We start from the raw sequence: 56491 nt of genomic DNA, 5'->3' as shown, positions 1-56491 counted from the left end.
CCGACATCCGGGACGCGGTCAGCCCCGACGAGATCCTCTTCGTCGTCGACGCCATGATCGGCCAGGACGCCGTCACCACCGCCGAGGCCTTCCGCGACGGCGTCGGCTTCGACGGTGTCGTCCTCTCCAAGCTCGACGGTGACGCCCGCGGTGGTGCCGCGCTCTCCATCCGCCAGGTCACCGGCAAGCCGATCATGTTCGCCTCGAACGGCGAGAAGCTCGACGACTTCGACGCCTTCCACCCGGACCGGATGGCTTCCCGCATCCTCGACATGGGTGACCTGCTCACCCTGATCGAGCAGGCGGAGAAGACGTTCAGCCAGGAAGAGGCCGAGAAGATGGCCTCCAAGCTGGCGTCCAAGAAGGGCCAGGACTTCACCCTGGACGACTTCCTGGCCCAGATGGAGCAGGTCAGGAAGATGGGCAGCATCTCCAAGCTGCTCGGCATGCTGCCCGGCATGGGCCAGATCAAGGACCAGATCAACAACCTGGACGAGCGGGATGTCGACCGCACTGCCGCGATCATCAAGTCGATGACCCCGGGCGAGCGCCAGGACCCGAACATCATCAACGGCTCGCGCCGCGCCCGTATCGCCAAGGGCTCCGGTGTCGAGGTCAGCGCGGTCAAGGGGCTCGTCGAGCGGTTCTTCGAGGCCCGCAAGATGATGTCCCGCATGGCCCAGGGCGGCGGTATGCCGGGCATGCCGGGGATCCCGGGCATGGGCGGCGGCCCCGGCCGTACCAAGAAGCAGCCGAAGCAGGCCAAGGGCAAGCAGCGCTCCGGCAACCCGATGAAGCGCAAGCAGCAGGAGCTGGAGGAGGCCCAGCGCCGCGAGGCGGCCGCCCAGGGCGGGAACGCCTTCGGGGTGCCGCAGCAGGGCAGCCAGGACTTCGAGCTGCCGGACGAGTTCAAGAAGTTCATGGGCTGAGTTCGCCGGTGCGCGTGCCAGGGGTTGGTCGGTGTCGTACCTTCCGCATATGACCAACCCCGCGCCCCCGCGCAAGTCGCCCGACCAGCCCTGGCGTACCGAGGGCGCCCCCGAGGAGCCGCAGCAGCGGCCCGGCGGTCGGAAGATGCGCGGCGGCTGGTGGCGGCTGATCATGACCGCTCTGGTGGTCTACCTGCTCGCCAACCTGGTGCTGTCCTACTTCGACCAGGCCAACGAGCCGACGATCTCGTACACCGAGTTCAGCAAACAGGTCGACGCCGGCAACGTCGACAAGATCTACGCCAAGGGCGACTCGATCCAGGGGCAGCTCAAGAAGGAGCAGAAGAACCCCGAGGGCGGCGGGAACTACACCAAGTTCAACACCGAGCGGCCCTCCTTCGCCGACGACGGCCTGTGGGCGAACCTGACCAAGCACAACGTCACGGTCACCGCCGCGCCGGTGGTCCAGCACCGCAGCTTCCTCGCCAACCTGCTGATCTCGCTGGCGCCGATCATCATCCTGGTCGCGGTGTGGGTCTTCATCGCCCGCCGGATGAGCGCGGGCCTCGGCGGCCCGGGCGGCATGCTGGGCCGCAAGGCACCGCCCAAGCCGGTCGAACTGGAGCCCGGACAGCAGCGGACCACCTTCGATGACGTGGCCGGCATCGACGAGGTCGAGGGCGAACTCAACGACGTCGTCGACTTCCTGAAGAACCCCGACGCCTATCGCCGGATGGGCGCCAAGATGCCGCGCGGTGTGCTGCTGGCCGGCCCGCCCGGCACCGGCAAGACCCTGCTCGCGCGGGCCGTCGCAGGCGAGGCGGGGGTGCCGTTCTTCTCGGCCTCCGCCTCCGAGTTCATCGAGATGATCGTCGGTGTCGGCGCCTCACGCGTGCGCGAGCTGTTCGCGGAGGCCCGCAAGGTCGCGCCGTCGATCATCTTCATCGACGAGATCGACACCATCGGCCGGGCCCGCGGCGGCGGCGCCTCCATGGGCGGGCACGACGAGCGCGAGCAGACGCTCAACCAGATCCTCACCGAGATGGACGGCTTCTCCGGGTCCGAGGGCGTCATCGTCATCGCGGCCACCAACCGCGCCGACATCCTCGACCCCGCGCTCACCCGCCCCGGCCGCTTCGACCGGGTGGTCCAGGTCTCGCCCCCGGACCGCACCGGCCGCGAGGCCATCCTGGAGATCCACACCCGCGAGATTCCGCTCGCCCCGGGCGTCGACCTCGCCCAGGTCGCCCGTACGACCCCGGGCATGACCGGTGCGGAACTGGCCAACCTCGCCAACGAGGCCGCCCTGCTCGCCGTCAAGCGCAAGCAGGAGAAGGTCACCCAGTCCGACCTCTCGGAGGCCCTGGAGAAGGTCCAGCTCGGCGCCGAACGGCCGCTGGTGATGCCCGAGGAGGAGCGGCGCAGGACCGCCTACCACGAGAGCGGGCACGCCCTGCTCGGCATGCTCCAGCCCGGCGCCGACCCGGTCCGCAAGATCACCATCGTGCCGCGCGGCCGCGCCCTCGGCGTCACGCTGTCGACGCCGGACGCCGACAAGTACGCGTACACCGAGGAGTACCTGCGCGGCCGGATCATCGGCGCGCTCGGTGGAATGGCCGCCGAGCAGGAGGTCTACGACGTGATCACCACCGGTTCGGAGAGCGACCTGGAACAGGTCACCAACATCGCGCGCGGAATGGTGTCCCGCTGGGGCATGAGCCACGAGGTCGGCCGCCTCTCCGCCCTCCCGAACGACGCACAGCAGGCCTACGGCCTGGCCGCCGCGCCGGGAACCCTCGACGCGATCGACCACGAAATGCGCCGGATCGTCGACGAGTGCTACGAGGAGGCGCGCCGCAAACTCCGCGACCACCGGGACCAGCTGGACGCGCTGGCCCAGGCCCTGCTGGAACGCGAGACGCTGGAGGAGGCGGACGCGTACCGGATCGCGGGGATCACCCGCCTGACCAAGGACCTCGACGAGACCTGACCGCGCCGAATCTGACCGCGCCGAATCTGAGCGCCCCGCGTCTGAGCGCCCCGCGTCTGAGCGCCCCAAAGGGGCGCGGGGAACTGCGCGACCAGCCCCCACGGCGCCGCGCCCGAACGACAACGGCACCTCCAGCGGAGCGTCAGCGCACGCGGGCGATCAGGTAGCGGAAGACGTTCGGCATCCACACCGTGCCGTCCGGGCGCTGGTGCGGGTGGAGCGCCTCGGTCAGCTCCTTGCCGACCTGCTCCTGGTCGGTCGCCGCGGTCGCCGCGTCGAACAGCCCGGTCGACAGCAGCCCGCGTACGGCGCTGTCCGCGTCGGCGTACCCGAACGGGCAGGAGACCCGCCCGGAACCGTCGATCCGCAGTCCTTCCCGCTGGGCGACCTCCTCCAGGTCGTCGCGGCAGGCCGGCCGCCAGCTTCCCGCGCTGCGCAAAGGATCGGCCAACTTCGCGGCCACCCGCAGGACGGACGAGGTCGCACAGCGCTCCGGCGGACCCCAGCCGACCAGCACCACGGCCGCCCCGCGCTCCGCCAGGGGCGTGGCCTCGGCGAGCAGCCCACCGAGCCGTTCGGCGTCGCCGGCCAGGCAGCCGATGGGTTCGAAGGCGGTGATCAGGTTGTACGCCGGTGCCTGCGGGTCCGCCGTGTCCGCCGGCCCGCCCTGGACGACCCGGGCGGCGCGGCCACGCGCGCGTGCCCCGAGGGCAGGCTCGGGCAGCAGGCGCTCACGGGCGAGGGCGAGGCGTTCGGGGGAGGGGTCGACACCGGTCACCGCGGCCCCTCTGGCCGCCGCCATCAGCAGGGCGAGACCGGAACCGCAGCGCAGGCCGAGCAGCCGGGTGGCGGGGCCCACTTCGAGTCGCTCGTGGACGGTCTGGTAGAGCGGCACCAGCATCCGCTCCTGGATCTCTGACCAGTCACGCGCGCGTGCGCCCAGGTTCACGCGGGGTGCGGAGTCCGCGTGAGACGGGTGATGCCGCACGAGCGTAGGTGTCATAGGTAAGCGCCCCAATCCGCCGAGAGTTACGCACTGACCGATTCCGTGGCCCCCGTGTCGTGCGCTCGCACTTCCCACGTATGCCAGGTAACTCCGGGCTCGCGGTGGCGTCCAGAGGTCGCGGGACCCGGCTTGTGCGTGGACTGTGACTGTGGCGAGATTTCACATCCCCGCAACTTGTGGCTCTACCATCGGACCCACGACACGGCGGTTCTGGCCATGGTCGGCCGGCACGGTGGACGTACGGTGTCCGGTCGCCGGAGACGGGCCGGTGCCGGGATGACGACGGGATCCGGGTAACGTCGGGACCGCCGCGGGCGCTGACCGAGATGAGGTCCTCCGCCACGAGAGCGACCGAAAGGCCTCTTGCGCATCCGCCGGCCACAGCCGTCCCGGTCTCTACGCCGGGGGTACGCGTCGGGTCGTACGTCAGACTACGCACCGGCTTGGTACGAGCTGTGAGGCTTCTCCGCAGATCAGCGCACCCGTACTCGTCTCCACGCATCAGTGCCAACTGACGGGTACGTGCAAATTATTTGGGATGCCCCGGAATAGGAACACAGTGGCACTCCCGCTCGTTCTCATTACGTGAGCACGACACAGACACCACCTGTTCTCGCCGCAGAGCTGGCAGAGGCGTGGGCCGATATTCAGCGGTACCACCCCGAACTGCCGGACCTTGCCGCGCCAGAGTCCCTGATCGGAGAGTCGTCGTCCGCGTGCGGACACGAGCTCTCCTTCGAACGACTGCTCCATGAGGCAGTCCACGGCATCGCCGCCTCCCGTGGAGTGCGCGACACCTCCCGGGCCGGCCGCTACCACAACCGCAGATTCCTCGCGATCGCCGAGGAGCTGGGCCTGGACCACCCCGACGAGCCGCATCCCAGCAGCGGCTTCTCGCTGGTCACGCTCAACCCCGAGGCCAAGCGCCGCTACCGGCCGACCATCGACAGACTGCAGCGCGCTCTCAAGGCGCACACGGTGGCGACCTCCGCCGACACCTCCCGCACCTTCCGCGGTCCGGCCGCCCGCCATGGCTCGTCCGGCGGCGGCGTCCGGGTCAAGGCGGTGTGCGACTGCGGTCGCAACGTCCGGGTGGTGCCGTCGGTCCTGGCCCAGGCGCCCATCGTGTGCGGCGGCTGCGGCAAGCCGTTCCGCATCCCGGAGATCGTGGGAGCGGCGGCGAGCTGACCACACGGCTGCTCGTGGCAGCCGTAGCCATTGCTCATCGCCGCACCCGGGTCTCCCGCGGGCAGCGCACCCGACGTACCTCACCTCCACGCCGGGTGCGCCTTCGGCGTGCCCAGGGCCCTTCACCTCGCGGTCGGCCAAAGCGACCCGCAGGGTGTGGCACAATGGCTAGCTGTACTCGACAGCCGCACAGGACCCCTCTCTCCTCCGGCTGACGCGTCCATCGGGCACTCGGGTACCGCAACCCCACGCGGCAGACTCGCCGTGCCCAAACACGTCAAATCCAGGAGAACCCACTCCCGTGGCAGTCAAGATCAAGCTGAAGCGTCTGGGCAAGATCCGTTCGCCTCACTACCGCATCGTCATCGCCGACTCCCGCACTCGCCGTGACGGCCGTGCGATCGAGGAGATCGGCAAGTACCACCCGACCTACAACCCGTCGGTCATCGAGGTGGACGCCGACCGCGTCGCGTACTGGCTCGGTGTCGGCGCCCAGCCGACCGAGCCCGTGCTCGCCATCCTGAAGAAGACCGGCGACTGGCAGAAGTTCAAGGGCGAGCCCGCCCCGGCGCCGCTGCTCGTCGCCGCTCCGAAGGCCACGCGCCCGTCGTTCGAGGCGCTCGGCGGTGACGACGAGGGCAAGGGTGAGGCGATCACCCAGAAGAAGAAGGCTGAGAAGAAGGACGAGGCCGCGGCTGAGTCCGAGTCGACCGAGGCCTGAGCAGCATGCTCGAAGAGGCGCTTGAGCACCTCGTGAAGGGCATCGTCGACAACCCCGACGATGTGCAGGTCGCCTCGCGCGACCTGCGCCGTGGGCGCGTGCTGGAGGTCCGGGTGCACCCCGACGACCTCGGCAAGGTGATCGGCCGCAACGGCCGTACCGCCCGTGCCCTGCGCACCGTCGTGGGCGCCATCGGCGGTCGTGGAGTCCGCGTCGACCTCGTCGACGTGGACCAAGTCCGCTGACGCTTCATCGCAACCGGCTCGGGCCGGGGAGGGCCACTGGGCCGTCCCCGGCCCGTAGTCGTATGGCCGGCCGTATGAGTCGCAGGACAGGAGAGCAAGCACAGTGCAGCTGGTAGTCGCACGGATCGGCCGCGCCCACGGCATCAAGGGCGAGGTCACCGTCGAGGTACGTACCGACGAGCCGGAACTCAGGCTCGCACCCGGCGCCGTACTCGACACCGATCCCGCGGGCGTGGGACCGCTCACCATCGAGACGGGCCGCGTGCACAGCGGCCGCCTGCTCCTGCGCTTCGAGGGCGTCAAGGACCGCACCGGCGCCGAGGCCCTGCGCAACACCGTCCTGATCGCCGAGATCGATCCGGAGGAGCTGCCCGAGGACCCGGACGAGTACTACGACCACCAGCTCATGGACCTGGACGTGGTCACCGCGGACGGCACCGAGGTCGGCCGGATCACCGAGATCTCGCACCTGCCCTCCCAGGACCTCTTCATCGTGGAGCGCCCCGACGGCAGCGAGGTGATGATCCCGTTCGTCGAGGAGATCGTCACCGAGATCGACCTGGCGGAGCAGAAGGCGGTCATCACGCCCCCGCCCGGCCTGATCGACGACCAAGCCGAGATCGATTCCTCGCGGGAAGAGTCGTAAGAGATGCGCCTCGACGTCGTCACGATCTTTCCCGAGTACCTGGAACCCCTGAACGTCTCGCTCGTCGGCAAGGCACGCGCGCGTGGACAGCTCGATGTGCGGGTGCACGATCTGCGGGCCTGGACGTACGACCGGCACAACACGGTCGACGACACCCCGTACGGCGGCGGGCCCGGCATGGTCATGAAGACCGAGCCCTGGGGCGACGCCCTCGACACCGTCCTCGCCGACGGCTACGAGACCGGTGCGCACACGCCCGCGCTGATCGTGCCCACCCCCAGCGGCCGCCCCTTCACCCAGGAACTCGCGGTCGAACTCTCCGAGCGACCGTGGCTGATCTTCACACCCGCCCGCTACGAGGGCATCGACCGTCGGGTCATCGACGAGTACGCCACCCGGATGCCGGTCCACGAGGTGTCCATCGGCGACTATGTGCTCGCCGGCGGCGAGGCGGCCGTACTCGTGGTCACCGAGGCCGTGGCCAGGCTGCTGCCCGGCGTCCTCGGCAACGCCGAGTCGCACCGGGACGACTCCTTCGCACCCGGCGCCATGGCCAACCTCCTGGAAGGGCCCGTCTACACCAAACCGCCGGACTGGCGGGGGCGCGACATCCCGGAGGTGCTGCTCAGCGGCCACCACGGGAAGATCGCCCGCTGGCGCCGCGACGAGGCCCTGAAGCGCACGACCGCGCACCGGCCCGACCTGATCGAGCGCTGCGAGCCCAAGGCCTTCGACAAGAAGGACCGCGAGATGCTCTCCATCCTGGGCTGGGAACCGGACCCGGAGGGGGAGCCCCACGGCCGATTTTGGCGCCGGGCCCCCGGCGTGGAAGAATAGGCGGCTGTTGTGCTGTGAACCGTCCGGTGTGCGCCCCTGCCACAGGGGGAGACGACGCCCACCCCGACGGCACGGCCCACCTCCGAAGAACCTCTAGTTCCCGTTGATGACCTGTGGCATCAGCGAAGAAAGCAGACGAAAAAATGTCTCACCTTCTCGACACCGTCGACACCAAGTCGCTGCGCAGCGACGTCCCGGCCTTCCGCCCGGGTGACACCGTCAACGTCCACGTCCGCGTCATCGAGGGCAACCGCTCCCGTGTGCAGCAGTTCAAGGGCGTTGTGATCCGCCGCCAGGGCAGCGGTGTCCGCGAGACCTTCACGGTCCGCAAGGTCTCCTTCTCCGTCGGCGTCGAGCGCACCTTCCCGGTGCACACCCCGATCGTCGAGAAGATCGAGCTCGTCACCCGCGGTGACGTGCGTCGCGCCAAGCTCTACTACCTGCGCGACCTGCGCGGCAAGGCCGCGAAGATCAAGGAGAAGCGCGACAACTGATCGCGCGCGACGACGCTCGCGAGCCGTAGGTGAGCGAGCCGACAAGAAGGTGTCTTACCGGGGCCGGATAACATCTGGCCCCGATGGACACCGAAGCACAGCCGACGGAGCGCGACCGCTCCTCCAGCCCCGAACCAGAGGCCGCGGAGGACCGGTCGCGTTTCGCGTTCCTGGCGCGGGTCACCGACTGGCTGCCGGGCGGCTGGATCACCCTGACCCTCTTCGCCTGCCTGGCGTTTTTGCTCGTCCTCAACGCTTTCGTGGCGCAACCATTCCAGATTCCCAGCGGATCCATGGAACAGGGATTGAGGATCGGGGACCGCGTTCTCGTAAATAAGTTGGCGTACCGTTTCGGTGCCGATCCGCGCCGGGGCGATGTCGTCGTGTTCGACGGCACCGGCTATTTCGGGGACGCCGACTACATCAAACGCGTTGTCGGTGTGGGAGGAGACCACGTGGTCTGCTGCGACAAGGAGGGGAGGATCGAAGTGAACGGCCGGTCGGTCGACGAGACCGCGTTCCTGTACCCCGGGGACACCCCGTCCACCGTGCCCTTCGACGTCGAGGTCCCCGACGGCAGGCTCTTCGTCCTGGGTGACCACCGCAGTGACTCCAGCGACTCCCGCGACCATCTGGGCTCACCCGGCGGCGGCATGATCCCGGTGCGGGACGTGATCGGCCGCGCCGACTGGATCGTCTGGCCGCACACCCACTGGACCCGGCTCACCCGTCCCGCCGCCTACGCGCGCGTGCCGGCGGCGGGAGCGGTCCATGGGTAACCGCGGCAAACCGCGCGGCGTGCCCACGGACGCCACCGCCAACCTGCTGCCCACCGGGATCCGGCGCGCCTCCGGCTCGTCCGGCGGACGGTCCCGCGCGGAGCGGCGCAAGCTGCAGCGCAAGGTCAAGCGCAAGCGCCGGCGCGGCGCGATGCGGGAGATACCGCTGCTGGTCGGTGTGGCCGTCCTGATAGCCCTCGTGCTGAAGACGTTCCTCGTCCAGGCCTTCGTGATCCCCTCGGGTTCGATGGAGCAGACGATCCGGATCGGCGACCGTGTCCTGGTCGACAAGTTCACCCCGTGGTTCGGCTCCAAGCCGCACCGCGGTGACGTCGTCGTCTTCCACGACCCGGGCGGCTGGCTGGCCGACGAGCAGACCGCCAAGGCGAACGACCCGATCGTCGTCAAGCAGGTCAAGGAAGGGCTCACCTTCATCGGTCTGCTGCCCTCCGCCAACGAGAAGGACCTCATCAAGCGGGTCATCGGCGTCGGCGGCGACCACGTCAAGTGCTGCGACGGAGAGGGCCGGGTCACGGTCAACGGCGTACCGCTGACCGAGGGCGACTACCTCTATCCGGGGAACGTCCCGTCCGCCACCGAGTTCGACATCACCGTCCCGCAGGGGCGGCTGTGGGTGATGGGCGACCATCGCGGCAACTCGGCCGATTCCAGGGCGCACCAGGACACCGACTACGGCGGCACGGTCCCGGTGAGCCTGGTGGTGGGCCGGGCCAAGTGGATCGGCTGGCCGTTCGGGCACTGGACCTCGCTGGACGAACCTAAAACCTTCGCAAGCGTTTCCAACTCCGTGTCGGGGTCGACCGCGGCTCCCCGGCTGTCGCATAGGGTTGCCTCCGACGATCCGAACGGATACATCCAACTCCCGAGCCCTGCGGAACTCCCGCTCGTTATGGGAGTGGTGGGCCTGCGCCGGGTAGGGCGCGGGCGGCGGCACGGAGTAAGGAGTTGGCGTGGGGGATGTGGCGGTTGGCGCACGGTCGGGACACGACGGCGAGGAGCACAGCGGGCGCCCCGTGGAGAATGTCCCCCCCGTCGACGGTGGTTCCACCTCCGGGAATGACGGTGGACCGACCGGGGACGGCGGTCCGGCGGACGGTCCGTACCCCGGCGGTGGCGGCGGGAACACGGACGGGGGTGCGGGCGACTCGGCGGCGCCCGCACCGAAGAAGCCCCGCTCCTTCTGGAAGGAGCTGCCGATCCTGATCGGTATCGCGCTGGTACTGGCGCTGCTGATCAAGACGTTTCTGGTGCAGGCGTTCTCGATTCCGTCGGACTCGATGCAGAACACCCTCCAGCAGGGTGACCGCGTCCTGGTCGACAAGCTCACCCCGTGGTTCGGCTCCAAGCCGGACCGTGGCGAGGTGGTCGTCTTCCACGACCCGGACGACTGGCTGGCGGGCGAGCCCACGGCCCAGCCGAACGCGATCCAGACCTTCCTCAGCTGGATCGGCCTGATGCCGTCCGCCGAGGAGAAGGACCTCATCAAGCGGGTCATCGGCGTCGGCGGTGACACCGTCTCCTGCAAGAACAGCGGCCCGCTCATGGTCAACGGCCATGCGCTGAACGAGCCCTATGTGTATCCGGGCAACACCCCGTGCAGCGTGGACGACCAGGGCGGCCAGTTCACGGTGAAGGTGCCCAAGGGCTACATCTGGGTGATGGGCGACCACCGCCAGAACTCCCGCGACTCGCGCTACAACCAGTCCGACAGCCACCACGGCATGGTCCCGGTCAAGGACGTCGTCGGCCGCGCCATCGTCAAGGCCTGGCCGATCAACCGCTGGGGCACCCTGCCGGTCCCGGACACCTTCGACCAGAGCGGCATCAACACGCAGTCGTCCGCCGCGGCCTCCCTGTCGGTGGCCCCGGAGGGCGTGGCGGTCGCGGCCGTGCTGCCGATCGCGGTGTGGCGCCGGCGGCGGGGCGACCGGATCGAGTCGAAGTTCGAGAAGCGCCCGACGGCCGCGGGCAAGCGCTGACCGGGCCGGACGGCCGCGGGGCGGCGCTGACCCACCCGTGTGAAACCCTTGGGGAGCTTGTGACCAGGGGCGGGGAAGAAGGGCTGCCCCTGCCCGGTACCGCCGGGTAGGGTGCGGCCTCATGGGTGGCGAGAGCACGATACGTACGGCCCCGCGCAGCGGAGGCACCAGCGCCGGCACGGCACAGACCGGCAGCACGCTCGGAAACCGCTTGTCCGGGATCGCCGTCGCGCTGGGCATCGTCCTGTTCCTCGGCGGGTTCGCCTGGGCAGCGGTGGTCTACCGGCCGTACACCGTGCCCACCAGTTCCATGACACCGACGATCGATGCCGGGGACCGGGTCCTCGGCCAGCGCATCGACGGCGGCGAGGTACGCCGGGGCGACGTCGTGGTCTTCCGCGACACGAGCTGGGTCTCCAACGCGGACGTCGTCAAGCGCGTGGTCGCGATCGGCGGCGACACCGTCGCCTGCTGCACGAACGGCAAGCTGACCGTCAACGGCAAGCAGATCGACGAACCGTATCTGCCGGCGGGCAGCCTGGCCGAGATCCAGGACTTCCCGACCGTCACCGTCCCCAAGGGCCGGCTCTTCCTCCTCGGTGACGAGCGCCAGGGCTCCCTGGACTCCACCGCCCACCTCACGGACACGGCGAAGGGCACGGTCGCCCGCAGTGCCGTGAGCGCCCGCGTGGACGCCGTCATCTGGCCCATGAAGGGCCTGCTCAAGCGCCCGACCGGCTTCGAGACGCTGGGAGCCCTCTCCCAGCCGGGTCCGCTCCATGCCGTCGAGTTCATGATCGCGGGCGGTGCCGTGCTGGTCCTCGCCGGCGGCGCGTACGGCCCGATCGCCGGCCTGCTGGGCCGCTCCCGCGCCCGTCGCCGTACGGAGCCCGCCGGTGCCCGCTGAGGCGCTGCCGGAGGGCACCTCGCGCCCCCCGCGCAAGGTGGCGCGGGTGGTCCTCCTGGACCCCGACGACCGCATCCTGCTCCTGCACGGCCATGAACCGGACGATCCGGCCGACGACTGGTGGTTCACGCCCGGCGGCGGACTGGAGGGCGACGAGACCCGTGAGCAGGCCGCGCTGCGGGAACTCGCCGAGGAGACCGGCATCACGGACGTCGAACTCGGCCCGCTGCTGTGGCGGCGGATGTGCTCCTTCCCGTTCGCGGGCCGCCGCTGGGACCAGGACGAGTGGTACTACCTGGCCCGGACGGCGCATACGTCTGAGGTGACGCCCGAGGCCACAGCCCTGACCGAGCTGGAGCGGCGCAGTGTGGTGGGAGCACGTTGGTGGACGTGCCGGGAACTGACCCGGGCACATGAGACGGTGTATCCGACCAGACTCGCCGAGCTGTTCCGTAGGCTGCTCGACGAAGGTCCCCCCGTCAGGCCCGTCACCCTTGACACGGAAATCGTCTAGAGGCGCGCGGGACTGGCGCACAATGGTGGGATCGCACGGCTGAAGGGGAACATGCCATGAGCGCCGAGGACCTCGAAAAGTACGAGACCGAGATGGAGCTGAAGCTCTACCGGGAGTACCGCGATGTCGTCGGTCTGTTCAAATACGTGATCGAGACCGAGCGACGCTTCTACCTCACCAACGACTACGAGATGCAGGTGCACTCGGTCCAGGGCGAGGTGTTCTTCGAGGTGTCCATGGCGGATGCCTGGGTCTGGGACATGTACCGGCCGGCCCGCTTCGTGAAACAGGTCCGCGTACTTACGTTCAAGGACGTGAACATCGAGGAGCTGAACAAGAGCGATCTGGAGCTTCCGGGCGGCTGAGCCGGGCTTCGGGCGGCTTGGGGTCACTCGTGTGAGTGACGGAGTTGTCCACAACCGCTGAGTAACACACCAAGATCCACTTCTGGGTCGGGGATGCGTGACGGTTGGCGCCGGAGGTGGTGCCGACATGAACACGAATAGGGCACGCAGTGCACTCGGCAAGTACGGCGAGACGCTGGCCGCGCGGCGGCTGACGGAGGCCGGTCTGACGGTCCTGGAGCGCAACTGGCGCTGCGGCAGGTCGGGCGAGATCGACATCGTGGCGCGGGACGGGGACGTCCTGGTGGTCTGCGAGGTCAAGACCCGGCGGGCGGGGCTCTTCGAACACCCCATGGCCGGGGTGACCCCCGAGAAGGCGGAGCGCCTGCGCGGCCTCGCCGAACACTGGATCCACGCACACGGAGGAGCACCGCCGGGCGGCGTCCGCATCGACGTGATCGGCGTGCTCCTGCCGCAGCGCGGGGCGCCGGTGGTCGAGCACGCGCGGGGGGTGGCGTGAGATGGGGTTCGCGCGGACGTGCTCGGTGGCGCTGGTGGGCGTCGAGGGCGTGGTGGTCGAGGTCCAGGCCGACCTGGAACCGGGAGTGGCGGCGTTCACGCTGGTGGGGCTGCCGGACAAGAGCCTGACGGAGAGCAAGGACCGGGTGCGGGCGGCGGTGGTGAACTCGGGGGCGGCCTGGCCCTCGAAGAAACTCACGGTCGGGCTGAGCCCGGCGTCGGTGCCCAAGAGCGGCAGCGGCTTCGACCTGGCGATCGCCGCGGCGGTGCTCGGCGCGGCCGAGCGGATCGATCCCCGGGTGCTCGCCGAGATCGTGATGATCGGCGAGCTGGGCCTGGACGGCCGGGTGCGGCCGGTCCGGGGCATCCTGCCGGCGGTGCTGGCCGCCGCCGACGCCGGATACGAGCAGGTGGTCGTGCCCGAGAGCGCGGTGCCGGAGGCCTCGCTGGTGCCGGGAGTGTCGGTGCTCGGCGTGCGCAGCCTGCGCCAGCTGATCGCGGTCCTCACCGACGAACCGGTGCCCGACGAGGAGCCGCTCCCCGGAGAGATCCGCTCCGACCCCTTCCTCGCCGGGCTCGCCCTCCCCGGCATGGGACTCGGCACCGGCATGACGACCGGTGACCACACGCCCGACCTCGCCGACGTCGCCGGACAGCACGTGGCCAGGGCCGCCCTGGAGGTGGCGGCCGCCGGACGCCATCACGTCTTCTTCAAGGGCCCGCCCGGAGCCGGCAAGACCATGCTGGCCGAGCGGCTGCCGGGGCTGCTGCCCGAGCTGAGCCGCCAGGAGTCCCTCGAGGTCACCGCCGTCCACTCGGTCGCCGGGATGCTGCCACCGGGCCATCCCCTCGTCGACAGGGCGCCCTACTGCGCCCCGCACCACTCGGCCACCATGGCCTCGCTGGTCGGCGGCGGAACCGGCCTGCCACGCCCCGGAGCGGTGTCCCTGGCCCACCACGGCGTGCTCTTCCTGGACGAGGCCGCCGAGTTCCACAGCAGCGTCCTGGACGCCCTGCGCCAGCCCCTGGAGTCCGGGCATGTCGTGGTCGCCCGGGCCGCCGGGATACTGCGGATGCCGGCGAAGTTCCTCATGGTTCTGGCCGCCAACCCCTGCCCCTGCGGCCGGCACGGCACCCCCGGCGACGTCTGCGAGTGCCGGCCCTCCTCGATCAAGAGGTACCGGGCCCGGCTCTCCGGGCCCCTGCTGGACCGCGTGGACCTCAGGGTGAACGTCGAACCGGTCGCCCGGGAGGAGCTGCTGCGACTCCACACCAGCGCCGAACCCTCCGCCGCCGTGGCCGACCGGGTGCGCGCGGCCCGGGAGCGGGCCGCCCGCCGCTACGAGGGTCTGCCCTGGCACACCAACAGCGAGGTGCCCGGCCACGAGCTGCGCACCCGCTGGCACGTCCAGCCCGGCGCGCTCGCCAAGGCCGAACTGGATCTCGACCGGGGCCTGCTCACCGCCCGTGGCCTGGACCGCGTGCTCCGCGTCGCCTGGACACTGGCCGACCTCGCCGGCCACGACCGGCCCTCGGTCAACGACGTCAACCTGGCCCTGGAGCTGCGCACCGGCGTCCGGCGCGGTGCGGTCCTGGAACGGACCGCGCCATGAGCGACGGCGGACTCCACGCCCGGATCCTCCTCACCAGGGTGATCGAACCCGGCGACGAGACGGGCGGGCGGTGGCTGCGGGAGTACGGGGTCCAGGAGGTGGTCCGGCGGCTGCGTGCGGGCGGAGCGGCGGCGCTGCCCGGGGTGAGCGGGACCCGCTGGGCCGGCCTCCGCGCCCGGGCCGGGCACGCCGACCCGGAGCGGGACCTCGCGATCGCGCGGGAGGCCGGAATGCGTTTCGTCGCCCCCGGTGACACCGAGTGGCCCACCCAGCTCGACGACCTCGGGGACGCCCGCCCCCTCGGGCTGTGGGTGCGCGGGCGGCCCGGCCTGCGGATGTGGGCGCTGCGGGCCGTCGCCGTCGTCGGGGCGCGGGCCTGTACCGAGTACGGGGCGCACATGGCGGCGACCCTCGCCGCGGGACTCGCCGAGCGCGGCTGGGTGGTGGTGTCCGGCGGCGCCTACGGGGTGGACGGCGCCGCCCACCGCGGCGCCCTCGGTGCCGGTGGCGCCACCGTCGCGGTGCTGGCCTGCGGGGTCGACCGGCCCTATCCGCGGGGACACACCGAGTTGATCGGCAGGATCGCGGAACAGGGCCTGGTGGTGGGGGAGTTGCCGCCCGGTGAGCATCCGACGCAGAGCAGATTCGTGCTCCGCAACCGGGTGATCGCGGCCCTGACCAGGGGAACCGTCGTCGTGGAGGCCGCCCACCGCAGCGGCTCGCTGGTCACCGCACGGGCGGCACAGCGGCTCGGCCGGTTCACCATGGGCGTGCCCGGCCCCGCCACCAGCGGCCTCTCGGTCGGGGTGCACGAGTTGCTGAGAGGGGAGGCCGTCCTCGTCACGGACGCCGCGGAGGTCGTCGAACTCGTGGGCGACATGGGTGAGCTGGCACCGGCCAGACGCGGTCCCGTCCTCCCGCGTGACCTGCTGGAACCCGCTGCCCGGCGGGTCCTGGCCGCCTTGCCCGGGAACCGGACGGCGTCACTCGAAGAGGTGGCGCGGGGCGCTCAGACGTCCGAGGACGAGGCCGTCGCGAGGCTGTACGAACTCCGAGCACTTGGTTACGTCGAACGACACGGCGATGGCTGGAAGTTGACACGCCAGGCGATGATCTCGGTCCGAGAGGGTCGGAGTCGGCGCTGACCGAGCGTGTTCGGCCGTCCGGGGGAACCCCTGACGCCCTTGGGAATTCCCGGAGTTGACACCTCCGGCCGATCACGCAGAGCGACGCGCCGAGCGCGGCCGGACGCGCCGTACAGGGGGTTCGCGCAGGGGTGGAGCCTCAGTGTTCGCGCACCGCGACTCCTCAGTCACGCTACGCTCACAAAAGCCCTGGCGCAGACCGCGCCAACCGGCACCGGACCGACACCTCACGCAAACCACACCCTTCATCCCCGCTCACCCCGCTTCACGGCACATCACAGCACTTCCTGGCACTTCACGGCAGAACGGCACAAGGCGACGAATGCCCCAGCACACCTCCGGGTCCGACCGGGCGGCGATCCCCCCAGCCGCCCGCGACGGTGGCAGCGTGCGGCCGCCCGCTCCCTCGACGCTCGACGAGCTGTGGCGGTCGTACAAGGCGACAGGGGACGAGCGGCTGCGGGAACAGCTGATCCTGCACTACTCGCCGCTGGTGAAGTACGTGGCGGGACGGGTGAGTGTCGGTCTGCCGCCCAATGTGGAGCAGGCCGACTTCGTCTCCTCCGGGGTGTTCGGGCTCATCGACGCGATCGAGAAGTTCGACGTCGACCGGGAGATCAAGTTCGAGACGTACGCGATCACCCGGATCCGGGGCGCGATGATCGACGAGCTGCGGGCGCTGGACTGGATCCCCCGGTCCGTACGGCAGAAGGCGCGCAACGTCGAGCGGGCGTACGCCACGCTGGAGGCCCGGCTGCGCAGGACGCCCTCGGAGGTCGAGGTGGCCGCCGAGCTCGGTATCGAGGTCGACGAACTCCATGCCGTCTTCAGTCAGTTGTCGCTGGCCAACGTGGTGGCGCTGGAGGAACTGCTGCACGTCGGGGGCGAGGGCGGGGACCGGCTGAGCCTGATGGACACGCTGGAGGACACCGCCGCGGACAACCCCGTGGAGGTGGCCGAGGACCGGGAGCTGCGGCGGTTCCTGGCGCGGGCCATCAATACGCTGCCGGAGCGGGAGAAGACCGTGGTGACCCTCTACTACTACGAAGGGCTCACGCTCGCCGAGATCGGCAACGTGCTCGGGGTCACCGAGAGCCGGGTGAGCCAGATCCACACGAAGTCCGTGTTGCAGCTGCGGGCGAAGCTGGCGAGTTTCGGTCGCTGAGCGGCGGCTTTCGGCCGTGGGTCCGGAGATTTCGGGGCGTGGCCGCCAGGGAGTGATCCGTGTCCCGGTGGTGCTGTCTCCCGTCCGGCGCGGCGCGTCCGTAGAGTGGTTGACGTGCCAAGGATTCGAGCGGCCTCCGTGGCCGAGCACCGGTCGATGCAGCGAGCCGCCCTGCTGGACGCGGCGCGGTCCCTCCTGTCCGAGGGCGGGACGGAGGCGCTGACGTTCCCCGCGCTCGCCGAGCGGACGGGGCTCGCGCGCTCGTCCGTGTACGAGTACTTCCGCTCCAGGGCCTCGGTGGTCCAGGAGCTGTGCGAGGTCGACTTTCCCGTGTGGGCAGCGGAGGTCGAGGCGGCGATGGAGCGTGCGGCCTCCGCCGAGGGCAAGGTCGAGGCGTATGTCCGGCAGCAGCTGGCGCTGGTCGGGGACCGGCGGCACCGGGCGGTGGTCGCGATCTCGGCGAGCGAGCTGGACGCGGGGGCGCGGGAGAAGATCCGGGCCGCGCACGGCGGGCTGGTCGCGATGATCGTGGAGGCGCTGGGGGAGCTGGGGCATGCGCAGCCCCGGCTGGCGGCGATGCTGGTGCAGGGGGTCGTGGACGCGGCGGTACGGCGCATCGAGCTGGGCGCGGCCGAAGACCCGACGGTGATCACGGACGCGGCTGTGGCCATGGCGCTGCGAGGTGTGCGGGGCTGAGGCAGGAGGGGCTTACCGGCGCCGGCAGGGTGCCGATGAATGTGCCCGCGCAGGTAGCGCCCCGTAAGGGGCGCGGGGAACTGCGCGAGCAACCCCCACCCACCGACAGCCGCACAACCGTCACCCCTCCGGCAGCGGCACCCCCAGCACCGGCAGCAGTCTCGACGGACCCCCGTTCAGCAACCACGGCGGCAACAGCAGCAACGGGTCCACATATACGTCCCCCTTGAGCAGCCCCCAGTGCACACACGTACCCGCACCACAGTGCGCACCCGGCCGCTCCACCGTGCCCACCACCTGCCCCGCCGCAACCTCCTCCCCCTTCTTCACCTGCGCCGTCACCGGTTCGTACGTCGTGCGGAGGTCCGTGCCGGCGAGTCGCACCGACACCACACCTCGCCCGGCCACCCGCCCCGCGAAAGAGACCCGGCCCGCCGCCACCGCCCGCACCTCCGTGCCGGGCGCGGCGCCCAGATCGACCCCGCGGTGCCCGGGGCCGTACACCGTCGCCGGCGGCTCCCAGCCCCGCAGGACCGGCGGCCGTACCCCCACCGGCCAGGCGCGGCCGATCGCCGGGACCGTCGCGGGAGGGGGTAGGGGATCCTCCGCCCAAGCCACCGTCCAGCTCCAGGTCCAGGCCCAGGTCCCGGTCACCGCCAGGAGCAGCGGCACCGTCGCCGCCCCCATCCACCGCATCGTTCGTCGCATCGCCCACATGACCGAACCGTCCCGCAAACCACCGATCATGGCCGGTACCTGTGGACTACTCACCGGTTGTGGACGGCGGCGTCACCCGGTGCCTCGCGGGTCCCGTACACTTCCTTTGGCGATCCGGGTCACCGGGTCGACTTCGCACGCCCCGACACCAGGCCGGCAAAACGATCTGGGTCAGCGCTTCTCGGTCCTTCGTGGCACAGCGCAAACGGGCGTCAGGCGCGGGAGCCGTCCGGTACCCGCGGCACAACCGAGAAATTCAAGGAGATACGGCCATGGCCGTCGTCACGATGCGGGAGCTGCTGGAAAGCGGCGTCCACTTCGGTCACCAGACCCGTCGTTGGAACCCGAAGATGAAGCGCTTCATCTTCACGGAGCGCAACGGCATCTACATCATCGACCTGCTCCAGTCGCTGTCGTACATCGACCGCGCCTACGAGTTCGTCAAGGAGACCGTCGCCCACGGCGGCACGGTCATGTTCGTCGGCACGAAGAAGCAGGCGCAGGAGGCCATCGCCGAGCAGGCCACCCGCGTCGGCATGCCCTTCGTCAACCAGCGCTGGCTGGGCGGCATGCTCACCAACTTCTCCACCGTCTACAAGCGTCTGCAGCGCCTCAAGGAGCTCGAGCAGATCGACTTCGAGGACGTCGCCGCGTCGGGTCTCACCAAGAAGGAGCTTCTCGTGCTCTCGCGCGAGAAGGCCAAGCTGGAGAAGACCCTCGGTGGTATCCGCGAGATGTCCAAGGTGCCCAGCGCCGTCTGGATCGTGGACACCAAGAAGGAGCACATCGCGGTCGGTGAGGCCCGGAAGCTCAACATCCCGGTCGTCGCCATCCTCGACACCAACTGCGACCCCGACGAGGTCGACTACAAGATCCCGGGCAACGACGACGCGATCCGCTCCGTCACCCTGCTCACCCGTGTGATCGCGGACGCGGTCGCCGAGGGCCTCATCTCCCGCTCCGGTGTCGCCACCGAGGGCAAGGGCGACAAGGCCGCGGGCGAGCCGCTGGCCGCGTGGGAGCGCGACCTGCTCGAGGGCGAGAAGAAGGCGGACGAGGCCGAGGTCCAGACCTCTGCCGAGACCGAGAAGGTCGCCGACGCCGAGCAGGCCGAGGCTCCGGCTGCCGCCGAGGCCGCTGTCGAGGCTCCGGCTGTCGAGGCTCCGGCCGCCGAGGCTCCCGCTGCCGAGGCCCCGGCCGCGGACGCCGAGCAGGCCTGACCGTCCGGTGAAGCGTTGACGGTGGGGGCGGTGCCATGAAGTCCGCCCCCACCGTTCACCCGTAGGTCAGCCAACGGTCCGCGATCCACCCCTACAGGTGGAATCCACACATGGGATCCATGTGGATCGCAGACGTGCAGATCTTCGATCTTCCAGACTTCGAGAAAGACTTACAGACTCATGGCGAACTACACCGCCGCTGACGTCAAGAAGCTCCGCGAGCTCACCGGCGCCGGCATGATGGACTGCAAGAAGGCCCTGGACGAGGCCGAGGGCGATGTCGACAAGGCTGTCGAGGCGCTCCGTATCAAGGGCCAGAAGGGCGTCGCCAAGCGCGAGGGCCGCTCCGCCGAGAACGGCGCCGTGGTCTCGATCATCGCTGACGACAACTCCTCCGGCGTCCTCGTCGAGCTGAAGTGCGAGACGGACTTCGTCGCCAAGGGTGACAAGTTCCAGGCCGCCGCCAACGCCATCGCCGAGCACGTCGCCAAGTCCGCCTACGCGGACCTGGACGCCCTGCTCGCCTCCGAGATCGAGCCCGGCAAGACCGTCCAGGCGTTCGTGGACGAGGCCAACGCCAACCTCGGCGAGAAGATCGTCCTGGACCGCTTCGCGCAGTACGCCGACGGTTTCGTGCTCGCGTACATGCACCGCACGATGCCCGACCTGCCCCCGCAGATCGGTGTCCTCGTCGAGCTCGACAAGCCGAACGCCGAGATCGCCAAGGGCGTCGCCCAGCACATCGCCGCCTTCGCGCCGAAGTACCTCTCCAAGGAGGACGTGCCGGCCGACGTCGTCGAGTCCGAGCGTCGTATCGCCGAGGAGACCACCCGCGCCGAGGGCAAGCCCGAGGCCGCGCTCCCGAAGATCGTCGAGGGTCGTCTGAACGGCTTCTTCAAGGACGCCACGCTGCTCGGCCAGCCGTACGCGCTCGAGAACAAGAAGTCGGTCCAGAAGGTTCTGGACGAGGCCGGTGTCACCCTGAAGCGCTTCACGCGCATCAAGGTCGGCATCTGAGTCCGTACCGCGATCGACGCGCGACCCCCGGGGAAATCCCGGTAGGGTCGGTCGACAGCAGTCGTCCGGGTACCCGGCCAGACCCAGGGTCGTGACGGACGGCAGCAGATCTGACGAGGAGGCCATTGCCGCGCATGGGCAGCGAAAAGCGACCCCATCGGCAATGGCCTTCTTCGTATGTGCACCACGTGAAAGAGGCGGGATCTCCATGACCACCAAGGCTCAGAAGAGCGACGACGGCAAAGTACGCGGCCGGTTTCTGCTGAAGCTGTCCGGAGAGGCGTTCGCCGGTGGCGGCGGCCTGGGCGTGGACCCCGACGTGGTGCACAAGATCGCCCGTGAGATCGCGGCCGTCGTCCGCGACGGCGCCGAGGTCGCCGTCGTCATCGGCGGCGGCAACTTCTTCCGTGGCGCCGAGCTCCAGCAGCGCGGCATGGACCGGGCCCGCTCGGACTACATGGGCATGCTCGGCACCGTGATGAACTGCCTCGCCCTCCAGGACTTCCTGGAGAAGGAGGGCATCGACAGCCGGGTGCAGACCGCGATCACCATGGGCCAGGTCGCCGAGCCGTACATCCCGCTGCGCGCCGTGCGCCACCTGGAGAAGGGCCGCGTGGTCATCTTCGGCGCCGGTATGGGCATGCCCTACTTCTCCACCGACACCACCGCCGCCCAGCGCGCCCTGGAGATCGACGCCGAGGCGCTGCTCATGGGCAAGAACGGCGTGGACGGGGTCTACGACTCCGACCCGAAGAAAAACCCCGACGCCGTCAAGTTCGACTCCCTCGGCTACGGCGAGGTCATCACCCGCGAGCTCAAGGTCGCCGACGCCACGGCGATCACGCTCTGCCGCGACAACAAGCTGCCGATCCTGGTGTTCGAGCTGCTCGTGGAGGGCAATATCGCGCGGGCCGTCAAGGGTGAGAAGATCGGCACGCTGGTGGGTGACCAGGGCGGCCGGGCCTGACCGGCACCGCCTGACGCACCCTGACCGGGGGATGGACAATGTCCTGCCGGTCGGGAACCGTGCAGGAAACAAGACGCGACGCAGCCGGCCGCCGCCCGCACAGGAACCGCAGCCGGGCCTTACTCAAGACACGCAGGAGCAAGTGGTGATCGAAGAGACCCTCCTCGAGGCCGAGGAGAAGATGGAGAAGGCCGTCGTGGTCGCCAAGGAGGACTTCGCCGCGATCCGCACCGGTCGTGCGCACCCGGCGATGTTCAACAAGATCGTGGCCGACTACTACGGCGCGCCGACGCCGATCAACCAGCTGGCCTCGTTCTCCGTGCCGGAACCGCGCATGGCGGTCGTGACCCCGTTCGACAAGAGCGCGCTGCGCAACATCGAGCAGGCGATCCGCGACTCGGACCTGGGCGTCAACCCCAGCAACGACGGCAACATCATCCGTGTGGTGTTCCCGGAGCTCACCGAGGAGCGCCGCCGCGACTACATCAAGGTCGCCAAGGGCAAGGCGGAGGACTCCAAGGTCTCCATCCGTTCCGTCCGCCGCAAGGCCAAGGACGCCATCGACAAGATGATCAAGGACGGCGAGGTCGGCGAGGACGAGGGCCGTCGCGCCGAGAAGGAGCTCGACGACACCACCGCGAAGTACGTCGCGCAGGTGGACGAGCTCCTCAAGCACAAGGAAGCGGAGCTTCTCGAAGTCTGATGAACGACTCATCCTGGGGAGCGCCGCCACACGCCGGTCCGCAGGCCGGGCAGGCCGGATCACCGGCCGGGTACTGGGGGCCGACCGATCAGGGCACCGGCCAGGGGTACGACCAGGGTCCCGCCGAGGGCCGGGGGTACGACGACCAGGGTCCCGTCCAAGGCCAGGGGTACGACCAGGGTCCTGTCCAGGGCCAGGGGTACGCCAACGGTTCCGGCCGCGGTCAGGGGTACGGCCATGCTCCCGGCCAGGGGTACGACCACGGCTATGACCATGGCTATGGCCAGGGGTATGTCCAGGGAGCCGCCCCGGCGGGTCCCGCGTACGATGCGCATGACGCGCAGCAGACTCGCCCCATGCCCATCGTGCCCGACGACGCACCACCGTACGGCGGAGACCAGGACGACGACCGGGGGGCCGCTCGGCTGGGCGGCCCCTTGTTCCGAGACGAGACGTTCCAGGACGGTACGTCCCGCGATGGGACGTACCGCAACGACACCCCGTCGGCGCAGCCTCTGCCCTCTGCGGCGGCGCCGCAGAATCCGGAGCCCATGCCCGACGCCCCGCAGCCGGCGCCCGCGCCGCAGAAGAAGAGCGCGGGTCGGGACCTGGGTGCGGCCATAGGGGTCGGCGTCGGACTGGGCGTCGTGATCGTGGCATCCCTGTTCGTCGTCAAGGCCGTCTTCGTCGGTGTGGTCGCGGTCGCGGTCGTGGTGGGCCTGTGGGAGCTGACCAGCCGGCTCCAGGAGCGCAAGGGCATCAAGGCGCCCCTGGTCCCGCTGGCGCTCGGCGGCGCGGCGATGGTGGTCGCCGGCTACGCCCGCGGTGCCGAGGGTGCCTGGGTCGCCCTGGCGCTCACCGGGCTCGCGGTCCTGGTCTGGCGGATGACGGAACCGCCGGAGGGCTATCTCAGGGACGTCACGGCGGGCCTCTTCGCGGCGTTCTACGTACCGTTCCTGGCGACCTTCGTCTCGATGATGCTCACCGCCGACGACGGCCCCCGCCGGGTGATCACCTTCCTTCTCCTCACGGTGGTCAGCGACACCGGCGCCTACGCGGTCGGCTGGCGGTTCGGCACCCACAAGCTCGCCCCGCGCATCAGCCCCGGCAAGACCCGCGAGGGCCTGGTCGGCGCGGTGCTGTTCGCCATGGTCGCGGGCGCGCTGTGCATGGAGTTCCTGATCGACGACGGCACCTGGTGGCAGGGCCTGCTGCTGGGCCTCGCGGTCGCGGCCAGCGCCACCCTGGGCGACCTCGGTGAGTCCATGATCAAGCGGGACCTGGGCATCAAGGACATGGGCACACTGCTCCCGGGCCACGGCGGCATCATGGACCGCTTGGACTCGCTGCTGCCCACGGCTCCGGTGGTGTGGCTGCTGATGGTGCTCTTCGTCGGCAGCGGCTGACCTGCACCTGGCGTAGTCGAGCCCCCGTCCTTCGCAGGGCGGGGGCTCATCGGCTTGTCGGCCCCGGATGGCGCAGCAGAAATCGCATGGTCGGTCCGGCCGGAGGCAGACTCCCTGTGAGGACGCTGTGTGTCCTCCGACGCGCAGGGAGTGTGCCCATGCCCCTAGACCCGGCCCCGGCCTCCACCCCGACCCCGACCCCTCCTCCTCCGGTGCGGTTCTGGCCCGTCGACGACCTGCCCGCCCTCGACCCCGACCCGTTTCTCGACGAGATGCTGCGGGACGAACCGGTCACCCGGATCAAGCTCGCGCACGGCGAGGGGCATGCCTGGCTGATCACCCGGTACGAGGACTGCCGCTTCGTCACCTCCGACCCCCGCTTCTCCCGGGAACAGGTCGTCGGCCGCGACGTCACCAGCATGCGCCCGGAACCCGTGGCCTCGCAGACGGCGGGCCTGCAGTACATCGACCCGCCCCGGCACAACCGGCTGCGCCGGGTCGTCGCCCGCGCCTTCACCGGGCGGGCCATGCAGCGGCTGCGGCCGATCGCCGAGCGCCGGGCCGCCGAACTGCTCGACGTGATGGCGGCCGCCGGGCCACCGGCCGACCTCATGGAGCATCTGCACGGCCCCTTCCCGATCGCCGTCATCCGTGACTTCCTCGGCGTCGACGAGAAGGACTGGCACCGCTGGGCGGCGACCGGCGAGGCCCTGCTGTCCGCCGGCGCCGACTCCGAGGAGCGTGCCAAGGAGGCTGCCCGGACCACCCGGGCCCGGATCGCCGAACTGCTCCAGCACCGCCACGAGGAGCCCCGCGAGGACCTCGCCGGAGTCCTGGCGCTGGCCACCGAGTCCGGCGAGATCACCGACGACGAGGCGATCTCGCTGGCCACCGCCATCCAGGTCAGCGGCGGTCACGCGGTCCGCAACAACAGCGGCTCGATGATGTACGCGCTGCTCACCCACCCCCGCCATCTGGAGCGGCTGCGCCGCGAGCCGGAGCTGCTCCCCAAGGCGGTGGACGAACTCTTCCGCTACGTCCCGCACCGCAACGGCGTCGGCATCCCGCGGGTCGCCATCGAGGACGTCGAGGTCGGCGGCCAGCTGATCCGGGCCGGTGAGGTCATCTACAACGCGTATGTCGCCGCCAACCGTGATCCCGCGGTCTTCCCCGACCCCGACGATCTGGACTTCGACCGCACCGACGGCCCTCACCTGGCCTTCGGGCACGGTCCCCACCACTGCATGGCCGCCATCATGGCCCGTATGGAGGCCGAGATCATGATCGGCTCGGTCCTCACCCGCTTCCCCGGCATCCGCCTGGCCGTGCCTGCCGAGGAGGTCGAGTTCCAGCGCCAAGGCCTGATCCGCGGCCCGCGCACCCTGCCCGTGACGTGGTGACCGAGGCCCACTCCATGCTGACGACCATCTGTGTCCCCGGCCCACCGGACCGGCTCGGCCTCGGCAGCCCGGACCCGGACGCGAGCGCCCTGACTGTCAGGCCCGCGAACAGGGCTCTTCTGGGCCGTGGTACATCGCTCGCGACAGTGTCACTGATGGAAGACCGAGGCGCTTCCCGTCCTGACAGGCCTCTCACGGCTCTGGAGCATGGAGCATGCGCCAGGTGTGTCAGTTTCGGCGGCGCGATTGCGGTACGAAATGCCGTAGTTGTCGGCCTCCCGCCTCCCTCGTAGTCTCGGAGACGGTACATCCAGCCTATGGGGGGCGAATGCAGTTCGAATCGAAGATGACTCTGATTGAGCGTAGGCCGCGAGGCAATCTCGCCGACACGCTCTCGCGAATCTCGAAAGACGATGGTGAGCATGTCGTCTTCGAGGACGATGGCAGGAAGCTCGTCGTGGAGGTTGTCCAAGGGCGTGCGGTTGACTGGAAGGCTTATGACGTCGACGGAAGCGAAGTCGCGACCGTGGTGGTCCGACAGCCTTCCGGAGGTCCGCCCGGCGTCGTTGCGGCGATGCCGGGCGCCAGGTGGGCCATCGTGTGTGCCTGCTTTGCCTCGGGCGATTTCTGCTGGTGGCAGCCCTACTGAGCGAGACCTTGCCGACACTGGTCAGGCTCGGGCAGGCCGTTGAGTACTCGGTTCACGGTCTTCCTCGTGCGCTCCTGACCACGGTCGGAACCAGCCTCCGGCGGCGGTGCCGTTCGCGAATGCCGGCGAGCAGTGGCATGCGCGGCCCGTGGCGTCCAGGTCGTTCGCACAGTGGCGCGCTCTGCCTGGACGCGCAATGTTCACGACCCGCCGGGCCGTCGACGGTCCTTCAGCATTCCCACGGCGAACGATACGGCCCCCACTCCGGCAGTGATCAGTCCCGCGACCGAGGTGATGATCGCGGAGGGGTCCACTCCCGACTTGCTGGGGGACGACGCATCGCTGGCCTCCCGGAGCCGGACCGTTTCGGTGACCGTTACAGTCGCGGCCGGAACAGGTGACGGCAACTCTGAGCCCGGGCCCGCGCCGCCGCCACCGGGCGGCGTGGCTCCCGGCAGAGTGGCTTCCGGTGGAGTGGCTCTTGGCGGAGTAGCTTCTCCGCGAGACCCGCTGGGCGAAGCGTCTGCTCCCCCAGTGGCGCTCGGTGAAGCAGCTTCTCCACTGGTCAACGAAGCAGCAGGTTGCGGCGAACCGCCCAGCCCTTGATGGGGCCGGGTGATGAAGACGACCACCGTGAGCAAAGCCACGCTCACGCACAACAGAGCAGCTCCAACCCAAACCAAACGTGATCGTTTGGCAGCGCCATGCGTTCCGGGCTTCCACGATGGCCGACGTCCGGCTTCGCGGTGCGTCACATCATCAGACTGCGGCAGGACAGCCGACCGCGCGACATGAACACGACCGAACCGGTCCTCGGTGTTCCCCGCCCTGCGCCGTCCGATCGGGCGATGGAGCTTTCAAGAACTCGCAGATCAGCGATCTCCCAGCGCGGGCCGACTCCGCATACGCGATCTTCCGAACCGGGGCGCTCCAGTTAGGGGTTATCCGTCCGGCTGAAAATGCCGGAGCACTTCCTTGTGAAGGTGACACGGTCACTCTCGGAGAATTGGCGCGGGTCCTGAAATCGAATGGGGCCAGGCTGCGCGGGACCATCAGCGCCCAGACCGTGACCCGCAGGTCACCCGATTGGATCTGCGACACTGGTACCACCATGCCCAAGCCCGGAGAACTTACTTTTGTCGCGCCGCGCGGAGCCAAGAAGCCGCCGCGGCATCTTGCCGATCTCACGCCTGCCGAGCGCAAGGACGCGGTGGCCGAGATCGGTGAGAAGCCGTTCCGTGCCAAGCAGCTCGCGCAGCACTACTTCGCGCGGTACGCGCACGAGCCCGAGCAGTGGACGGACATCCCGGTCGGCTCCCGGGACCGGCTGCGGGACGCGCTGTTCCCCGAGCTGATGACCGTCGTACGGCATCTGTCGACGGACGAGGGCACCACCCGCAAGACGCTGTGGCGGCTGTTCGACGGCACGCTCGTCGAGTCCGTGCTGATGCGCTACCCGGACCGCGTGACCATGTGCATCAGCTCGCAGGCGGGATGCGGGATGAACTGCCCGTTCTGCGCGACCGGGCAGGCGGGCCTGGACCGGAACCTGTCCACCGCGGAGATCGTCCACCAGATCGTGGACGGGATGCGGGCGCTGCGGGACGGGGAGGTGCCCGGCGGTCCGGCGCGGCTCTCCAACATCGTGTTCATGGGGATGGGCGAGCCGCTCGCCAACTACAAGCGGGTCGTCACCGCCATCCGGGCGCTGACCGACCCGGCCCCGGACGGGCTGGGGCTCTCGCAGCGCGGGATCACCGTGTCGACGGTCGGGCTCGTGCCGGCCATCCACCGGCTCGCCGACGAGGGACTCAAGTGCCGGCTCGCGATCTCCCTGCACGCCCCCGACGACGAGCTGCGCGACACCCTCGTCCCCGTGAACACGCGGTGGAAGGTGCGCGAGGTGCTCGACGCCGGGTTCGAGTACGTCGAGAAGAGCGGGCGGCGGTTGTCGATCGAGTACGCCCTCATCCGTGACATCAACGACCAGGCGTGGCGAGGGGACCGGCTGGGCCGTCTGCTCAAGGGCAAGCCGGTCCATGTCAACCTCATCCCGCTGAACCCGACGCCGGGCTCGAAGTGGACCGCCTCCCGGCCCGAGGACGAGAAGGCGTTCGTCGAGGCGATCGCCGCGCACGGTGTGCCCGTCACCGTCCGGGACACCCGTGGTCAGGAGATCGACGGAGCCTGCGGTCAGCTCGCGGCCACCGAGCGGTAATCTGAGGGCCGTACAGCCATATCGTCGTACCCAGACATCTTCATATCGACATCTTCATATTCCGACAGGGGAGCGCCACAGCGCTGAGAGTGCGGCAATCGGGCCGCAGACCCTCTGAACCTCGCCCAGGTCATTCTGGGTAGGAAGTTCGGTCATCACTCAAGCTGTTGCGCCCTGCCCAGGAGATCAGATCCTCTGGGCAGGGCCGCGTCTCTTCCTGGTCCACCCCAGGAGGAAAACACCAGTGCACACCAAGACCTTCGTGGCCGCGGCCGTCGGGCTCGGTCTCGTCACGCTGTCCGCGTGTTCGTCGTCGGGCACCGAGACCGACTCCAAGACCGTCACCCTGGTCAGCCACGACTCATGGGCCGTCTCCAAGAGCGTGCTCCAGGACTTCGAGAAGCAGTCCGGCTACAAGGTGAACGTCCTCAAGGACGGCGACGCCGGCCAGGCCGTCAACAAGGCGATCCTGACCAAGGACAACCCGCAGGGCGACGTCTTCTTCGGCGTCGACAACACCCTGCTGTCCAGGGCCCTCGACAACGGTCTCTTCCAGCCGTACGCGGCCAAGGGACTCGACCAGGTCGGCACCGAGTACCAGCTCGACGCCGCCAAGAAGCGAGTCACGCCCGTCGACTACGGCGACATCTGCGTCAACTACGACAAGGCCTACTTCAGCGCGCACAAGCTGGCCCCGCCCGCCTCCTACGCCGATCTCGTCAAGCCGCAGTACAAGAACCTCCTTGTCACCGAGAACGCGGCCACCTCCTCGCCGGGGCTCGGCTTCCTGCTCGGCTCGGCCGCGCAGTACGGGGACAGTGGGTGGCAGGGCTACTGGAAGAAGCTCAAGGACAACGGCGTCAAGGTCGTCGACGGCTGGGAGCAGGCCTACAACGAGGAGTTCTCCGGCTCGGCCGGCGGCAAGAAGGCGAAGGGCGACCGGCCGCTCGTCGTGTCGTACGCCTCCTCCCCGCCCGCCGAGGTCATCTACGCCGACCCGAAGCCCAGCACCGCGCCCACCGGTGTCGCGACCGGCACCTGCTTCCGGCAGATCGAGTTCGCCGGGCTGCTGAGCAACGCCAAGAACACCAAGGGCGGCAAGGCGCTCGTCGACTTCCTGGTCTCCAAGGAGTTCCAGGAGGACATGCCGTTGAACATGTTCGTGTACCCGGTGGTCAAGGGGGCCGCGGTGCCTGTCGAGTTCACGAAGTACGGTCCCGCCGCCGAGGACCCCGAGACCATGGCGCCCGACAGGATCGCCGCCAACCGTGACCAGTGGGTCAAGACGTGGACCTCACTCGTACTCAAGTAGCTCGCGCTCACACAGCGGGCAGGCGTGGGAGCGTGGCGCGGCTCGGGCTGATGCTCGTGCCCGTCGCGTTCTTCGCCGTCTTCTTCGCCTGGCCGGTCGCGGCGATCGTCACGCGCGGGCTGAAGACCGACGGGGTGTGGCGGTTCGGGCGGATCGCCGACGTCGTCGGTCAGTCCGACATCCGGCACGTCCTGTGGTTCACCACCTGGCAGGCGCTCGCCTCCACCGCGCTCACCCTGCTGGTGGCGCTGCCGGCCGCCTACGTCTTCGCCCGACTCGACTTCCCGGGCAAGCAGGTGCTGCGGGCCGTGGTGACGGTGCCCTTCGTGCTGCCGACGGTGGTGGTCGGTACGGCGTTCCTGGCGCTGGTCGGCCGCGGCGGACTGCTGGACGAGCTGTGGGGCGTACGACTGGACACCACCGTCTGGGCCATTCTGCTCGCGCATGTCTTCTTCAACTACGCGGTCGTCGTACGGACCGTGGGCGGCCTGTGGGCGCAACTGGACCCACGGCAGGAGGAGGCCGCGCGGATGCTCGGCGTCTCGCCGCTGGGTGCCTGGCGGAAGGTGACCCTGCCCGCGCTGGCGCCCGCCGTGGCCGCCGCCGCGCTGATGGTCTTCCTGTTCACCTTCACCTCCTTCGGCGTGGTGCAGATCCTCGGCGGGCCGACCTTCTCCACCCTCGAAGTGGAGATCTACCGGCAGACCTCCGAGATCTTCGACCTCTCCACCGCCGCCGTCCTCACGATCGTGCAGTTCGTCGCGGTCGGCGCGATCCTCGCCGTGCACGCGTGGACGGTACGGCGGCGGGAGAGCGCGCTACGGCTGGTGGACCCGTCGGTGACGGCACGCCGGCCGCGCGGGGCCGGGCAGTGGGCGCTGCTCGGCGCGGTCCTCGCCACCGTCGCCGTGCTCCTGGTACTGCCGCTGGCCGTCCTGGTGCGGCGGTCGTTCGACGGGGGGTTCGGCTACTACCGGGCGCTGGGCGACGCCGACGGGGGCACCTTCCTGGTCGCGCCGATCCAGGCGGTGGCCAACTCGCTCGAATACGCCGTCGCGGCCACCGCCATCGCCGTGGTGATCGGCGGGCTCGCCGCCGCCGCGCTGGCCCGGCGGGACGCGGGGCGGCTGGTACGGGGCTTCGACGCGCTGCTGATGCTGCCGCTCGGGGTGTCCGCGGTGACCGTCGGCTTCGGGTTCCTGATCGCCCTCGACAAGCCGCCGCTGGACCTCAGGCAGTCCTGGATCCTGGTGCCGCTCGCACAGGCGCTGGTCGGGGTGCCGTTCGTCGTACGGACCATGCTGCCCGTGCTGCGTGCCGTGGACGAACGGCTGCGGGAGGCGGCGGCCGTGCTCGGGGCCTCGCCGTGGCGGGTGTGGCGGGAGGTCGATCTGCCGATGGTGCGGCGGGCGTTGCTGGTCGCGGCCGGGTTCGCCTTCGCGGTGTCGCTCGGGGAGTTCGGGGCGACGGTGTTCATCGCGCGGCCGGACAGCCCGACGCTGCCGGTGGCCGTGGCGCGGTTGCTGTCCCGCCCCGGTGATCTCAACTACGGCCAGGCGATGGCCCTTTCCACGATTCTGATGGTGGTGTGCGCGGTGGCGCTGCTGGTGCTGGAGCGGCTGCGGACCGACCGGACGGGGGAGTTCTGATGCCGCTTCTCGAACTGGAGCAGGCCACCGTGCGGTTCGGCGGGCGGGCCGTGCTCGACGCCGTGGACCTCCAGGTCGCCGAGCACGAGGTGGTGTGTGTGCTCGGGCCCAGCGGGAGCGGCAAGTCGACGCTGCTGCGGGTGGTGGCGGGGCTGCAACCGCCGGACGCGGGGCGGGTGCTGCTCGACGGGCAGGACCGGACGCGGGTGCCGGCCCATCGGCGGGGCGTCGGGCTGATGTTCCAGGACCATCAGCTGTTCCCGCAGCGGGACGTGGGCGGGAACGTGGCCTTCGGCCTCCGGATGCGGGGCGCCGGCAAGGGGCAACAGGCCGAGCGGGTCGGCGAGCTGCTGGAACTGGTGGGGCTGCCGGGGGCCGCTCGGCGGGCGGTGGCCGGGCTCTCCGGCGGTGAGCAGCAGCGGGTGGCGCTCGCGCGGGCGCTGGCGCCCCGGCCCCGGCTGCTGATGCTCGACGAACCGCTGGGACAGCTCGACCGCTCGCTGCGGGAGCGGCTGGTGGTCGAACTGCGGGAGCTGTTCGGCCGGTTGGGCACGACCGTGCTCGCGGTCACCCACGACCAGGGCGAGGCCTTCGCGCTGGCCGACCGGGTGGTGGTGATGCGGGACGGCCGAATCGCCCAGTCCGGCACGCCCCTCGATGTCTGGCAGCGGCCGGCCGACGAGTTCGTGGCGCGCTTCCTCGGCTTCGGCAACGTGGTCCCGGCGACCGTCGAGGGCTCGGTCGCGGTGACGCCCTGGGGGAAGCTGCCGCTGCCCGAGAACGCGCCTCAGGGGCCGCGTACCGTGCTGGTACGGCCCGCGGGCGTACGGCTCGTGGCGGCCGACGCGGGACTGCCCTGCACGGTGACCGCCCGCACCTTCCAGGGCACCCATGTCACCGTCCACCTCCAGCCCCAGGACGGCCCGCGCCTGGAGGCGGCCTGCGCGCTGCGGGAGGCGCCGGAGGCCGGGGACGCGGTGGGCGTCGAGTTCGACGCGGCGGAGACCGTCGTACTGGACTGAGGCCCTTCAGGACACGGCCGAGGCCCGCCCCCCGGGGATACGGGGACGGGCCTCGACGTTGTACGAAAGCGGTGTACGAAGGCGGGTGCGTCAGCTTCCGCTGTTCGCCCCACGACGGCGCATGCCGAACCACACGGCGCCGCCGCCGACCACGACCAGCGCGGCCGCGATGCCGGCGATCAGACCGGTGTTGGAGTTGGCACCGGTCTCGGCGAGGTTCGACTCACCGACCGCCGGGGAGGGGGCGTTGCTCGACGTGCCCGCCGGGGCGGTGCTGCTGCTCTCCGAGGCCGACGGGGTCGGGGAGTCCGACTCGGCCGGGGTGGACTCGGACTCCGACGGCGACGGCGTGGCCGAATCCGACGGGGACGGGCTGGCGCTCTCCTCGCCCTTGCAGGCGGTGGAGGAGGTGGTCAGGTTGGGCGTGATGTCCTTGTCGATCTGGATCTTGCCGCTGTCGACCTTGACGTGGACGCGGTACACCGCGTTCGGCTGCCAGTCCTCGGAGAAGGTGACCGCGGTGCCCGCCTTGGAGCCCTTGACGGTCTGGGCGTCGCCGACCTGCTTCGCGTCGGCGCCGTTGCTCTCGAGGAAGACGGTGATCGTGGCCGGAGTACCGGAGGCGTCGGTGTCGGTGACCGTAATGACGCCATTGGCGCCGTCGCAGGTGGCTTCGGCGGAGAAATCAGAGATGTTGCACGCGAGGGCGGAACCGGAGACGCCGAGCGTCAGCGCGGCCGACGCAGCGGCAACTCCCAGGATGCGCACGGAACGACGTGCACTGCGGCGGGATATGGACACGTTTGTCCTTACTGGGTGCATAACTGCGGGGGGTTTGCGGGGGAGTTGACGCAACGCGAGGTGAGGCATCAGCAACCCCAGGAGGCTCACAGGTCTATAAGTGTGCCGTAAGTAGTGTCAATGCATATGCGGTCCACGGGCGTTGACTTTGCCTGCTTATTAATCGCTGAGACGTTTCAGTGCCTCGGGAGCCTGCTCGATACGGTCAACCAGGGCGATACGGGACGCCATGGACCGCTCCCGGGCAAGCGAGGTCAGCAGCTGCCAAGCCGGCAGCCTCTCGCTCCAGTGCGCCTCGTCCACGAGCACCATCGGGGTCGGCTCGCCCCGTGACTCGTAGTAGTTGGGCGTCGCGTTGTCGAAGATCTCCTGTACGGTCCCGGCGGCGCCCGGCAGGAACACCACACCGGCGTTGGAGCGGGCCAGCAGCCCGTCCTCGCGGGTGGCGTTGGCGAAGTACTTGGCGATGTGCGCGGCGAAGGCGTTCGGCGGCTCGTGGCCGTAGAACCAGGTGGGGATGCCGACCGAGGGCCCGCCGTCCGGCCAGCGATCGCGGACCTCGAAGGCGGCCCGCGCCCAGTCGGTGATGGACGGCCGGAACGACGGTGCCTTGGCGAGGAGCCGCAGCGCCTCCTCCAGCATTCCGTCGTCGAAGGGGGCCGCGTACGCGCCCAGGTTCGCCGCCTCCATCGCGCCCGGGCCGCCGCCGGTCGCCACCGTGAAGCCGGCCCGCGCCAGCTCCCGGCCGAGCCGGGCGGCGCCGGCGTACGCCTGCGTACCGCGCGCCATGGCGTGGCCGCCCATGACGCCCACCACCCGGGCGCCGACGAGGAGTTCGTCGAGCGCGTCGGAGACCGCGTCGTCGTGGATCGAGCGGAGCATCGAGGCGAATATGTCGCCGTCCGCCTTGGTCCCCTGGAACCAGGCGTACGAGCGGGCGTCCGGGGTCGCCTCGTAGCCCTCGCCGAGCGCGTCGAACAGTTCGTCGGGCGTGTAGACGAAGGCGCGGTAGGGGTCGAAGGGGAGGTCCGGGACGGGCGGGAAGACGAGGGCGCCCGAGGTGCGGACCCGGGCGGCGGCCTCGGCCGACATCGGGCAGCCGAGGAAGACGGCGCCGGCGGCGTCGGTGGTGAGCAGGACGTCCGTACGGTCCGTCAGGTCGACGGCCTGGACGCGGTACTGGGCGAGCGTGCCGTGCGCGGCGACGACCTCGTCGAACTCGGCGAGGGACTCGATCTCACGGTCGCGGGCGGCACGGTTGGGCTGAGGCTGGGCGGGTGTCGGATGCACCCGCCCATGCTGGCACAGCTGTTCGTAGGGATTCGTAGGGATTCGTAGGGCCCCGTCGGGAAGGCGTGGGCGGGGCCGGGCCGGTCAGCCCTGGACCGCCGCCGGGTCCATCCACACGACCTCCCAGCTGTGGCCGTCGAGGTCGTCGAAGGAGCGGCCGTACATGAAGCCCTGGTCCTGGCCGTCCTCGTTCGCCGTGCCGCCGGCCGCGACCGCCTTCTCCACCAGCTCGTCGACCTTCTCGCGGCTCTCCGCGCTCAGACAGATCAGCACCTCGCTGGTCTTGGTCGAGTCCGCGATCTCCTTCTTCGTGAAGTCGGCGTAGCGCTGCTTGCTCAGCAGCATCGCGATGATCGTGTCGCTGATCACGACACAGGCGCAGTCGTCGGTGCTGAACTGCGGGTTGATCGGGTAGCCGAGCTCGGTGAAGAACTTCCGCGACGCGGCGACGTCGTTGGTGGCCAGGTTCACGAAGATCATCTGCTGGTACATGGAGTCTCTCCCTCGGGTGTCGTGCCGTTCGGGGGGACAGACCGCGGGGTGGTCCGAAAGTCATCGGTGCGTTCGCATCTTTGTGCCACGACTTTCGTACGGCGTCTCAGGGCGCGAGGGGCAGCGCGGCCAGGTCGGCGACCAGCAGGGTGAGAGGGGCGAAGAGGGCCAGCAGGGCGCCGGAGCGCAGGGCCGCGGCGCTGCGCAGCACCGTGGCCGGGGCGCCCAGGCGGAGCAGGGCCTCGGTGGTGTCGGCGCGGGACTGGCGGGCCTCCACGGCGGCGGTCAGGAGAGTGGCCAGGGTGCAGCCGGCGACCACGGCACCGCCCAGGGCGGTGAGCGGGCCGAAGGCGAGGGTGCCGCCGTCGTCGTAGAGCGTGAGGGCCGCGAAGGCCGCCGACGCCACCGCGCAGACGACGCCGAGGGGGCGGCCGATGCGGGTGGCCTCCGCCATCAGGACGCGGCCGGCCAGGAGGCGGAGGGCGCCGGGGCGGGCGGTCTGGAGGAGGCGGCCGCAGAGGTGGGTGAGGCCGGGGGCGGCGAGGATCAGGCCGAGGGCGGTGAGGGTCCAGCCGGCGAGGACCCCGACGGGGCCCACGGCCAGGCCGCCGGGGAGGGAGGTCCGCGGGGTGGCCTCGGTGGCGCCGGCGTAGGACTCCACGGCGAGGCCCGCGGCGAGCACGGCGATGCCCCAGGGGAGGCCGGTGGGGGACTTCGCGACCCCGATCAGCTCGGGAACGTCCGCGGGGGCCGGGAGGGGGGGTTCGCCTGCCGGCGCTTGCGGGGCGCCCTCCCCGGCGGGGGTGTCCGCGGCGGCTGCCTGAGCCGGTGCCTGTGCCTGTGCCGGCTCGGCGGCACGGTCGGCCGTGGAGGGCGGTGTGGGCCGGGACCGGGATGTGAAGAGGCGGGCGCCGAAGCGGCCGTACGCTCCGAAGGTCTCCCGCCCCGCCTTTGTGTCGTAGGCCCCGAAACGGCCGTACACACGCGCCCGGCCCGCCGGGCCCGGCAGGTCCCTCGGGCGGAGGGTCACCGCCACCGCCGTGGACGCGAGTACCGGGAGCACGGCCAGGAGGGTCAGGGCCGCCGGGACGGGCAGGGACCTGTTCGCCGCCAGGAAGTCCTTCGCCGCGCCGTCGAAGGGCATGCCCGTGAGGTCGCCGCGCAGGTGGAGGAAGACCAGGAGGGCCAGCAGCGAACCCAGGGTGCAGGCCAGGGCCGTGTTCAGGGCGGCGATGGCCATCAGCCGGGCCGGGCCCAGGCCCAGGGCGGACAGGCCCGGGCGCGGCCTGGTGCCGGGGTCGGTGCGGGCCACCGCGATCGCGAGGTACACCGTGGCGGCGAGCGGGATCGCACACCACGACAGGCGCAGCAGGGCGGCCGTGGAGTGGGTCGGGTGGACCATCGCGTAGCCGAGGGCGGACAGCAGCAGGAAGCCCGTGCCGGCGGCCGCCGCGGCCACCAGGAGGCGGCGCAGGTGGACGGCCGGGCGGGCGGCGCGGGTCAGACGGAGAGCGAGCACTCGGCCCGGCCCTCCGCTTCGGGGACCGGCGGCAGGTGGACCGTGTTCACCCGGCGCCCGTCCAGGAGCGAGACCTTGCGGTCGGCCAGGGCGGCGGTGTCCGCGTCGTGCGTGGCCAGGACCACCGTGATGCCGTGCGAGCGGGCCGCCGTGGTGAGGGTGCGCAGCACATGGGCGCGGTCGGCGCGGTGCAGCGGTGCCGTCGGCTCGTCCGCGAAGAGGATCGTCGGGGCGGGGGCGAGGGCGCGGGCGATGCAGACGCGCTGGCGTTCGGCCTGCTGGAGTCCCGCGGGGTGGCTGCGGGCCTTGTCACCGACGTCGAGGCGCTCCAGCCACTCCAGTGCGGCCACCTTGGCCCGGCGGCGGCCGGTGCCGCGCAGCATCAGGGGCAGGGCGGTGTTCTCCCAGACGTTCAGCTCGGGGACCAGCGTCGGCTTCGGGTCGATCCAGCCGAAGCGGTCGCGGCGGAGCCGTTCGCGGGTGACCGGACCCATCCGGTGTACGGCCGTGCTGTTGAACCAGACCTCGCCGTGCTGCGCCGGGACCAGACCGGACAGGCACCTCAGCAGCGTGGTCTTGCCGCTGCCGCGCGGCCCGCTGACGGCGAGGATCTCGCCCTCCCGTACGCCGAGCGAGACACCGGCGACACCGGGCGAGCCGTCCGGGTGGCTGAAGTGCAGGGAGCGTGCCCACAGCACGTCGTTGTCCGGCGGGGCCTCCATGGGCGTACACCTCGGTTCTGATCCGTTTTCCCGTCTTCGATCCCCCGTCCGGGGGAACGAAGGCTGGGGCGATCGGTCACGTGCACGCTAGGCAGGTCGGGAGGCCGGGCCCGGACAGCACACGGCCCCGGGCCGCCGTTCTCACTCGAACGGACGGCACCGGGGCCGGATCGGACCGCTGATCCGATGATCAGAGCTTCGTCCACGCCTCCGTCAGCGTGGCGCGCAGGATCTGCTCGATCTCGTCGAAGGTCTCCTGGTTGGAGATCAGCGGCGGGGCGAGCTGGACGACCGGGTCGCCGCGGTCGTCGGCACGGCAGTACAGGCCGTTGTCGAACAGCGCCTTGGAGAGGAAGCCGTACAGGACGCGCTCGGTCTCCTCGTCGTTGAAGGACTCCTTCGTGGCCTTGTCCTTCACCAGCTCGATGCCGTAGAAGAAGCCGTTGCCGCGGACGTCGCCGACGATCGGCAGGTCGTGCAGCTTCTGGAGGGTGGACAGGAACGCGCCCTCGTTGTCGAGCACGTGCTGGTTGATGCCCTCGCGCTCGAACAGGTCGAGGTTGGCGAGGCCCACCGCCGCCGACACCGGGTGGCCGCCGAAGGTGTAGCCGTGCAGGAAGGTGTTGTCGCCCTTGTAGAACGGCTCGGCGAGCTTGTCGGAGATGATGCACGCGCCGATCGGGGAGTAGCCCGAGGTCATGCCCTTGGCGCAGGTGATCATGTCCGGGACGTAGTCGAACTTGTCGCAGGCGAACATCGTGCCGAGGCGGCCGAAGGCGCAGATGACCTCGTCGGAGACGAGCAGCACGTCGTACTGGTCGCAGATCTCGCGGACCCGCTGGAAGTAGCCGGGCGGGGGCGGGAAGCAGCCGCCCGCGTTCTGGACGGGCTCCAGGAAGACCGCGGCGACGGTGTCGGGGCCCTCGAAGAGGATCTGCTGCTCGATCTGGTCGGCGGCCCAGCGGCCGAAGGCCTCCGGGTCGTCGCCGAAGAGCGGGGCGCGGTAGATGTTGGTGTTCGGCACCTTGTGCGCGCCCGGGACGAGGGGCTCGAACGGCGCCTTCAGGGCCGGCAGGCCGGTGATGGACAGGGCGCCCTGCGGGGTGCCGTGGTAGGCGACCGCGCGGGAGATGACCTTGTACTTGGTCGGCTTGCCCTGGAGCTTGAAGTACTGCTTGGCGAGCTTCCAGGCGGTCTCCACGGCCTCGCCGCCGCCGGTGGTGAAGAAGACCTTGTTCAGGTCGCCGGGGGCGTGGTGGGCCAGGCGCTCCGCGAGCTCGACGGCCTTCGGGTGGGCGTAGGACCACACCGGGAAGAAGGCCAGCTCCTGCGCCTGCTTGAAGGCCGCCTCGGCGAGTTCGACGCGGCCGTGACCGGCCTGGACCACGAACAGGCCCGCGAGACCGTCGAGGTAGCGCTTGCCCTTGTCGTCGTAGATGTAGGTGCCCTCGCCCCGGACGATGGTCGGGACGGGCGAGTTCTCGTACGAGGACATGCGGGTGAAGTGCATCCACAGGTGGTCGTACGCGGTCTTGCTGAGGTCCTTCTGGCTCACGGTTATCGGGTTCCCCACATGTAGGTCTGCTTCTTCAGCTTCAGGTAAACGAAGCTTTCGGTGGAGCGCACGCCGGGCAGGGCCCGGATGCGTTTGTTGATGACGTCCAGCAGGTGGTCGTCGTCCTCGCAGACGATCTCGGCGAGGATGTCGAACGAGCCCGCGGTCATCACCACGTACTCGACTTCCGACATGGCGGTCAGCGCGTCCGCGATGGACTCGACATCGCCCTCGACGTTGACGCCGACCATCGCCTGCCGGCGGAAGCCCACGGTGAGCGGGTCCGTGACGGCGACGATCTGCATCACGCCCTGGTCCAGCAGCTTCTGGACGCGCTGGCGCACGGCCGCCTCCGACAGGCCGACGGCCTTGCCGATCGCGGCGTACGGCCGGCGGCCGTCCTCCTGGAGCTGCTGGATGATGGCGAGGGAAACGGCGTCCAACTGGGGGGTGCCGTTCCTGGACTCGCGGGACGAGTCCCTCTGGTCTGCGCTTCGACTGGCCACGACCTCACTGTGCACGACGTCTCGACGGTTCCGCAAGGCCGTATCGATGAAATTCGTTGTTTGAGGTGCCCGGTATTGCGGATTTCGCAGACGCGACGGCCGTGGGGGTGTTGAAAACGTGGGATCTCGGATTACTGTGGGTGTCTCATTCAATGGACACCCGAACTTGGAGGGCCGGCAGTGAGCACCGAGCTGCGTCGTCTGCGCAATTACATCGACGGTGAGTTCCGGGACGCCGCCGACGGACGGACCACGGAGGTGGTCAACCCCGCGATCGGCGAGGCGTACGCCACCGCCCCGCTGTCCGGCGAGGCCGACGTCGACGCGGCGATGGCGGCCGCGGCCGCCGCCTTCCCGGGCTGGCGCGACACCACGCCCGCCGAGCGTCAGAAGGCCCTGCTGAAGATCGCGGACGCGTTCGAGGAGCGGGCCGAGGAACTCATCGCGGCCGAGGTGGAGAACACGGGCAAGCCGACCGGGCTCACCCGCTCCGAGGAGATCCCGCCGATGGTCGACCAGATCCGCTTCTTCGCGGGCGCGGCGCGGATGCTGGAGGGCCGGTCGGCCGGTGAGTACATGGAGGGGATGACCTCCATCGTCCGCCGCGAGCCGGTCGGTGTCTGCGCGCAGGTCGCGCCGTGGAACTACCCGATGATGATGGCCGTGTGGAAGTTCGCCCCGGCGATCGCGGCGGGCAACACGGTCGTGCTGAAGCCGTCGGACACCACCCCGGCGTCGACCGTCCTGATGGCCGAGATCATCGGCGGGATCCTCCCCAAGGGCGTCTTCAACGTCGTCACCGGCGACCGTGACACCGGCCGCCTGATGGTCGAGCACCCGACTCCGGCGATGGCCTCCATCACCGGCTCCGTGCGCGCCGGCATGCAGGTCGCCGAGTCCGCGTCCAAGGACCTCAAGCGGGTCCACCTGGAGCTGGGCGGCAAGGCGCCGGTCGTCGTCTTCGAGGACCTCGACAGCGCGGCCATCGCCAAGGCCGCCGAGGACATCTCCGTCGCCGGTTTCTTCAACGCCGGCCAGGACTGTACGGCGGCGACGCGTGTGCTGGTGCAGGAGTCGATCCACGACGAGTTCGTGGCGGCGCTCGCGAAGGCCGCGGCCGAGACGAAGACGGGCCAGCCGGACGACGAGGACGTGCTGTTCGGGCCGCTGAACAACCCGAACCAGCTGAAGCAGGTCTCCGGCTTCATCGAGCGGCTTCCCGCCCACGCCAAGGTCGAGGCCGGCGGGCAGCGGGTCGGTGACAAGGGCTACTTCTACGCCCCGACCGTCGTCTCCGGGCTCAAGCAGGACGACGAGATCATCCAGAACGAGGTCTTCGGACCGGTCATCACCGTCCAGTCCTTCACGGACGAGGACCAGGCCACCGAGTGGGCCAACGGCGTCGACTACGCGCTCGCGTCCTCCGTGTGGACCAAGGACCACGGGCGGGCGATGCGGATGTCCAAGAAGCTGGACTTCGGCTGCGTGTGGATCAACACGCACATCCCGCTGGTCGCGGAGATGCCGCACGGCGGGTTCAAGAAGTCCGGGTACGGCAAGGACCTGTCGGGGTACGGGTTCGAGGACTACACGCGGATCAAGCATGTGATGACGTCGCTGGACGCGTAGGTCGTAGGTCTGCTGCAGGTGCGTGGGGGCTGGTCGTGCTCACGCGGCGAAGCCGCGAATTGACACAGCCCCGCGCCCCTTTCAGGGGCGTTGCGCTGCCCGGAGTCGAGAAGTAACGCCGTGTTGACCTGGGGCATCGACAAGGTGTCGGGTCCGCGTCAGGGGGCTCGACGCAGCGTCGATTGCCCGGCCACAGGCAGGCGCGACATGCTTCGGGCGTGCCCCAGAATCCTTCTCGAACGCCCGCGCTCTCCCGTCGCTCCCTGCTGCGCGCGCTCGGCGGCACCGCCGCGCTCGGCGCCCTGGCCGGCTGTGGGGTGCCCGCCGCCTACGTCAAGGCCGGCGACCGCACCGTGACCGACCTGTCCGCCCGGGACCACAAGCTGGTCTTCGCGAACTGGCCGCTGTACATCGACGTCGACGACGACAATCCGAACAAGCGGCCCACCCTCGACGCCTTCGAGAAGCAGAGCGGGATCTCCGTCGACTACATCGAGGAGATCAACGACAACGACGAGTTCTTCGGCAAGATCAGCCCGGCGCTGATGAACCACCAGTCCACCGGCCGGGACCTGATCGTCATCAGCGACTGGATGTGCGCGCGGTTCGTCCGCCTGGGCTGGGTCCAGAAGATGGACCGCGCCCACCAGCCCCACGTGGCGAAGTACCTGGACCCGCTGCTCCGTTCGCCCGCCTTCGACCCGGGCCGCCTGTACACGGTGCCGTGGCAGTCGGGCATCACCGGCATCGCGTACAACCGCAGGAAGCTGGGCCGCGAGATCCGGCACGTCAAGGACCTGTGGGCGAACGACCTCAAGGGCCGGGTGACCCTGCTCTCCGGCCTCGACGAGGCGTTCGCGCTGCTGATGCAGGGCAACGGCGTGGACATCACCAAGTGGACGGCCGACGACTTCTACGACGTCTGCGACGAGGTGGAGAAGCAGGTCGCCCGGGGCCAGATCCGCCGCTTCACCGGCAACGACTACACCAAGGACCTGGTCAGCGGCGACGTCCTGGCCTGCCAGGCGTACTCCGGCGACGTCATCCAGCTCCAGGCCGACAACCCCGACATCCGCTTCCTCGTCCCCGAGGAGGGCGCGGAGCTGTGGTCGGACTCCCTGATGATCCCGGACCGGGCCGACCACAAGGCCAACGCCGAACGCCTCGTCGACTACTACTACGAGCCCGAGGTCGCCGCCGAGCTGGCCGCGTGGGTCAACTACGTCTGCCCGGTCCCGGCGGCCCAGCAGGTCCTCGCCGCCTCCAAGGACAAGGACACCGCGGCCCTCGCCGAGAACCCCCTGATCTTCCCGAACACGGCGATGCGCAGGCGCCTCGCGATCGCCCGCGACATCACGTCGACCGAGCGCGTGGCCTTCGCGAAGCGGTGGAACGCGATCGTGGGGTTGTAGCCGGTCGTCCGGAAGTGTGTGACGAGGATTCTTGGTCGGCACAACAGAGGGATGGTTGACACCGGTCAGACGTTCGATCCGCGAGGAGCGGGACCTGGGGTCTGCTGGAGAGGAGCCGCTGACCGTTTGCTCCGGTGCTGCGGATCCGCGGCGTGCATGCCTGGTTCGTCCGCGCCGGCGCGGCAGCGCAGCGTTCTGGTAACTCCCTTGCCGGGGCCCAGGGTTACGGTGCGACGTGTGTGCGTGGGAGTCGTGAAGAGTTCCCGCATGGTTCTGGGGATTCCGTCACGGGAACGGAACGATCGGGGGGCTTTCTCGGCGCTCGCGAACAGGTCGGGCGCCGCTCCATGCGATGGGAGACCGATCAACGATGTTCACTCCGGTACGGAGCAGAATACGGACGGCCGCGCTCGCGCTCTCGGCCATTACGGCGCTCACCTTAGGCGCGACCGTCACGACCGGCGCGGCAGCGGCCCCCGCTCTCGCGAAACAGGGACCGACCTCGGTGGCGTACGTCGAGGTGAACAACAACAGCATGCTGAACGTCGGCAAGTACACCCTCGCCAACGGCGGCGGCAACGTCTTCGACGTCGCCGTGATCTTCGCGGCGAACATCAACTACGACGCGGGCACGAAGGCGGGGACCCTGTACTTCAACCCGAACGTGCAGCGCGTCCTCGACAACGCCGCCACGCAGATACGGCCGTTGCAGCAGAAGGGCATCAAGGTCGTCCTCTCGGTGCTCGGCAACCACCAGGGCTCGGGCTTCGCCAACTTCCCGTCCCAGCAGACGGCTTCGACGTTCGCGAAGCAGCTGTCGGACACCGTGGCCAAGTACGGCCTCGACGGCATCGACTTCGACGACGAGTACGCCGATTACGGCAACAACGGCACCGGCCAGCCCAACGCCAGCTCGTTCGTGTACCTGGTGTCGGCACTGCGCGCCAACATGCCGAACAAGATCATCAGCCTCTACAACATCGGCCCGGCCGCGTCGCGCCTGTCCTACGGCGGCGTCGACGTCTCGTCCAAGTTCGACTACGCCTGGAACCCGTACTACGGCTCCTGGCAGGTCCCCGGCATCGCACTGCCCAAGTCGAAGCTGTCGCCGGCGGCCGTCCAGATCGGCGGAACCTCGCAAAGCACCGCCGCCGCCCTCGCCCGCCGCACGGTCAGTGAGGGGTACGGCGTCTATCTGACGTACAACCTCGACGGCGCCGATCGCAGCGCCGATGTCTCCGCGTTCACCAGGGAGCTGTACGGCAGTGACGCCCGCTACACGCCGTAGACCGACCACACTCCCCGGCGTCCGGTGTCCCCTCGGGGCGTGCAACATCCCGTAGGGCCGCGCCTCGGGCGGGCCGCGCTTTCGACAACGATGTCGGAGGCGCGGTCGCCACGGGTACCGTGACCGGCCTCGCGAGGCCGCCTCGTGCAATGTGGATTTGACATGTGCATGACCTTCAGCGTCTAGCCGCGGGGTGGGGGCAAGTTGGGTGCCAAGATGACGGATAAATGATGGCTGCCTTGACGGCGAAATGATGGATTCGAGGGCTTCGCATCCCTCCCTCGCGGACCTAGCGTTGCGTGCACGTAAACGGCCTGGCCGTTGGCTGTCCGACACCCCCGGCATTCGCGGAGGCGTCGGTCGCGGCCGTGTTCTGACGGCTTGCTGAAGGGAGAGGGCAATGGCGCCCGTGGAGTTGCTGATCGGCAGTCGGTGGCAGGCGGCCAAGGGAACGGGGCAGACTCGGGAGGTCAGGTCCCCGTTCGACGGCTCGGCGGTGGGCACCGTGGCGCTCGCCGGGACCGAGGACGTCGGGGCGGCACTCGCCGCCGCGGAGCGGGGCGCGGCCGTCTGGCGGCGTACGCCCGCCCACGAGCGGATGCGGATCCTGCTGCGTGCCGCGGAACTCGCCGACGAGCGGGCCCCGAAGACCGCGCGGACCATCAGCGCGGAGTCCGGGAAGACCATCACCGAGGCCACCGGTGAGGCGTCCCGCTCCGGTGACCTGATCCGGCTCGCCGCCTTCGAGGGGACCCAGCTCTACGGCGAGACGCTCCCGCTCGACGCCAACCGCGGCACCGGACAGGACAAGATCGGCTTCACGCTGCGCCAGCCCTGCGGGATCGTCGTGGCGATCACGCCGTTCAACTACCCGGCGCTGCTGGTCCTGCACAAGCTCGCCCCGGCCCTGGCGGCGGGCAACGCGGTGATCCTCAAGCCGGCCACCAGCACTCCCCTGACCGCCCTCGAACTCGCCGAGTGCTTCGTGGACGCGGGCCTGCCGGAGGGGGTGCTCTCGGTACTCGTCGGCTCCGGCGCGGTGCTCGGCGACGCCCTCGTCGCCGACCCCCGGGTCCGGAAGATCTCCTTCACCGGCTCGACGGCCACCGGCGAGCACATCTCCCGGGTCGCCGGGGTGAAGAAGCTCTCCCTGGAGCTGGGCGCGTCCTGCCCGGTCGTGGTGCTGCCCGACGCCGACATCGAGGCCGCGGCGAGCGCGGTGGCCGCCGGTGGCTACGTCAACGCGGGGCAGGTGTGCATCTCCGTCCAGCGGGTCATCACGCACCCCGCCGTGACCGGCGACTTCCTGGACGCCCTCGTCCCCAAGGTCCGGGCCATCCGCACCGGCGACCCCGCCTCCCCGGACACCACGATGGGCGCCCTCATCACGACCGCGGAGGCGGAGCGCGTCGAGCGGGCCATCGCCCGGGCCGGCGCGGACGGGGCACGTGTGCTGACCGGCGGCGAGCGCGACGGCGCCGTGGTGCAGCCGGCCGTCGTCGCTGACGTCGACCCCGAATCCCCGTTCAGCCAGCAGGAGTTGTTCGGCCCGGCCGTTGCCGTCAGCTCGGCCGCCGACTGGGAGTCCGCCCTCGCGCAGGCCAACGGCACCGCCTACGGCCTCGGCGCCGGCATCTTCACCTCCGACGTCGCCGGTGCGGTCCGGGCCGTCCGGGAGATCGACGCCGGTTCCGTCCACATCAACTGGACGCCCCTGTGGCGCGCCGACCTGATGCCGTACGGCGGGCTCAAGGGCAGCGGCTACGGCAAGGAAGGCCCCCGCGCCGCGGTCGGCGAGATGACCGAGGTCAAGACGATCGTGCTGCACGGCCGTCCCTGGTGACCCTGCCCCGTACCCCTGATCAGGAGCCGACTCATGACTGACCGGACGCCACAGCCACGGGGCACGGTGCGCCTCACCGTCGCCCAGGCCGTCGTCACCTACCTCTCCCGGCAGTACTCCGTGGCCGACGGCCACCGGCGCCGCCTCGTCCCGGCCGCGCTCGGCATCTTCGGCCACGGCAACGTGGCAGGCCTCGGCCAGGCCCTCGACCAGCTCAGCGACCGACTCCCCTTCGTCCAGGGCCGTAACGAGCAGGCCCTCGTCCACATCGCGACCGCCTACGGCAAGGCGACCAGGCGGCACGCCACCCTCGCCGTGACCGCCTCCATCGGGCCCGGCGCCCTGAACATGGTGACCGGCGCGGGCCTGGCCACCGTCAACCGGCTGCCCGTCCTGCTGCTGCCGGGCGACACCTACGCGACCCGCCACCAGGGGCCCGTGCTCCAGCAGTTGCAGCATCCCGTCGAGGCCGACGCCTCCGTCAACGACGCCTTCCGGCCCGTCTCCCGCTTCTTCGACCGCATCACCCGGCCCGAGCAGCTGCTGACCGCGCTGCCCGCGGCGATGCGGGCGCTGACCGACGTGGACACCGGCGCGGTCGTCGTCTCCCTGCCGCAGGACATCCAGTCCCACGCGTACGACTATCCGGCGGAGTTCTTCGCCGAGCGGGACTGGCCGATCCGCCGCCCGGCGCCGGACGCCGACGAGGTCGCGGCGGTCGCGCGGATGCTCGCCGAGGCGGAGAAACCGCTGGTCATCGCCGGTGGCGGGGTCGTGTACTCCGGTGCCGGCGAGGAGCTGGAGGCGCTGGCCGAGGCGGCGGGCGTCCCCGTCGCGGAGACGTTCGCCGGCAAGGGCGCGGTGCAGCGCCGGGCCTGGTGGCAGCTGGGCGGTATCGGCCTGGAAGGCACCCAGGCCGTCAACGCCCTCGCCCGGGAGGCCGACTTCGTGCTCACCGTGGGCTCGCGTCTGACGGACTTCGCCACCGCCTCGCACTCCCTCTTCCAGAACCCCGGCGTGCGCTTCGCGAGCATCAACGTCAACGTGCACGACGCGAACCGCCTGGGCGCCACCGGCGTCGTGGCCGACGCCAAGCGGGCGCTCGCCGCGCTCACCGACGCCGTACGCGCGAACGGCACCAGCACGTCGGCCGCCTGGCAGGAGAAGGTGCGCACCCTCGACGGGCAGTGGCAGCAGCAGCGTGCCGCCGCCCTCGACCCGGACACCCCCTTCGACCTGGCGTCGCTGCCCGCGGACACCGACGTCGTGAGCGACACCGACGCGGTCCTCACCCAGGGCCAGCTGATCGGCCTGCTGCAGGAGCACGCCCGGTCCGGCGACACGATCATCGCCGCCGCCGGCGGTCCGCCCGGTGACCTGCAGAAGGTGTGGGACGCCACCGAGGGCCGCTTCGCGCACCTGGAGTTCGGCTTCTCCTGCATGGGCTACGAGCTGCCCGCCGCGATCGGCGTCCGCCTCGCCGAGCCGGACCCGGCCAAGCGGGTGCTGTCCCTGCTGGGCGACGGCACCTTCCTGATGGCGCCGACGGAGCTGGTCACGGCCGCGCAGGAGCGGCTCCCGGTCACCTTCGTGATCCCGGAGAACCACGGCTACCAGGTCATCCACCGCCTCCAGATGGGGCGCAGCGGACGGGAGTTCGGCAACGAGTTCCGCTACCGGGACGGCAGCCTGGAGATCGGCTCCGGCAAGGCCGCCCGACTGGAGGGCGACTACCTCCGGGTCGACCTCGTGAAGACGGCGGAGGGGCTCGGCGCCCGCGCGCTCCGCGCCACCACCGCCGACGAGGTGCGGGCCGCCCTGGCCGGCACCCGGGACCACGACGGACCCGTCGTCCTCGTCGTCCCCGTGATCCCGCACGCCGACCTCCCCGGTGCGGGCGTGTGGTGGGACGTGGCCCCGGCGGAGGTCTCCGAGCAGGAGGCGGTCGCCCAGCTGCGCCACGAGTACGAAGAAGGCCTGGCTTCCCAGAGGTGGTACGGATGACCCGCTCGATCCTGGACCACGGCCGGCTGCGTGCCCGGCTCGCCGCCGGTGAGCCCACGGTGGGCACCTTCGTCGGCAGCGCCTCCCCGGTCGCGGCCGAGGTGTGCGCCGCCGCCGGTGTCGACTGGGTGCTGCTCGACCTCGAACACGGCGCCGGGGGAGAGGAGCAGGTCCGTACGACCGTCCCGGCCGCCGCCGCGTACGGCGTGCCGACCGTCGTACGCGTCGAGTCCGCCGCCCGTATCCGCATCGGCCGTGTCCTCGACCTGGGGGTCGCGGGCGTCATGCTGCCCCGCCTCGACACGGCGGCCGAAGTGCGCGAAGCGCTCAGGCACTTGAGGTACCCGCCCGCGGGCGACCGGGGTGTGGCCACCTACAACCGGGCCTGCCGGTTCGGACTCGACCCCGCGGCCCTGGACCGGGAGGGCGAGATTCTCGGCGTGATCCAGATCGAGTCGGCGAGCGCGCTCGGCGAGGTCGAGGAGATCGCGGCCCTGGACGGCGCCGACGTGCTGTTCGTCGGCCCCCGCGACCTCAGCCATGACCTCGGCGTGCCCGGCGACTTCACCGCCCCCGTCTACCGGGAGGCCCTGGAACGCGTCCGCAAGGCCGCCGCGGACCACGGCAAGGCGTGTGGGCTCCTCGTCCCCGACGGCGCGGCCGCGGCCACGAAGCGGGCCGAGGGCTGGACGTTCATCGGCATCGGCTCCGACACCACCCTGCTCGCCGCCGCCCTGGCCGGCGCGCTGGACCAAGCCCGGGCCTAGAGACCTCAGGAGACACAGATGACCCCCACCACCCCGGGCGCCGCACGCGAGATCGGCGTCGGCCTGATCAGCGTCGGCTGGATGGGCAAGCTGCACAGCCGTGCCTACCAGGCGCTGCCCTCCGTCTATCCCGAGCTGGGCATCAGGCCCCGCCTCGTGCACGCCGCCGACACCGCCGAGGACCGCGCCGCGTACGCCCGTGACGTGCTCGGCTACGAGAGAGCCTCGACCGACTACCGTGCCGTGCTCGACGACCCGGACGTCGAGGTCGTCTCGATCTGTGCGCCGAACCTCCTCCACCACGAGATCGGCATCGCCGCCGCCAAGGCCGGCAAACCGTTCTGGATCGAGAAGCCCGTCGGACGCGGCGCCGAGGAGACCGCCGAGGTCGCCGCCGCGGCCCGGGCGGCCGGCGTGGTCACCTCCATCGGCTACAACTACCGGCACGCACCCGCCGTCGAGCGGGCCCGCGAGCTGATCGCCGAGGGCCGGCTCGGCCGGATCACCAACGTCCGCGCCACCTTCTTCTCCGGCTACGCCTCCGAGCCCAGGGGCGCCCTGTCCTGGCGTTTCAAGCGGGACCTGGCCGGACACGGCGCGCTCGGCGACCTGATGAGCCACGTCGTGGACCTCGTCAGCTACGTCGTGGCCCCGATCGACGAGGTCTCCGCGCTCACCAGCACCGTCTACACCGAGCGCCCGCTGCTGCCCATGGGCTCCGGCACGCACTTCGCGGTGATCGAGGGGGGTGAGATGGCGCGGGTCGAGAACGACGACTACACCGCCGCCCTCGTCCGCTTCAGCCAGGGAGCCGTCGGCACCCTGGAGGCGTCCCGCGTCATCGTCGGCCCGCAGTGCGGCATCGGCTTCGAGATCTACGGCACCGACGGCTCGGTCACCTGGACCTTCGAGCGCATGAACGAACTGCGCGTCGCCCTCGACCGCAGCGGCCCCCAGCAGGGCTACACCACCGTGCTGGGCAACGGACACATGGGCGACTACGCCCGCTTCCAGCCCGGCCCCGGCAACAGCATGGGCTACGACGACCTGAAGGTGATCGAGGCCAAGAAGTTCCTGGCCGCCGTGGCCGGCGTCGAGCACCACCACTCCACGATCGAGGACGCGCACGCCGTCGCCGAGGTGATCGCGGCGGCCGCCGCCTCCGCCGAGAGCGGCTCCTGGCAGTCGGTGCTCGCGGTACCCGGCGCGACCTTCGGTCATCCGGCGCGGAGCTGATCGTATGCCTTGCGAACATGTCGTCGTGGCCCTCGGGCCGGTCGACGCCGGCACGGTGGTCCCCGTCCTCGGCGAGCGGGTCACCTTCGTCACCGACCCCACGGCCGAGGACCTCGCGGTCGCCGAGGGGGCCATCGTCCGCGCGGACCGGCAGGTCGACGGGGACCTCCTCGCGCGGATGCCACGGCTGCGGGTCATCGCCCGCACCGGGGTGGGTGTCGAGCTGGTCGACGTGGCGGTGGCCGCCGCCCGCGGGATCCCCGTCGTCGTCACCCCGAACAGCGGCAGCCGGGCGGTGGCCGAGGGGGTCCTCGCCATGGCGCTGCACCTGACCAAGCGGCTGAGTCCGCTGACCGAGCTGGTGCGCGAGGGCCGCTGGGCCGAGCGTGCCACCCTGCCGGTCGGCGATCTGGACGGCGCCACCCTGGGGATCGTCGGCTACGGCCGTATCGGCCGCCGGGTGGGCGAACTCGCCGCCGCGTTCGGGATGCGGACGCTCGCCTACGACCCGTTCAGTCCTCCGCCGACCGAGGTGGCCCGCGCCGATCTGGGCGATCTCGTCGCGGCCGCCGACGTCCTGACCCTGCACACCCCGCTCACCGACGACACCCGGCACCTCGTGGACGAGCACCTGCTGGCCCGGGTGAAGCCGGGAGCGATCCTCGTCAACTGCGGCCGGGGCGGCCTGCTCGACCTCGACGCCACCCTGGCCGCCCTGGAGACGGGCCGGCTGTCCGGCGCCGGCCTGGACGTGTTCGACCCAGAGCCGGCCCTCTACCACCCGCTCTTCGATCACCCGAACGTCGTCCTCACCCCGCACCTGATGGGTATGACACGCCGGGCGATGACGCTGACCTTCGCCGACGCGGCGCGTGGCGTCGCGGACGTCCTCGCGGGCCGCCCGCCGGCCGCGGTCGCCGACCCCGAACAGAACCACCGAAAGGCCACAGCATGACCACCTCACCGCTCGACAGGATCGCCGGCGCGCCCATCTCCTGGGGGGTGTGCGAAGTGCCCGGCTGGGGCTACCAGTTGACACCCGAACGGGTACTGAAGGAGATGCGCGAGGTCGGCCTGGCCGCCACCGAGATCGGCCCCGACGGCTTCCTGCCCGCGGAACCGGGCGCCATGGCCCAGGTCCTCGCCGACCACGACCTGCACGCCGTCGGCGGCTTCACCCCGCTGCTGCTGCACGTGCCCGGACACGACCCGCTGCCGGTCGCGGAACAGCTCCTGGAGGGCTACGCCGCCTCGGACGCGGAGGTCCTCGTCCTGTCGGCCATCACCGGCCAGGACGGCTACGACTCCCGGCCCGAACTCGACGCCGACGGCTGGCGGCTGCTGCTTTCCAACCTCGACCGGCTGACGGCGCTGGCCGCCGAACGCGGCGTACGGGCCGTCCTGCACCCGCACGTCGGCACGATGATCGAGAACGGCGAGGAGGTCCGCCGCGTCCTGGAGCACTCGGCGATCTCCCTCTGCCTCGACACCGGACACCTGCTCATCGGCGGCACCGACCCCGCCGAACTGACCCGGCAGGCACCCGAGCGCATCGCCCACACCCACATGAAGGACGTGGACGCCGCCCTCGCCGCCAAGGTCCGGTCCGGCCGCCTCACCTACACCGAGGCCGTACGCGACGGCATGTACCGCCCGCTCGGCGCCGGTGACGTCGACGTCCGGGCCATCGTCACCCATCTCGGCGCCCGCGGATACGACGGCTGGTACGTCCTGGAACAGGACACCATTCTCACCGGGGAACCCAAGGGAAAGGGCCCCGTCGACGCGGTATGGGAAAGCGCCGAGCATCTGCGTTCGGTGCTGCGCGCCACCGCGTGACCGTACCCGGACCACCTGTTTCGCCGATTCCGGGTCGAATTCGCGCCCGTCCGGGAATTGACCCCGTCCGGTCCGGTCGGCTCGGAATCCCTTTCCTGTCATACGGGTCGTCGGGCCGGCCGGCGACCCGGTGGCGGAGGCTCTTCACCGGCGCGGGTTCCCTCTCGTGCGGCCGAGTGCTGAATGGCTAATACATCTAAAAAAGGGGACGGAATGGCTCGGGCCATTTCGGACGTGGAGGGTGCCACAGACGGCGTCGAGTGCATGTCCTGACATCGTGTCCTGATGGATAAATGATGTCATTACAAATGTTGACCCCCGGGGTTTCATGGCGGTTCCATCTCGTCATGGGAAACGGCCGCGTAAACGGCATGTGTCCCGTAGCGCCTGCGCAGCCAGTCGCATCCTTCTCCTCCCCGTCGCACAGTGAGGTGCCGGAAGATGGATCGCTCGTCGTACCCCCGCTCCCGCAGAATCGCCCCCGTCGTCGCCGCGGCGGCAGCGGCCGCGCTGCTCGTCGCCGGATGCTCCAGCAACTCCGGAGGCAAGAACGCCGAGGAGGCCGACAGCGGCGTCTCGGCCGGCAAGGCCACCACCGCCCGTATGACGGTCGCGATGATCACGCACGCCGCGCCCGGTGACACCTTCTGGGACACGATCCGCAAGGGCGCGGAGGCGGCCGCCGCGAAGGACAACGTCAAGCTCGTCTACTCCAGCGACCCCAGCGGCCCCAACCAGGCCAGCCTGGTGCAGAACGCGATCGACCAGAAGGTCGACGGCATCGCGGTCACCCTCGCCAAGCCGGACGCCATGAAGGCCGTGGTCGCCAAGGCCGAACAGGCCGGCATCCCCGTCGTCGGCTTCAACAGCGGCGTGGCCGACTGGAAGAAGCAGGGTCTGCTGGAGTACTTCGGCCAGGACGAGAGCATCGCGGGCGAGGCCTTCGGTCGCAAGCTGAACGAGGCCGGCGCCAAGCACACGGTCTGCGTGATCATGGAACAGGGGCAGGTCTCCCTGGAGGCCCGCTGCGCCGGGGTGAAGAAGACGTTCGAGGGCAAGACCGACATCCTCTACGTCAGCGGCACCGACATGCCGTCCGTGAAGGCGACGATCACCGCCAAGCTCAAGACGGACCCGTCCATCGACTACGTGACGACCCTCGGTGCTCCGTTCGCGATGACCGCCATCCAGTCCATCGCCGACGCGGGCGGCAAGGCCAAGCTCGCCACGTTCGACCTCAACAAGGACGCGGTCGGCGCCATCAAGTCGGGCAAGATCCAGTGGGCCGTCGACCAGCAGCCCTACCTGCAGGGCTACCTGTCGGTCGACTCCCTGTGGCTCTACAAGAACAACGGTAACTACAGCGGCGGCGGCGAGGCGCCGGTGCTGACCGGTCCGGCCTTCGTCGACAAGACCAACGTCGCGAAGATCGCCGAGTTCGCGGCGAAGGGAACCCGGTGATGAGCACGGCCCAGAGCATGACCCAGAGCGCGGCCCCGGCGACGGACTCCCCGTCGCCGGCTCCGCCGGCCCCCCAGAAGGACGGGCGGACGACCCAACGTCCGCCGGTCGTCCGGCTGTTGGCCCGGCCCGAGGTCGGCGTCTTCCTCGGTGCCGCCGCGGTGTACGTGTTCTTCCTGATCGCGGCCCCGCCGGTGCGCGACGGCGGCTCGATGGCGACGGTGCTCTACCAGTCCTCCACCATCGGGATCATGGCGCTGCCGGTGGCGCTGCTGATGATCGGCGGCGAGTTCGACCTGTCGGCAGGCGTCGCCGTCGTCACCTCGGCGCTGACCGCGAGCATGCTCGCCTACCAGCTGACCATGAACGTCTGGGTGGGCGTGATCGCGGCCTTGCTGGTGTCGCTGGCGATCGGCTTCCTCAACGGCTGGCTGGTGGTCAGGACCGGGCTGCCCAGCTTCCTGGTCACCCTGGGCACCTTCCTGATCCTCCAGGGCGTCAACCTCGCGGTCACCAAGCTGGTCACCGGCAACGTCGCCACCGACGACATCAGCGACATGGACGGCTTCGGCCAGGCGCAGAAGATCTTCGCCTCGACCTTCACCATCGGCGGCGTCCAGGTCAAGATCACCGTTTTCTACTGGCTGGTCTTCGCGGCGCTGGCGACCTGGGTGCTGCTGCGCACCAAGTACGGCAACTGGGTCTTCGCGGTGGGCGGCAACAAGGAGTCCGCCCGGGCGGTCGGTGTGCCGGTGACCTTCACCAAGATCTCGCTGTTCATGCTGGTCGGTTTCGGTGCCTGGTTCGTCGGCATGCACCAGCTGTTCTCCTTCAACACGGTGCAGTCCGGTGAGGGCGTGGGCCAGGAGCTGATCTACATCTCCGCGGCCGTCATCGGCGGCTGTCTGCTGACGGGCGGTGCGGGGTCGGCGATCGGCCCGGTCTTCGGTGCCTTCATGTTCGGCATGGTGCAGCAGGGCATCGTCTACGCCGGCTGGAACCCCGACTGGTTCAAGGCCTTCCTCGGCGTGATGCTGCTCGGCGCCGTCCTGATCAATCTGTGGGTCAGCCGCACGGCGACCCGGAGGTGACGCAATGACATCCACCAACGGAACCGGAACCCACGGCGCGGTCATCGCCGACGCCGCCCCCGAGAAGGACGACGTGATCGTCGAACTGCGCGGTACGGGCAAGTCGTACGGCAACATCCGTGCCCTGCACGGCGTCGACCTCGCCGTCCGGCCCAGCAGGGTGACCTGCGTCCTGGGTGACAACGGGGCCGGCAAGTCGACCCTCATCAAGATTATTTCGGGGCTGCACCAGCACACCGAGGGCGATTTCCTGGTCGACGGCGAGCCGGTGCGCTTCACCACCCCGCGTGAGGCCCTGGACAAGGGCATCGCCACGGTCTACCAGGACCTCGCCACCGTTCCCCTGATGCCGGTGTGGCGGAACTTCTTCCTGGGCTCCGAGATGACCCGGGGCCCCTGGCCGGTGCGGCGTCTGGACATCGCCCGGATGAAGGAGACCGCCGACCGGGAGCTGCGCAACATGGGCATCGTCCTGGACGACCTGGACCAGCCCATCGGGACGCTCTCCGGCGGGCAGCGGCAGTGCGTGGCCATCGCCCGTGCCGTCTACTTCGGCGCCCGGGTGCTGATCCTGGACGAGCCCACCGCCGCTCTCGGCGTCAAGCAGTCCGGTGTGGTCCTGAAGTACATCGCGGCCGCCCGCGAACGCGGCCTCGGCGTCATCTTCATCACCCACAACCCGCACCACGCGTACATGGTCGGCGACCACTTCAGCGTGCTGCGTCTGGGCACCCTCGAACTCTCCGCCGAGCGCAGCGAGATCACCCTCGAAGAGCTCACCAACCACATGGCGGGCGGCACCGAACTCGCCGCCCTCAAGCACGAACTGTCCCAGGTCCGGGGCGTGGACACCGAGGAACTCCCCGCGGCGGACGCACTTCGGGTCGGCGACCCCCGCACCAACTGACTACGACCACGGGAGACACCGGAACATGTCATCTCAGCGAGCGCTGCGCGTTGCCGTCGTCGGCACCGGCACGATGGGCGCGGACCATGTGCGCAGACTCCGGAACGTCATCAGCGGGGCCCGCGTGACGGCCGTCGTCGACATCGACGCGGAACGGGCCAAGTCGCTGGCCGACGCGACGGAGGGCTGCACGGCGTACACCGAACCCGCGGTCGCCATGGCGGCGCAGGACGTGGACGCGGTCCTCATCGCCTCACCGGGGCCCGCCCACGAGGCGGCTCTGCTCGAAGCCCTGAGCCGGGACCTGCCGGTACTGTGCGAGAAGCCGCTCACCCCTGACGCGGCCTCCGCCCTGCGGGTCCTGGAGGCCGAACAGAAGCTCGGGCACCGGCGCGTCCAGGTGGGTTTCATGCGCCGGTACGACGCCGAGTACCTGAAGCTCAAGCGGCTCCTCGACGAAGGCAAGCTGGGCCGGACGCTGATGCTGCACCAACAGCACCGCAACCCGGCCATGCCCGCCTGGTTCACCGAGGAGATGCTCATCAACGACTCGGTCGTGCACGAGATGGACGTGACACGCTGGCTCCTCGGCCAGGAGATCACCGCGGTCACCGTGCACAAACCGGCACCGTCGGCACAGGCGCCCGCCGGTATGAGCGACCCTCAGTTCGTCCTCTTCGAAACCGGGGCGGGCGCGCTCGTCGACGTCGAGATCTTCGGGCACTGCGGCTACGGCTACGAGGTACACGCCGAGGCGGTCTGCGAACACGGCACCGTACGCATCGGCGACGAGCACGGGCCGCGGGTCAGCGCCGACGGCCGCTGGGGCGGACGTGTCACGCCGGACTACATCGAGCGTTTCCAGGACGCCTACGACCGCGAGGTCCAGGCCTGGGTCGACGCCACCCGTCGCGGGGAGGTCACAGGCCCCGGCGTCTGGGACGGTTACGCCGCCGCGGCCGTGTGCGAGGCGGGCGTGCTGTCCCAGCGGGAGGGGCGGCGCGTGGAGGTCGAGCTGGTGGAACGCCCGGCCCTGTACCGGTAGCCGTACACACGGCGGGAGGGGGCGGTACCGGTCCGGTACCGCCCCCTCCCGCTGCGTCACGCCGTGGCCGGAAGCACCGTACGCGGACGGACGGGGAATCCGGCCGCCCGGTAGCACTCGTCGATCAACCGCATGGTGGTCGACGCGTCATCGGCGTCGAGCGCCGGCGGTGCGCCGTGCCGCAGCTGCGCCGCCAACGCCTCCAGCTGGTACGTGTACGACGACCGGCGGCCGAGTTCCTCCGTGCGCTCACCGGTGGCCGTACGCACCACCACCCGGTCGTCCAGGTGCGGCTGGACGAAGTTCGTCGCCGTGGCCTCGCCGCGCGTGCCCACGACGCGGCAGCTCATCTGCCACGTGTGGTAGGCCATGTGACAGCGGGCGGTTCCGGTGGCGCCGCCGGGGAACTCCAGGTCGGCGTAGAGCCATTCGTCGACTCCCGGAGCCCCGGTTCGCTCGCCGCCGCGGGCGCCGGTCAGCCGGGGCGCGCCGCCGGCCCAGGGGGCGAGCATCCGCAGCGCGTGCAGGCTGTAGCACCCGAGGTCCATCAGCGCACCGCCGGCCAGCGGCAGCGACCACCGCACGTCGCTGTCCGGCGGCGCGGGCATGGCGACCATGGCCTCGACGTGCCGGAGGTCGCCCAGCTCCCCGCTGTCGAGCAGCTCGTGCAGGCGCCGGGTGACCGGGTGGAACAGGTAGTGGAAGCCCTCCATGAACACGGTGCCCGCCTGGGCGACGGCCTTGTGGACCTCGGCCGCCTCCTCGGCGTTGCTCGCGGACGGCTTCTCGGTGAGCACGTGTTTGCCGGCCCGGAGCGCCGCCAGGTTCCACGGCCCGTGCAGGCCGTTGGCCAGCGGGTTGTAGACGACCTCGACCTCCGGGTCGCCGACCAGGTCGGCATAGGAGCCGACCACCCGTTCCACGCCGTGCGCGGCGGCGAACGCCTCGGCCCGGTCCCGGTCGCGGGGGGGGGGGGGCCGGCCCGCCCCGGGCGGCCCCCCCGCCGCCCGCCCCCGCGCCAGCGCGGGGCTGCACGGCGCGCCCCCCCCCCCCAACCACACCACGG

At 70.3% G+C, this 56491-nt stretch carries 54 protein-coding genes and 1 riboswitch (1 of these 55 cut by a window edge); of the genes, 43 read left to right on the top strand and 11 right to left on the bottom strand.

Annotated elements, in window-relative coordinates; genetic code table 11:
- On the top strand, positions 1 to 929 hold the 3' portion of the coding sequence (gene ffh / locus ACFWXC_RS36680; protein ID WP_384485662.1) for a signal recognition particle protein. Its footprint begins 622 nt before the window's first position; 929 of the gene's 1551 nt are visible here — the last part of the coding sequence; its start codon lies beyond the left edge, outside the window; it ends in the stop codon at positions 927 to 929.
- A 49-nt stretch (positions 930 to 978) separates the two neighbouring features.
- A complete protein-coding gene (gene ftsH / locus ACFWXC_RS36675) occupies positions 979 to 2919 on the top strand; it encodes an ATP-dependent zinc metalloprotease FtsH (RefSeq protein ID WP_384485660.1) in 1941 nt (646 codons plus the stop codon).
- 142 nt (positions 2920 to 3061) lie between these two features.
- Here the strand turns inward: ftsH and ACFWXC_RS36670 are convergent, their stop codons facing one another.
- Complete coding sequence (locus ACFWXC_RS36670; protein WP_384485658.1) at positions 3062 to 3922, bottom strand: methyltransferase domain-containing protein; 861 nt, start codon at positions 3920 to 3922, stop codon at positions 3062 to 3064.
- A gap of 588 nt (positions 3923 to 4510) precedes the next feature.
- Here ACFWXC_RS36670 and ACFWXC_RS36665 point away from each other — a divergent pair.
- The 17 genes from ACFWXC_RS36665 (at position 4511) to ACFWXC_RS36585 (ending at position 17738) form a co-directional block, all read left to right on the top strand.
- Entirely contained in the window at positions 4511 to 5113 is a 603-nt protein-coding gene (locus ACFWXC_RS36665) for a hypothetical protein (RefSeq protein WP_382539960.1), read from the top strand.
- 301 nt (positions 5114 to 5414) lie between these two features.
- A complete protein-coding gene (gene rpsP, locus ACFWXC_RS36660) occupies positions 5415 to 5834 on the top strand; it encodes a 30S ribosomal protein S16 (RefSeq protein ID WP_089098502.1) in 420 nt (139 codons plus the stop codon).
- Positions 5835 to 5839: 5 nt separating this feature from the next.
- A complete protein-coding gene (locus ACFWXC_RS36655) occupies positions 5840 to 6079 on the top strand; it encodes an RNA-binding protein (protein ID WP_033321114.1) in 240 nt (79 codons plus the stop codon).
- A gap of 103 nt (positions 6080 to 6182) precedes the next feature.
- Positions 6183 to 6725 (top strand): ribosome maturation factor RimM, encoded by a 543-nt coding sequence (rimM, locus tag ACFWXC_RS36650; RefSeq protein WP_384485656.1) that lies wholly within the window; start codon positions 6183 to 6185, stop codon positions 6723 to 6725.
- A 3-nt stretch (positions 6726 to 6728) separates the two neighbouring features.
- Positions 6729 to 7562, top strand: coding sequence for a tRNA (guanosine(37)-N1)-methyltransferase TrmD (gene trmD / locus ACFWXC_RS36645; RefSeq protein ID WP_384485654.1), 834 nt, complete (start codon positions 6729 to 6731; stop codon positions 7560 to 7562).
- A 143-nt stretch (positions 7563 to 7705) separates the two neighbouring features.
- The gene (gene rplS / locus ACFWXC_RS36640) at positions 7706 to 8056 is read left to right on the top strand and encodes a 50S ribosomal protein L19 (RefSeq protein ID WP_384485652.1); all 351 of its coding nucleotides are present in this window, start codon (positions 7706 to 7708) and stop codon (positions 8054 to 8056) included.
- 83 nt (positions 8057 to 8139) lie between these two features.
- Positions 8140 to 8835, top strand: coding sequence for a signal peptidase I (gene lepB / locus ACFWXC_RS36635; protein ID WP_384485650.1), 696 nt, complete (start codon positions 8140 to 8142; stop codon positions 8833 to 8835).
- A complete protein-coding gene (gene lepB, locus ACFWXC_RS36630; RefSeq protein WP_384485648.1) occupies positions 8828 to 9916 on the top strand; it encodes a signal peptidase I in 1089 nt (362 codons plus the stop codon). The genes lepB (ACFWXC_RS36635) and lepB (ACFWXC_RS36630) overlap by 8 nt, the downstream gene beginning before the upstream one ends.
- Positions 9807 to 10835 carry a signal peptidase I gene (gene lepB / locus ACFWXC_RS36625; RefSeq protein WP_384485646.1) on the top strand — a complete coding sequence of 343 codons (1029 nt, stop codon included), beginning with the start codon at positions 9807 to 9809 and terminating at the stop codon, positions 10833 to 10835. The genes lepB (ACFWXC_RS36630) and lepB (ACFWXC_RS36625) overlap by 110 nt, the downstream gene beginning before the upstream one ends.
- A 121-nt stretch (positions 10836 to 10956) precedes the next feature.
- A complete protein-coding gene (gene lepB / locus ACFWXC_RS36620) occupies positions 10957 to 11742 on the top strand; it encodes a signal peptidase I (protein ID WP_384485644.1) in 786 nt (261 codons plus the stop codon).
- The gene (locus ACFWXC_RS36615; RefSeq protein WP_384485642.1) at positions 11732 to 12256 is read left to right on the top strand and encodes an NUDIX hydrolase; all 525 of its coding nucleotides are present in this window, start codon (positions 11732 to 11734) and stop codon (positions 12254 to 12256) included. Before lepB (ACFWXC_RS36620) ends, ACFWXC_RS36615 begins: the two co-directional genes overlap by 11 nt.
- A 56-nt stretch (positions 12257 to 12312) precedes the next feature.
- The gene (locus ACFWXC_RS36610) at positions 12313 to 12621 is read left to right on the top strand and encodes a DUF2469 domain-containing protein (RefSeq protein ID WP_003965949.1); all 309 of its coding nucleotides are present in this window, start codon (positions 12313 to 12315) and stop codon (positions 12619 to 12621) included.
- Positions 12622 to 12748: 127 nt separating this feature from the next.
- Complete coding sequence (locus ACFWXC_RS36605; protein ID WP_384485640.1) at positions 12749 to 13120, top strand: YraN family protein; 372 nt, start codon at positions 12749 to 12751, stop codon at positions 13118 to 13120.
- Position 13121: 1 nt separating this feature from the next.
- The gene (locus ACFWXC_RS36600) at positions 13122 to 14732 is read left to right on the top strand and encodes a YifB family Mg chelatase-like AAA ATPase (protein ID WP_384485638.1); all 1611 of its coding nucleotides are present in this window, start codon (positions 13122 to 13124) and stop codon (positions 14730 to 14732) included.
- Positions 14729 to 15877 (top strand): DNA-processing protein DprA, encoded by a 1149-nt coding sequence (dprA, locus tag ACFWXC_RS36595; protein WP_384485636.1) that lies wholly within the window; start codon positions 14729 to 14731, stop codon positions 15875 to 15877. The genes ACFWXC_RS36600 and dprA overlap by 4 nt, the downstream gene beginning before the upstream one ends.
- A gap of 322 nt (positions 15878 to 16199) precedes the next feature.
- Positions 16200 to 17042, top strand: a complete 843-nt coding sequence (gene whiG / locus ACFWXC_RS36590) for an RNA polymerase sigma factor WhiG (RefSeq protein ID WP_384485635.1) — start codon at positions 16200 to 16202, stop codon at positions 17040 to 17042.
- 138 nt (positions 17043 to 17180) lie between these two features.
- The gene (locus tag ACFWXC_RS36585) at positions 17181 to 17738 is read left to right on the top strand and encodes a TetR/AcrR family transcriptional regulator (RefSeq protein WP_384485747.1); all 558 of its coding nucleotides are present in this window, start codon (positions 17181 to 17183) and stop codon (positions 17736 to 17738) included.
- 120 nt (positions 17739 to 17858) lie between these two features.
- On the opposite strand, the gene ACFWXC_RS36580 is transcribed toward ACFWXC_RS36585, so the two are convergent.
- Complete coding sequence (locus ACFWXC_RS36580) at positions 17859 to 18485, bottom strand: murein hydrolase activator EnvC family protein (protein ID WP_384485634.1); 627 nt, start codon at positions 18483 to 18485, stop codon at positions 17859 to 17861.
- 242 nt (positions 18486 to 18727) lie between these two features.
- On the opposite strand from ACFWXC_RS36580, the gene rpsB reads away from it, so the two are divergent.
- From rpsB to frr, 4 genes are all read left to right on the top strand, one after another.
- Positions 18728 to 19675: a 30S ribosomal protein S2 gene (gene rpsB, locus ACFWXC_RS36575; RefSeq protein ID WP_384485632.1), complete on the top strand. Its 948-nt coding sequence runs from the start codon at positions 18728 to 18730 to the stop codon at positions 19673 to 19675.
- Between the two features lie 180 nt (positions 19676 to 19855).
- The gene (tsf, locus tag ACFWXC_RS36570; protein WP_384485630.1) at positions 19856 to 20692 is read left to right on the top strand and encodes a translation elongation factor Ts; all 837 of its coding nucleotides are present in this window, start codon (positions 19856 to 19858) and stop codon (positions 20690 to 20692) included.
- 208 nt (positions 20693 to 20900) lie between these two features.
- Positions 20901 to 21659, top strand: coding sequence for a UMP kinase (gene pyrH, locus ACFWXC_RS36565; RefSeq protein WP_362572195.1), 759 nt, complete (start codon positions 20901 to 20903; stop codon positions 21657 to 21659).
- A gap of 145 nt (positions 21660 to 21804) precedes the next feature.
- Positions 21805 to 22362, top strand: a complete 558-nt coding sequence (gene frr, locus ACFWXC_RS36560; protein ID WP_384485628.1) for a ribosome recycling factor — start codon at positions 21805 to 21807, stop codon at positions 22360 to 22362.
- Positions 22363 to 22421: 59 nt separating this feature from the next.
- Here the strand turns inward: frr and ACFWXC_RS36555 are convergent, their stop codons facing one another.
- Complete coding sequence (locus ACFWXC_RS36555; protein WP_384485626.1) at positions 22422 to 22697, bottom strand: hypothetical protein; 276 nt, start codon at positions 22695 to 22697, stop codon at positions 22422 to 22424.
- A 21-nt stretch (positions 22698 to 22718) separates the two neighbouring features.
- Here ACFWXC_RS36555 and ACFWXC_RS36550 point away from each other — a divergent pair, with 21 nt between their 5' ends.
- From ACFWXC_RS36550 to ACFWXC_RS36520, 7 genes are all read left to right on the top strand, one after another.
- Entirely contained in the window at positions 22719 to 23768 is a 1050-nt protein-coding gene (locus tag ACFWXC_RS36550; RefSeq protein ID WP_384485624.1) for a phosphatidate cytidylyltransferase, read from the top strand.
- A gap of 158 nt (positions 23769 to 23926) precedes the next feature.
- The gene (locus tag ACFWXC_RS36545; protein ID WP_384485622.1) at positions 23927 to 25168 is read left to right on the top strand and encodes a cytochrome P450; all 1242 of its coding nucleotides are present in this window, start codon (positions 23927 to 23929) and stop codon (positions 25166 to 25168) included.
- A 328-nt stretch (positions 25169 to 25496) separates the two neighbouring features.
- On the top strand, positions 25497 to 25817 hold the full coding sequence (locus ACFWXC_RS36540) for a hypothetical protein (protein WP_384485620.1): 321 nt from the start codon (positions 25497 to 25499) through the stop codon (positions 25815 to 25817).
- A gap of 1111 nt (positions 25818 to 26928) precedes the next feature.
- Positions 26929 to 28035 (top strand): 23S rRNA (adenine(2503)-C(2))-methyltransferase RlmN, encoded by a 1107-nt coding sequence (gene rlmN, locus ACFWXC_RS36535; RefSeq protein WP_384485618.1) that lies wholly within the window; start codon positions 26929 to 26931, stop codon positions 28033 to 28035.
- Positions 28036 to 28091: 56 nt separating this feature from the next.
- A riboswitch (TPP riboswitch) is annotated at positions 28092 to 28199 on the top strand.
- Between the two features lie 80 nt (positions 28200 to 28279).
- On the top strand, positions 28280 to 29347 hold the full coding sequence (locus ACFWXC_RS36530) for a thiamine ABC transporter substrate binding subunit (protein WP_384485616.1): 1068 nt from the start codon (positions 28280 to 28282) through the stop codon (positions 29345 to 29347).
- A gap of 50 nt (positions 29348 to 29397) precedes the next feature.
- Positions 29398 to 30996, top strand: a complete 1599-nt coding sequence (locus ACFWXC_RS36525; protein ID WP_384485745.1) for an ABC transporter permease — start codon at positions 29398 to 29400, stop codon at positions 30994 to 30996.
- Complete coding sequence (locus tag ACFWXC_RS36520) at positions 30996 to 32018, top strand: ABC transporter ATP-binding protein (RefSeq protein ID WP_384485614.1); 1023 nt, start codon at positions 30996 to 30998, stop codon at positions 32016 to 32018. The genes ACFWXC_RS36525 and ACFWXC_RS36520 overlap by 1 nt, the downstream gene beginning before the upstream one ends.
- Before the next feature lie 90 nt (positions 32019 to 32108).
- Here the strand turns inward: ACFWXC_RS36520 and ACFWXC_RS36515 are convergent, their stop codons facing one another.
- The 7 genes from ACFWXC_RS36515 to ACFWXC_RS36485 form a co-directional block, all read right to left on the bottom strand.
- A complete protein-coding gene (locus tag ACFWXC_RS36515; protein ID WP_384485612.1) occupies positions 32109 to 32840 on the bottom strand; it encodes an LAETG motif-containing sortase-dependent surface protein in 732 nt (243 codons plus the stop codon).
- Positions 32841 to 32978: 138 nt separating this feature from the next.
- Entirely contained in the window at positions 32979 to 34109 is a 1131-nt protein-coding gene (locus ACFWXC_RS36510) for an LOG family protein (RefSeq protein WP_384485610.1), read from the bottom strand.
- 84 nt (positions 34110 to 34193) lie between these two features.
- Entirely contained in the window at positions 34194 to 34601 is a 408-nt protein-coding gene (locus ACFWXC_RS36505; RefSeq protein ID WP_384485608.1) for a VOC family protein, read from the bottom strand.
- Between the two features lie 106 nt (positions 34602 to 34707).
- Positions 34708 to 36120 (bottom strand): hypothetical protein, encoded by a 1413-nt coding sequence (locus tag ACFWXC_RS36500; protein ID WP_384485606.1) that lies wholly within the window; start codon positions 36118 to 36120, stop codon positions 34708 to 34710.
- Positions 36102 to 36842 (bottom strand): ABC transporter ATP-binding protein, encoded by a 741-nt coding sequence (locus tag ACFWXC_RS36495; RefSeq protein ID WP_384485604.1) that lies wholly within the window; start codon positions 36840 to 36842, stop codon positions 36102 to 36104. Before ACFWXC_RS36495 ends, ACFWXC_RS36500 begins: the two co-directional genes overlap by 19 nt.
- Before the next feature lie 190 nt (positions 36843 to 37032).
- Positions 37033 to 38415: an aspartate aminotransferase family protein gene (locus ACFWXC_RS36490; protein ID WP_384485602.1), complete on the bottom strand. Its 1383-nt coding sequence runs from the start codon at positions 38413 to 38415 to the stop codon at positions 37033 to 37035.
- The gene (locus ACFWXC_RS36485; RefSeq protein ID WP_089098474.1) at positions 38400 to 38918 is read right to left on the bottom strand and encodes an Lrp/AsnC family transcriptional regulator; all 519 of its coding nucleotides are present in this window, start codon (positions 38916 to 38918) and stop codon (positions 38400 to 38402) included. Before ACFWXC_RS36485 ends, ACFWXC_RS36490 begins: the two co-directional genes overlap by 16 nt.
- A 165-nt stretch (positions 38919 to 39083) precedes the next feature.
- Here ACFWXC_RS36485 and ACFWXC_RS36480 point away from each other — a divergent pair, with 165 nt between their 5' ends.
- From ACFWXC_RS36480 to ACFWXC_RS36420, 13 genes are all read left to right on the top strand, one after another.
- The gene (locus ACFWXC_RS36480) at positions 39084 to 40532 is read left to right on the top strand and encodes a gamma-aminobutyraldehyde dehydrogenase (RefSeq protein WP_384485600.1); all 1449 of its coding nucleotides are present in this window, start codon (positions 39084 to 39086) and stop codon (positions 40530 to 40532) included.
- A gap of 218 nt (positions 40533 to 40750) precedes the next feature.
- Positions 40751 to 41944: a PotD/PotF family extracellular solute-binding protein gene (locus ACFWXC_RS36475; RefSeq protein WP_384485598.1), complete on the top strand. Its 1194-nt coding sequence runs from the start codon at positions 40751 to 40753 to the stop codon at positions 41942 to 41944.
- Between the two features lie 370 nt (positions 41945 to 42314).
- Complete coding sequence (locus ACFWXC_RS36470; protein WP_384485596.1) at positions 42315 to 43232, top strand: endo-beta-N-acetylglucosaminidase H; 918 nt, start codon at positions 42315 to 42317, stop codon at positions 43230 to 43232.
- A 400-nt stretch (positions 43233 to 43632) separates the two neighbouring features.
- The gene (locus ACFWXC_RS36465; protein WP_384485594.1) at positions 43633 to 45075 is read left to right on the top strand and encodes an aldehyde dehydrogenase family protein; all 1443 of its coding nucleotides are present in this window, start codon (positions 43633 to 43635) and stop codon (positions 45073 to 45075) included.
- 33 nt (positions 45076 to 45108) lie between these two features.
- Positions 45109 to 47079 (top strand): 3D-(3,5/4)-trihydroxycyclohexane-1,2-dione acylhydrolase (decyclizing), encoded by a 1971-nt coding sequence (gene iolD, locus ACFWXC_RS36460; RefSeq protein ID WP_384485592.1) that lies wholly within the window; start codon positions 45109 to 45111, stop codon positions 47077 to 47079.
- The gene (locus tag ACFWXC_RS36455) at positions 47076 to 47846 is read left to right on the top strand and encodes an HpcH/HpaI aldolase/citrate lyase family protein (protein WP_384485590.1); all 771 of its coding nucleotides are present in this window, start codon (positions 47076 to 47078) and stop codon (positions 47844 to 47846) included. Before iolD ends, ACFWXC_RS36455 begins: the two co-directional genes overlap by 4 nt.
- 18 nt (positions 47847 to 47864) lie before the next feature.
- Positions 47865 to 49082, top strand: a complete 1218-nt coding sequence (locus ACFWXC_RS36450) for a Gfo/Idh/MocA family protein (protein WP_384485588.1) — start codon at positions 47865 to 47867, stop codon at positions 49080 to 49082.
- Between the two features lie 4 nt (positions 49083 to 49086).
- Positions 49087 to 50037: an NAD(P)-dependent oxidoreductase gene (locus ACFWXC_RS36445; RefSeq protein WP_384485586.1), complete on the top strand. Its 951-nt coding sequence runs from the start codon at positions 49087 to 49089 to the stop codon at positions 50035 to 50037.
- Positions 50034 to 50921, top strand: coding sequence for a sugar phosphate isomerase/epimerase family protein (locus tag ACFWXC_RS36440; RefSeq protein ID WP_384485584.1), 888 nt, complete (start codon positions 50034 to 50036; stop codon positions 50919 to 50921). Before ACFWXC_RS36445 ends, ACFWXC_RS36440 begins: the two co-directional genes overlap by 4 nt.
- A gap of 441 nt (positions 50922 to 51362) precedes the next feature.
- Positions 51363 to 52382: a sugar ABC transporter substrate-binding protein gene (locus ACFWXC_RS36435; protein ID WP_384485582.1), complete on the top strand. Its 1020-nt coding sequence runs from the start codon at positions 51363 to 51365 to the stop codon at positions 52380 to 52382.
- Positions 52382 to 53473, top strand: coding sequence for an ABC transporter permease (locus tag ACFWXC_RS36430; protein ID WP_384485580.1), 1092 nt, complete (start codon positions 52382 to 52384; stop codon positions 53471 to 53473). Before ACFWXC_RS36435 ends, ACFWXC_RS36430 begins: the two co-directional genes overlap by 1 nt.
- Before the next feature lie 4 nt (positions 53474 to 53477).
- Positions 53478 to 54380, top strand: coding sequence for an ATP-binding cassette domain-containing protein (locus tag ACFWXC_RS36425; protein ID WP_384485578.1), 903 nt, complete (start codon positions 53478 to 53480; stop codon positions 54378 to 54380).
- 25 nt (positions 54381 to 54405) lie between these two features.
- The gene (locus ACFWXC_RS36420; protein WP_384485576.1) at positions 54406 to 55425 is read left to right on the top strand and encodes a Gfo/Idh/MocA family protein; all 1020 of its coding nucleotides are present in this window, start codon (positions 54406 to 54408) and stop codon (positions 55423 to 55425) included.
- Positions 55426 to 55481: 56 nt separating this feature from the next.
- Here ACFWXC_RS36420 and ACFWXC_RS36415 read toward each other — a convergent pair whose 3' ends face one another.
- The gene (locus tag ACFWXC_RS36415; protein WP_384485743.1) at positions 55482 to 56447 is read right to left on the bottom strand and encodes a Gfo/Idh/MocA family protein; all 966 of its coding nucleotides are present in this window, start codon (positions 56445 to 56447) and stop codon (positions 55482 to 55484) included.
- Between the last annotated feature and the right edge of the window lie 44 nt (positions 56448 to 56491).

The sequence above is a fragment of the Streptomyces sp. NPDC058683 genome (genome assembly GCF_042716195.1).
Lineage (GTDB): Bacteria > Actinomycetota > Actinomycetes > Streptomycetales > Streptomycetaceae > Streptomyces.
The sequence above is the reverse complement of the archived record's forward strand: the minus strand, read 5'-3'. Positions and strand labels throughout refer to the sequence as shown.

What these genes read in the sequence shown, in the direction of transcription:
- lepB (WP_384485648.1), top strand. Translation starts at nt 8,828, where the DNA reads ATGGGTAACCGCGGCAAACCGCGCGGCGTGCCCACGGACGCCACCGCC.
- pyrH (WP_362572195.1), top strand. Translation starts at nt 20,901, where the DNA reads ATGACCACCAAGGCTCAGAAGAGCGACGACGGCAAAGTACGCGGCCGG.
- ACFWXC_RS36515 (WP_384485612.1), bottom strand. Translation starts at nt 32,840, where the DNA reads ATGCACCCAGTAAGGACAAACGTGTCCATATCCCGCCGCAGTGCACGT.
- ACFWXC_RS36555 (WP_384485626.1), bottom strand. Translation starts at nt 22,697, where the DNA reads ATGCGCATCGTACGCGGGACCCGCCGGGGCGGCTCCCTGGACATACCC.
- trmD (WP_384485654.1), top strand. Translation starts at nt 6,729, where the DNA reads ATGCGCCTCGACGTCGTCACGATCTTTCCCGAGTACCTGGAACCCCTG.
- iolD (WP_384485592.1), top strand. Translation starts at nt 45,109, where the DNA reads ATGACTGACCGGACGCCACAGCCACGGGGCACGGTGCGCCTCACCGTC.
- rplS (WP_384485652.1), top strand. Translation starts at nt 7,706, where the DNA reads ATGTCTCACCTTCTCGACACCGTCGACACCAAGTCGCTGCGCAGCGAC.
- ACFWXC_RS36425 (WP_384485578.1), top strand. Translation starts at nt 53,478, where the DNA reads ATGACATCCACCAACGGAACCGGAACCCACGGCGCGGTCATCGCCGAC.
- ACFWXC_RS36445 (WP_384485586.1), top strand. Translation starts at nt 49,087, where the DNA reads ATGCCTTGCGAACATGTCGTCGTGGCCCTCGGGCCGGTCGACGCCGGC.
- ACFWXC_RS36655 (WP_033321114.1), top strand. Translation starts at nt 5,840, where the DNA reads ATGCTCGAAGAGGCGCTTGAGCACCTCGTGAAGGGCATCGTCGACAAC.
- tsf (WP_384485630.1), top strand. Translation starts at nt 19,856, where the DNA reads ATGGCGAACTACACCGCCGCTGACGTCAAGAAGCTCCGCGAGCTCACC.
- ACFWXC_RS36605 (WP_384485640.1), top strand. Translation starts at nt 12,749, where the DNA reads ATGAACACGAATAGGGCACGCAGTGCACTCGGCAAGTACGGCGAGACG.
- ACFWXC_RS36670 (WP_384485658.1), bottom strand. Translation starts at nt 3,922, where the DNA reads ATGACACCTACGCTCGTGCGGCATCACCCGTCTCACGCGGACTCCGCA.
- ACFWXC_RS36495 (WP_384485604.1), bottom strand. Translation starts at nt 36,842, where the DNA reads ATGGAGGCCCCGCCGGACAACGACGTGCTGTGGGCACGCTCCCTGCAC.
- ACFWXC_RS36505 (WP_384485608.1), bottom strand. Translation starts at nt 34,601, where the DNA reads ATGTACCAGCAGATGATCTTCGTGAACCTGGCCACCAACGACGTCGCC.
- ACFWXC_RS36520 (WP_384485614.1), top strand. Translation starts at nt 30,996, where the DNA reads ATGCCGCTTCTCGAACTGGAGCAGGCCACCGTGCGGTTCGGCGGGCGG.
- rlmN (WP_384485618.1), top strand. Translation starts at nt 26,929, where the DNA reads ATGCCCAAGCCCGGAGAACTTACTTTTGTCGCGCCGCGCGGAGCCAAG.
- ACFWXC_RS36545 (WP_384485622.1), top strand. Translation starts at nt 23,927, where the DNA reads ATGCCCCTAGACCCGGCCCCGGCCTCCACCCCGACCCCGACCCCTCCT.
- ACFWXC_RS36465 (WP_384485594.1), top strand. Translation starts at nt 43,633, where the DNA reads ATGGCGCCCGTGGAGTTGCTGATCGGCAGTCGGTGGCAGGCGGCCAAG.
- ACFWXC_RS36525 (WP_384485745.1), top strand. Translation starts at nt 29,398, where the DNA reads ATGCTCGTGCCCGTCGCGTTCTTCGCCGTCTTCTTCGCCTGGCCGGTC.
- ACFWXC_RS36435 (WP_384485582.1), top strand. Translation starts at nt 51,363, where the DNA reads ATGGATCGCTCGTCGTACCCCCGCTCCCGCAGAATCGCCCCCGTCGTC.
- ACFWXC_RS36420 (WP_384485576.1), top strand. Translation starts at nt 54,406, where the DNA reads ATGTCATCTCAGCGAGCGCTGCGCGTTGCCGTCGTCGGCACCGGCACG.
- ACFWXC_RS36440 (WP_384485584.1), top strand. Translation starts at nt 50,034, where the DNA reads ATGACCACCTCACCGCTCGACAGGATCGCCGGCGCGCCCATCTCCTGG.
- ACFWXC_RS36550 (WP_384485624.1), top strand. Translation starts at nt 22,719, where the DNA reads ATGCCCATCGTGCCCGACGACGCACCACCGTACGGCGGAGACCAGGAC.
- ACFWXC_RS36430 (WP_384485580.1), top strand. Translation starts at nt 52,382, where the DNA reads ATGAGCACGGCCCAGAGCATGACCCAGAGCGCGGCCCCGGCGACGGAC.
- lepB (WP_384485644.1), top strand. Translation starts at nt 10,957, where the DNA reads ATGGGTGGCGAGAGCACGATACGTACGGCCCCGCGCAGCGGAGGCACC.
- ACFWXC_RS36610 (WP_003965949.1), top strand. Translation starts at nt 12,313, where the DNA reads ATGAGCGCCGAGGACCTCGAAAAGTACGAGACCGAGATGGAGCTGAAG.
- ftsH (WP_384485660.1), top strand. Translation starts at nt 979, where the DNA reads ATGACCAACCCCGCGCCCCCGCGCAAGTCGCCCGACCAGCCCTGGCGT.
- ACFWXC_RS36540 (WP_384485620.1), top strand. Translation starts at nt 25,497, where the DNA reads ATGCAGTTCGAATCGAAGATGACTCTGATTGAGCGTAGGCCGCGAGGC.
- ACFWXC_RS36470 (WP_384485596.1), top strand. Translation starts at nt 42,315, where the DNA reads ATGTTCACTCCGGTACGGAGCAGAATACGGACGGCCGCGCTCGCGCTC.
- lepB (WP_384485650.1), top strand. Translation starts at nt 8,140, where the DNA reads ATGGACACCGAAGCACAGCCGACGGAGCGCGACCGCTCCTCCAGCCCC.
- ACFWXC_RS36455 (WP_384485590.1), top strand. Translation starts at nt 47,076, where the DNA reads ATGACCCGCTCGATCCTGGACCACGGCCGGCTGCGTGCCCGGCTCGCC.
- rpsB (WP_384485632.1), top strand. Translation starts at nt 18,728, where the DNA reads ATGGCCGTCGTCACGATGCGGGAGCTGCTGGAAAGCGGCGTCCACTTC.
- ACFWXC_RS36450 (WP_384485588.1), top strand. Translation starts at nt 47,865, where the DNA reads ATGACCCCCACCACCCCGGGCGCCGCACGCGAGATCGGCGTCGGCCTG.
- ACFWXC_RS36580 (WP_384485634.1), bottom strand. Translation starts at nt 18,485, where the DNA reads ATGATCGGTGGTTTGCGGGACGGTTCGGTCATGTGGGCGATGCGACGA.
- whiG (WP_384485635.1), top strand. Translation starts at nt 16,200, where the DNA reads ATGCCCCAGCACACCTCCGGGTCCGACCGGGCGGCGATCCCCCCAGCC.
- dprA (WP_384485636.1), top strand. Translation starts at nt 14,729, where the DNA reads ATGAGCGACGGCGGACTCCACGCCCGGATCCTCCTCACCAGGGTGATC.
- ACFWXC_RS36600 (WP_384485638.1), top strand. Translation starts at nt 13,122, where the DNA reads ATGGGGTTCGCGCGGACGTGCTCGGTGGCGCTGGTGGGCGTCGAGGGC.